Source organism: Paraburkholderia sp. BCC1886 (genome assembly GCF_900996245.1).
Classification (GTDB): Bacteria; Pseudomonadota; Gammaproteobacteria; order Burkholderiales; family Burkholderiaceae; genus Paraburkholderia.
Map to the genome: position 1 here is coordinate 1 of NZ_CAAJGK010000049.1, position 55619 is coordinate 55619.

58 protein-coding genes and 1 tRNA gene (1 of these 59 running past the window's edge) are annotated in these 55619 nt (G+C 63.2%); 34 read left to right on the top strand and 25 right to left on the bottom strand.

Annotated features, from left to right (window positions below; all coding sequences use genetic code 11):
• Positions 1–292 precede the first annotated feature (292 nt).
• Together FQ746_RS16955 and FQ746_RS16960 are read right to left on the bottom strand one after the other, a co-directional pair.
• Entirely contained in the window at positions 293–1219 is a 927-nt protein-coding gene (locus tag FQ746_RS16955; RefSeq protein WP_144110530.1) for a dTDP-4-dehydrorhamnose reductase family protein, read from the bottom strand.
• 13 nt (positions 1220–1232) lie between these two features.
• A complete protein-coding gene (locus tag FQ746_RS16960; RefSeq protein WP_144110531.1) occupies positions 1233–1451 on the bottom strand; it encodes a heavy-metal-associated domain-containing protein in 219 nt (72 codons plus the stop codon).
• A gap of 117 nt (positions 1452–1568) precedes the next feature.
• On the opposite strand from FQ746_RS16960, the gene cueR reads away from it, so the two are divergent.
• The 4 genes from cueR (at position 1569) to FQ746_RS16980 (ending at position 4225) form a co-directional block, all read left to right on the top strand.
• Positions 1569–1991 carry a Cu(I)-responsive transcriptional regulator gene (cueR, locus tag FQ746_RS16965; RefSeq protein ID WP_144110532.1) on the top strand — a complete coding sequence of 141 codons (423 nt, stop codon included), beginning with the start codon at positions 1569–1571 and terminating at the stop codon, positions 1989–1991.
• A 304-nt stretch (positions 1992–2295) separates the two neighbouring features.
• A complete protein-coding gene (locus FQ746_RS16970) occupies positions 2296–2442 on the top strand; it encodes a DUF3563 family protein (RefSeq protein ID WP_144110533.1) in 147 nt (48 codons plus the stop codon).
• Positions 2443–2690: 248 nt separating this feature from the next.
• A complete protein-coding gene (locus FQ746_RS16975; protein ID WP_144110534.1) occupies positions 2691–3029 on the top strand; it encodes a hypothetical protein in 339 nt (112 codons plus the stop codon).
• Between the two features lie 155 nt (positions 3030–3184).
• Entirely contained in the window at positions 3185–4225 is a 1041-nt protein-coding gene (locus FQ746_RS16980) for an ABC transporter substrate-binding protein (RefSeq protein WP_144110535.1), read from the top strand.
• Positions 4226–4246: 21 nt separating this feature from the next.
• On the opposite strand, the gene FQ746_RS16985 is transcribed toward FQ746_RS16980, so the two are convergent.
• Positions 4247–5092 carry a 23S rRNA (adenine(2030)-N(6))-methyltransferase RlmJ gene (locus FQ746_RS16985; protein ID WP_144110536.1) on the bottom strand — a complete coding sequence of 282 codons (846 nt, stop codon included), beginning with the start codon at positions 5090–5092 and terminating at the stop codon, positions 4247–4249.
• Between the two features lie 163 nt (positions 5093–5255).
• Positions 5256–6227, bottom strand: a complete 972-nt coding sequence (locus FQ746_RS16990) for a potassium channel beta subunit family protein (protein WP_144110537.1) — start codon at positions 6225–6227, stop codon at positions 5256–5258.
• A gap of 240 nt (positions 6228–6467) precedes the next feature.
• Here FQ746_RS16990 and FQ746_RS16995 point away from each other — a divergent pair, with 240 nt between their 5' ends.
• Both FQ746_RS16995 and FQ746_RS17000 read left to right on the top strand, forming a co-directional pair.
• Complete coding sequence (locus FQ746_RS16995) at positions 6468–7265, top strand: 3-hydroxybutyrate dehydrogenase (RefSeq protein ID WP_144110538.1); 798 nt, start codon at positions 6468–6470, stop codon at positions 7263–7265.
• Positions 7266–7275: 10 nt separating this feature from the next.
• Positions 7276–8523, top strand: coding sequence for a DUF3734 domain-containing protein (locus tag FQ746_RS17000; RefSeq protein WP_144110539.1), 1248 nt, complete (start codon positions 7276–7278; stop codon positions 8521–8523).
• Between the two features lie 138 nt (positions 8524–8661).
• Here the strand turns inward: FQ746_RS17000 and FQ746_RS17005 are convergent, their stop codons facing one another.
• Positions 8662–9861 (bottom strand): amino acid aminotransferase, encoded by a 1200-nt coding sequence (locus tag FQ746_RS17005; protein ID WP_144110540.1) that lies wholly within the window; start codon positions 9859–9861, stop codon positions 8662–8664.
• Positions 9862–10185: 324 nt separating this feature from the next.
• On the opposite strand from FQ746_RS17005, the gene uvrB reads away from it, so the two are divergent.
• The 5 genes from uvrB (at position 10186) to FQ746_RS17030 (ending at position 15776) form a co-directional block, all read left to right on the top strand.
• A complete protein-coding gene (gene uvrB / locus FQ746_RS17010) occupies positions 10186–12276 on the top strand; it encodes an excinuclease ABC subunit UvrB (RefSeq protein ID WP_144110541.1) in 2091 nt (696 codons plus the stop codon).
• A gap of 306 nt (positions 12277–12582) precedes the next feature.
• The gene (locus FQ746_RS17015) at positions 12583–13131 is read left to right on the top strand and encodes an iron transporter (RefSeq protein ID WP_144110542.1); all 549 of its coding nucleotides are present in this window, start codon (positions 12583–12585) and stop codon (positions 13129–13131) included.
• 41 nt (positions 13132–13172) lie between these two features.
• Positions 13173–13499 carry a cupredoxin domain-containing protein gene (locus tag FQ746_RS17020; RefSeq protein ID WP_144110543.1) on the top strand — a complete coding sequence of 109 codons (327 nt, stop codon included), beginning with the start codon at positions 13173–13175 and terminating at the stop codon, positions 13497–13499.
• A 22-nt stretch (positions 13500–13521) separates the two neighbouring features.
• Positions 13522–14373, top strand: coding sequence for an FTR1 family protein (locus FQ746_RS17025; protein ID WP_144110544.1), 852 nt, complete (start codon positions 13522–13524; stop codon positions 14371–14373).
• Entirely contained in the window at positions 14370–15776 is a 1407-nt protein-coding gene (locus FQ746_RS17030; RefSeq protein WP_144110545.1) for a 4Fe-4S binding protein, read from the top strand. Before FQ746_RS17025 ends, FQ746_RS17030 begins: the two co-directional genes overlap by 4 nt.
• A 240-nt stretch (positions 15777–16016) precedes the next feature.
• Here FQ746_RS17030 and hemP read toward each other — a convergent pair whose 3' ends face one another.
• The 4 genes from hemP to FQ746_RS17050 form a co-directional block, all read right to left on the bottom strand.
• Positions 16017–16301: a hemin uptake protein HemP gene (gene hemP / locus FQ746_RS17035; RefSeq protein ID WP_144110546.1), complete on the bottom strand. Its 285-nt coding sequence runs from the start codon at positions 16299–16301 to the stop codon at positions 16017–16019.
• Between the two features lie 132 nt (positions 16302–16433).
• On the bottom strand, positions 16434–16916 hold the full coding sequence (locus FQ746_RS17040) for an SRPBCC family protein (RefSeq protein WP_144110547.1): 483 nt from the start codon (positions 16914–16916) through the stop codon (positions 16434–16436).
• A 39-nt stretch (positions 16917–16955) separates the two neighbouring features.
• A complete protein-coding gene (locus FQ746_RS17045) occupies positions 16956–17354 on the bottom strand; it encodes an OsmC family protein (RefSeq protein WP_144110548.1) in 399 nt (132 codons plus the stop codon).
• Between the two features lie 153 nt (positions 17355–17507).
• Positions 17508–18386, bottom strand: coding sequence for a pirin family protein (locus FQ746_RS17050; protein WP_144110549.1), 879 nt, complete (start codon positions 18384–18386; stop codon positions 17508–17510).
• Positions 18387–18509: 123 nt separating this feature from the next.
• Between FQ746_RS17050 and FQ746_RS17055 the strand changes: the two genes are divergently transcribed.
• On the top strand, positions 18510–19499 hold the full coding sequence (locus tag FQ746_RS17055) for a LysR family transcriptional regulator (protein ID WP_144110550.1): 990 nt from the start codon (positions 18510–18512) through the stop codon (positions 19497–19499).
• A gap of 338 nt (positions 19500–19837) precedes the next feature.
• On the opposite strand, the gene FQ746_RS17060 is transcribed toward FQ746_RS17055, so the two are convergent.
• The 11 genes from FQ746_RS17060 to FQ746_RS17110 all read right to left on the bottom strand — a co-directional run bounded on the left by FQ746_RS17060 (position 19838) and on the right by FQ746_RS17110 (position 28557).
• Positions 19838–20257: an ExbD/TolR family protein gene (locus FQ746_RS17060; RefSeq protein WP_144110551.1), complete on the bottom strand. Its 420-nt coding sequence runs from the start codon at positions 20255–20257 to the stop codon at positions 19838–19840.
• Between the two features lie 16 nt (positions 20258–20273).
• Complete coding sequence (locus FQ746_RS17065) at positions 20274–21005, bottom strand: MotA/TolQ/ExbB proton channel family protein (protein WP_144110552.1); 732 nt, start codon at positions 21003–21005, stop codon at positions 20274–20276.
• Between the two features lie 33 nt (positions 21006–21038).
• Entirely contained in the window at positions 21039–21776 is a 738-nt protein-coding gene (locus FQ746_RS17070; protein WP_144110553.1) for an energy transducer TonB, read from the bottom strand.
• Between the two features lie 265 nt (positions 21777–22041).
• Positions 22042–22278, bottom strand: coding sequence for a bacterioferritin-associated ferredoxin (locus FQ746_RS17075; RefSeq protein WP_144110554.1), 237 nt, complete (start codon positions 22276–22278; stop codon positions 22042–22044).
• A 205-nt stretch (positions 22279–22483) separates the two neighbouring features.
• The gene (gene murI, locus FQ746_RS17080) at positions 22484–23371 is read right to left on the bottom strand and encodes a glutamate racemase (RefSeq protein ID WP_144110555.1); all 888 of its coding nucleotides are present in this window, start codon (positions 23369–23371) and stop codon (positions 22484–22486) included.
• Positions 23372–23471: 100 nt separating this feature from the next.
• On the bottom strand, positions 23472–23951 hold the full coding sequence (gene bfr / locus FQ746_RS17085) for a bacterioferritin (protein ID WP_144110556.1): 480 nt from the start codon (positions 23949–23951) through the stop codon (positions 23472–23474).
• Positions 23952–24154: 203 nt separating this feature from the next.
• Positions 24155–25678, bottom strand: coding sequence for a fumarate hydratase (locus FQ746_RS17090; protein WP_144110557.1), 1524 nt, complete (start codon positions 25676–25678; stop codon positions 24155–24157).
• Between the two features lie 51 nt (positions 25679–25729).
• Complete coding sequence (locus FQ746_RS17095) at positions 25730–26338, bottom strand: TIGR00645 family protein (protein WP_144110558.1); 609 nt, start codon at positions 26336–26338, stop codon at positions 25730–25732.
• Between the two features lie 243 nt (positions 26339–26581).
• Positions 26582–27469: a DMT family transporter gene (locus FQ746_RS17100; RefSeq protein WP_144110559.1), complete on the bottom strand. Its 888-nt coding sequence runs from the start codon at positions 27467–27469 to the stop codon at positions 26582–26584.
• Between the two features lie 240 nt (positions 27470–27709).
• Entirely contained in the window at positions 27710–28078 is a 369-nt protein-coding gene (locus FQ746_RS17105; protein WP_144110560.1) for a hypothetical protein, read from the bottom strand.
• A 173-nt stretch (positions 28079–28251) separates the two neighbouring features.
• Positions 28252–28557, bottom strand: coding sequence for a ribbon-helix-helix domain-containing protein (locus tag FQ746_RS17110; protein WP_260854086.1), 306 nt, complete (start codon positions 28555–28557; stop codon positions 28252–28254).
• Between the two features lie 424 nt (positions 28558–28981).
• On the opposite strand from FQ746_RS17110, the gene sctC reads away from it, so the two are divergent.
• The 17 genes from sctC to FQ746_RS17195 all read left to right on the top strand — a co-directional run bounded on the left by sctC (position 28982) and on the right by FQ746_RS17195 (position 43339).
• The gene (gene sctC, locus FQ746_RS17115; RefSeq protein ID WP_144110561.1) at positions 28982–31363 is read left to right on the top strand and encodes a type III secretion system outer membrane ring subunit SctC; all 2382 of its coding nucleotides are present in this window, start codon (positions 28982–28984) and stop codon (positions 31361–31363) included.
• Entirely contained in the window at positions 31353–32459 is a 1107-nt protein-coding gene (locus tag FQ746_RS17120; RefSeq protein WP_144110562.1) for a hypothetical protein, read from the top strand. The genes sctC and FQ746_RS17120 overlap by 11 nt, the downstream gene beginning before the upstream one ends.
• Entirely contained in the window at positions 32437–32715 is a 279-nt protein-coding gene (locus FQ746_RS17125; protein ID WP_144110563.1) for a hypothetical protein, read from the top strand. The genes FQ746_RS17120 and FQ746_RS17125 overlap by 23 nt, the downstream gene beginning before the upstream one ends.
• Positions 32712–33032, top strand: a complete 321-nt coding sequence (locus FQ746_RS17130; protein WP_144110564.1) for a hypothetical protein — start codon at positions 32712–32714, stop codon at positions 33030–33032. Before FQ746_RS17125 ends, FQ746_RS17130 begins: the two co-directional genes overlap by 4 nt.
• A 67-nt stretch (positions 33033–33099) precedes the next feature.
• Positions 33100–33615, top strand: coding sequence for a hypothetical protein (locus FQ746_RS17135; RefSeq protein ID WP_144110565.1), 516 nt, complete (start codon positions 33100–33102; stop codon positions 33613–33615).
• Between the two features lies 1 nt (position 33616).
• Positions 33617–33967 carry an acyl carrier protein gene (locus tag FQ746_RS17140; protein ID WP_144110566.1) on the top strand — a complete coding sequence of 117 codons (351 nt, stop codon included), beginning with the start codon at positions 33617–33619 and terminating at the stop codon, positions 33965–33967.
• Positions 33967–34815 (top strand): type III secretion system inner membrane ring lipoprotein SctJ, encoded by an 849-nt coding sequence (sctJ, locus tag FQ746_RS17145; protein ID WP_144110567.1) that lies wholly within the window; start codon positions 33967–33969, stop codon positions 34813–34815. Before FQ746_RS17140 ends, sctJ begins: the two co-directional genes overlap by 1 nt.
• Complete coding sequence (locus FQ746_RS17150; protein WP_144110568.1) at positions 34812–35387, top strand: hypothetical protein; 576 nt, start codon at positions 34812–34814, stop codon at positions 35385–35387. The genes sctJ and FQ746_RS17150 overlap by 4 nt, the downstream gene beginning before the upstream one ends.
• Positions 35381–36106, top strand: a complete 726-nt coding sequence (locus FQ746_RS17155; protein WP_144110569.1) for a FliH/SctL family protein — start codon at positions 35381–35383, stop codon at positions 36104–36106. The genes FQ746_RS17150 and FQ746_RS17155 overlap by 7 nt, the downstream gene beginning before the upstream one ends.
• On the top strand, positions 36103–37074 hold the full coding sequence (locus FQ746_RS17160; RefSeq protein WP_144110570.1) for a FliM/FliN family flagellar motor switch protein: 972 nt from the start codon (positions 36103–36105) through the stop codon (positions 37072–37074). Before FQ746_RS17155 ends, FQ746_RS17160 begins: the two co-directional genes overlap by 4 nt.
• The gene (locus tag FQ746_RS17165) at positions 37071–37754 is read left to right on the top strand and encodes an EscR/YscR/HrcR family type III secretion system export apparatus protein (protein WP_144110571.1); all 684 of its coding nucleotides are present in this window, start codon (positions 37071–37073) and stop codon (positions 37752–37754) included. Before FQ746_RS17160 ends, FQ746_RS17165 begins: the two co-directional genes overlap by 4 nt.
• A complete protein-coding gene (gene sctS / locus FQ746_RS17170) occupies positions 37751–38026 on the top strand; it encodes a type III secretion system export apparatus subunit SctS (protein WP_144110572.1) in 276 nt (91 codons plus the stop codon). The genes FQ746_RS17165 and sctS overlap by 4 nt, the downstream gene beginning before the upstream one ends.
• A 2-nt stretch (positions 38027–38028) precedes the next feature.
• Entirely contained in the window at positions 38029–38751 is a 723-nt protein-coding gene (locus FQ746_RS17175; RefSeq protein ID WP_144110573.1) for an EscT/YscT/HrcT family type III secretion system export apparatus protein, read from the top strand.
• Positions 38748–39488 (top strand): EscU/YscU/HrcU family type III secretion system export apparatus switch protein, encoded by a 741-nt coding sequence (locus FQ746_RS17180; protein WP_144110574.1) that lies wholly within the window; start codon positions 38748–38750, stop codon positions 39486–39488. The genes FQ746_RS17175 and FQ746_RS17180 overlap by 4 nt, the downstream gene beginning before the upstream one ends.
• 1 nt (position 39489) lies before the next feature.
• On the top strand, positions 39490–41586 hold the full coding sequence (locus FQ746_RS17185; RefSeq protein WP_144110575.1) for a flagellar biosynthesis protein FlhA: 2097 nt from the start codon (positions 39490–39492) through the stop codon (positions 41584–41586).
• The gene (locus FQ746_RS17190; protein ID WP_144110576.1) at positions 41583–42923 is read left to right on the top strand and encodes a FliI/YscN family ATPase; all 1341 of its coding nucleotides are present in this window, start codon (positions 41583–41585) and stop codon (positions 42921–42923) included. Before FQ746_RS17185 ends, FQ746_RS17190 begins: the two co-directional genes overlap by 4 nt.
• Positions 42920–43339: a hypothetical protein gene (locus FQ746_RS17195; RefSeq protein ID WP_144110577.1), complete on the top strand. Its 420-nt coding sequence runs from the start codon at positions 42920–42922 to the stop codon at positions 43337–43339. The genes FQ746_RS17190 and FQ746_RS17195 overlap by 4 nt, the downstream gene beginning before the upstream one ends.
• A gap of 64 nt (positions 43340–43403) precedes the next feature.
• On the opposite strand, the gene FQ746_RS17200 is transcribed toward FQ746_RS17195, so the two are convergent.
• On the bottom strand, positions 43404–44279 hold the full coding sequence (locus FQ746_RS17200) for a DUF1521 domain-containing protein (RefSeq protein WP_144110578.1): 876 nt from the start codon (positions 44277–44279) through the stop codon (positions 43404–43406).
• Positions 44280–44638: 359 nt separating this feature from the next.
• Positions 44639–47470 carry a hypothetical protein gene (locus FQ746_RS17205; protein ID WP_144110579.1) on the bottom strand — a complete coding sequence of 944 codons (2832 nt, stop codon included), beginning with the start codon at positions 47468–47470 and terminating at the stop codon, positions 44639–44641.
• Positions 47471–47857: 387 nt separating this feature from the next.
• Here FQ746_RS17205 and acs point away from each other — a divergent pair, with 387 nt between their 5' ends.
• The 3 genes from acs (at position 47858) to FQ746_RS17220 (ending at position 52360) form a co-directional block, all read left to right on the top strand.
• Positions 47858–49840, top strand: coding sequence for an acetate--CoA ligase (gene acs / locus FQ746_RS17210; RefSeq protein ID WP_144110580.1), 1983 nt, complete (start codon positions 47858–47860; stop codon positions 49838–49840).
• Between the two features lie 110 nt (positions 49841–49950).
• Complete coding sequence (locus FQ746_RS17215; protein ID WP_144110581.1) at positions 49951–50337, top strand: DUF4212 domain-containing protein; 387 nt, start codon at positions 49951–49953, stop codon at positions 50335–50337.
• 4 nt (positions 50338–50341) lie between these two features.
• Positions 50342–52360 (top strand): sodium:solute symporter family protein, encoded by a 2019-nt coding sequence (locus tag FQ746_RS17220; protein ID WP_144110582.1) that lies wholly within the window; start codon positions 50342–50344, stop codon positions 52358–52360.
• A 90-nt stretch (positions 52361–52450) separates the two neighbouring features.
• On the opposite strand, the gene FQ746_RS17225 is transcribed toward FQ746_RS17220, so the two are convergent.
• Both FQ746_RS17225 and FQ746_RS17230 read right to left on the bottom strand, forming a co-directional pair.
• Positions 52451–52541, bottom strand: a tRNA-Ser gene (locus tag FQ746_RS17225).
• Positions 52542–52587: 46 nt separating this feature from the next.
• Entirely contained in the window at positions 52588–53451 is an 864-nt protein-coding gene (locus FQ746_RS17230) for a helix-turn-helix transcriptional regulator (RefSeq protein ID WP_186310763.1), read from the bottom strand.
• Between the two features lie 147 nt (positions 53452–53598).
• Between FQ746_RS17230 and FQ746_RS17235 the strand changes: the two genes are divergently transcribed.
• Both FQ746_RS17235 and FQ746_RS17240 read left to right on the top strand, forming a co-directional pair.
• Entirely contained in the window at positions 53599–54090 is a 492-nt protein-coding gene (locus FQ746_RS17235) for a DUF3237 domain-containing protein (protein ID WP_144110584.1), read from the top strand.
• 35 nt (positions 54091–54125) lie between these two features.
• Positions 54126–55277, top strand: coding sequence for an ABC transporter substrate-binding protein (locus FQ746_RS17240; RefSeq protein ID WP_260854087.1), 1152 nt, complete (start codon positions 54126–54128; stop codon positions 55275–55277).
• A gap of 35 nt (positions 55278–55312) precedes the next feature.
• Here FQ746_RS17240 and FQ746_RS17245 read toward each other — a convergent pair whose 3' ends face one another.
• A protein-coding gene (locus FQ746_RS17245) for an amidohydrolase family protein (protein WP_144110585.1) crosses the window boundary here: on the bottom strand, positions 55313–55619 show its 3' portion. Its footprint extends 578 nt past the window's final position; 307 of the gene's 885 nt are visible here — the last part of the coding sequence; its start codon lies beyond the right edge, outside the window; its stop codon occupies positions 55313–55315.

Below are 55619 nucleotides of genomic sequence, written 5' to 3' on the forward strand. Positions count from 1 at the left end.
CGAGTCGGTCCCACCCCTTCCCATCCCGAACAGGACCGTGAAACGACTCCACGCCGATGATAGTGCGGATTCCCGTGTGAAAGTAGGTAATCGTCAGGCTCCCCAGCAGCAACAGAAACCCCACCCGTCAACGGTGGGGTTTCTGCGTTTACGGCCCAGATAAAAACGGCCCAGATAAAAACCAACGACCAATAGCGTCAACAAGGCCGAAAACGAGACCAAAACGACCGGCACCGTTTCCATCAAGCCAGTGCTTTTGTCTGCTGCTAGGCACGCACGAGCCAACGCCCATTCAACGACGATCTGGCACAACGCCGCGCCACGGAAATACTTCGAGCACTTGACGAATCGCGTCATCGAATGCTGTGCGACGGCCAATGCCGAGCGCCTCGAGTCGGTCCGAGACAAGGTGACAGTCACGCGGACGTGGCGTCTCGTCGGCAGGCGAGCGCTCCGGCATCAACTGTGCATTTAGTCGAAGCGCGTCGGCCAGACGTATCGCAATTTCGTATTTGCTCATCGGCTCGTCGCCCGACCACTGCACGATGCCGCAAATCGCGTCGCCAAACGCATGCCGTTCCAGCATCTGTCCGATCACGAACGCGACATCAGGAGTAAAAGTGGGATAGCGGACTGCCCAGTCATCCATCACAGCCACTTTGCCGCCGGGCTCGGCCGAGCGGGCAATCGCTGGAACGAGGCTAGTCACCGCCGATTCTGCCCAACTGACGATCGGGCCATACAGCAGCGGTAAGCGCAGCACACAACCGAGCCGGGTCGAGGCTTCGAGTGCAAGTTCGCCTTCCAGCTTGCTGCGTCCATAAGCATTAAGCGGTGCGGGCATCGAGTCGGCTCTATACGGAGGATGCTTGCCGTCGAACACGTAATCGGTCGAAATAGAAAGCGTCCACGCGCCGCGCCGCTCTGCAGCCGCTGCGAAAGTACGCACGGCATCCACATTCAACTCGCGGGCAAGATCGGGGTGCTTTTCGCAGACATCGGGCCGGCGTTCCGCCGCGGCGATCACCAGCGCATCCGGCGCCTCGCGTTCGACGAACTCCGCGACGGCCTTTCTATCGCGGATATCGAGTTGGATTGTGTCGGGTCCCGGTCGGCTAAATGCTGTCGTCACCACCTTCCAGTCCTCGTGCCGCGCCAACTCGTGGGCAATCGCACGACCCAGTATCCCGGATGCCCCAATGACAGCAATCTTGAACATGACGCCCGTCCGCCTAGCCAGCTGGCCCACGCGACATACCCGTCACGGTGTAACCGGCTTCATCGATGGCGGCCTTCAGCGTGTCCGCAGACTTTGCCGATTCGACGGCTACCCGACCGGACGCCAGATCGACGTGAACCTGCGCCGTACCGTCGTGTTCACGGATTGCGCTCGTGACCGCGGCTACGCAATGTTGACAGCTCATGCCCTCAACTTGGAATTCGATTGTCATAGCGCTACCTCCGTATTGCGAGTGAAAAGAGCATTGAATTATGCCTGCCAATCCGTATCTGAGCAGACGGGCCCTCCTATGACGGGAAGGTGGTGAACCAGGCATACGAGGAATGTGATGAATATCGGTGAAGCGGCCCGCGCCTCGGGCGTGACGGCCAAGATGATCCGCTACTACGAAAGCGTCGGTCTGCTGGCCGCGAAGGGACGTACGAGCGCAGGGTACAGGCTGTACGGACCACAGGAAGTCCACTCGCTGCGCTTTATCCGCCAGGCTCGCCGCTTGGGCTTCCTCGTCGACGATATCCGTCGTTTGCTGGCGCTTTGGCAAAATCGCTCGCGCGCAAGTGCTGAAGTGAAAGCGATTGCGCTGGAGCATGTGGCGGATCTCGACCGCCGAATCGCCGAGCTCACGGAAATGCGCGAGACCTTGGCCCATCTTGCGACTCATTGCCATGGCGACGACCGTCCCGAATGCCCAATTATCGAGCAATTAGCGGCCTCTGGACAGCAAATTAGTGACAGCTTCAAAGCCATTTGATCGACGCTTGAAAGACCGGTGCAACCTTTTAGTGAACTCAATCAAAACCCAAAGGAAAACGCACAGAAATAGTGCGAAAATTCTGGAAAGTCTCTTAAGGAGCTCTGTCACGCAAATTATTCCTTTGAAAATCAACGTTTATTTTGCACCAACTAAATGCATCATTCCAAAACGGAATGCACGCCATGCGGGCATTTCACTAGCAACGTTGCACCTTGACGCTATATGATGCGGGTTAACCCTTTTACGGGAAATCCCTGATTTTCAGTTCACCGGGGATTCAATTGAACCTTGGAGAAATATCATGTTTGCGTACATTCTTGAAAAGCTGAGCATCTGGTTTGAAACTGCAGAGCGCGATCGTCGCGAAGCATATCTTGCGTCGTCGTCGGACATCGTCCAACTCGAACAGCGCATCCGGTCGCTCGAAGCCAATGGTTACTCGCTGTAAGCTGTTTTGGTAGCTTGTTTGACCCGCCAGCGCAACGTGCGCGGCCGAGCAGCAAAGTGTTGAGCCCCGTTCAAACGGGGCTTTGTCACATCTGGGCACTGCATAACTTTGTTTGACGGCCTGCCGACGCTGGACGTGGCGAATACCGGCTAGCGGTAGCAGCCGTGTAGCGGTATGGTAAGGCGCTAACTGATCTTTCCCGATCAGACTGCTCCCGGACCTTCGACCTCTTCGACCGACCCGCTGCCATGCTCCCTGTCCGCTCAGACCGCATCTTCTTTAGCACCGCCATTGCACTCGTGGCCGCCGTCGCTCTGTCATCGCCGACAAGCTTCGCCGCTTCGAGCGACACGCGTCAGCCGTTGGTCCTCGACACGCAAAGCGGTATCAGCGACGGGCAAAGCGGAACCGTGCTGCAGACCGCGCCGCTATCACGCCAACCGATCGTCGGCGCACGGCCCATCGCAACGCCTGCCGAACTGGCGCCCGAGTCGTCGCCGCCCATCGTCGTAGCGCCGTACATTTCTCTGCCGGGTAGCGGCGGCACGTCGCAGTCGCAACCTCGCGTGGCGCCTCGGGCGCAGTAGCCCGTCGAGCGGCTATTCGGGTTTCGGCGCATAGCGTGGGCGAAACCGTCCGACGACAATCGATCGGCGGCCTTCCAGTCATCGCCGCCATCGCAAGTATTGCGAGATGACCGGCATGAAGCAGCCGTATCGACAGAAAAACAAGGAGACCTGGAATGCCCATTCAACGGATGCGGTGTGCCGCCGGCGCTTTGATCGCGCTATTCACATTCGCCGCAGCGCCGCTCGCCTCACTCGCGAAAGAAACCCCCGAAAAGCCTACGCTGACGATGGCGGTCGGCGGCCTGCCGGGTCTCTACTATCTGCCGGTGCTTGCCGCGCAACAACTCGGCTATTTCAAGGAAGAAGGCCTCGACGTCACGCTCGAAGATTTCGCGGGCGGGTCGAAAGCACTGGAAGCAGTCGTGGGCGGCAGCGCGGACGTCGGTGCGGGTGCGTTCGAGCACACGTTGTTCATGCAGGCCAAGGGGCAACGCTTCCGTGCTTTCGCGCTAATGGGCCGCGCGCCACAGATCGTCGTGGCGGTGCTGAAACCGAAGGCCGATCAACTAAAGACGATGGCCGACTTCAAAGGTGCGAAAGTCGGCGTCAGCGCGCCGGGTTCCTCGACCGATCTCGTGCTGACCGTAGCCCTGCGCCACGCCGGCATCGAGCGCAACGAGATTTCGGCGATCGGCGTGGGCAGCGGCGCCACCGTGCTGGCCGCGGTGAGCGGCGGCCAGATTGACGCGCTCTCCAATGTCGATCCGATGATGACGAAACTCACGCGAAGCGGTGCAATCAAGGTGCTGGTCGACACCCGCACGGTAAAGGGAACGCAGGAGGTGTTCGGCGGGACCATGCCCGCGGCGACGCTGTACGCGCCGGAGAGCTTCATCCAGAAATATCCGAAGACGACGCAGGCGCTCGCCAATGCAATCGTGCACGCCGATCGCTGGCTGCAGAGCGCAAGCGACGCCGATCTGCTGAAGATGGTGCCCCCGGCCTATCTGCTGAACGACTCGCCGCTTTATGTGGAGGCCTTCCACAACGTGCGTGAAGCCTATTCGCCGGATGGGATGATGCCCGCGGACGGTCCGGCCACGTCTTTGCGTGCGCTGTCTTCATTCGACAAGCGGCTCGATCCGCAAAAAATCGATCTGAACGCGACCTATACGAACGATTTCGCCCGCAAGGCCGCAGCGCAATTCAAATAAGCGCGCACGAGGCGGCGGCGCCTAGTCGCCGCGATACTCCACCTTGAATTCGGCTGCCTTGTCCTCGCCCAGCGTTTTGACGAGCCAGGGCATCTGGTCCTTCAGCGTTTTCGCCAGCGTATAGGGCGGATTCAGGATGAACATGCCGCTGCCGAACAACCCGAAGCCGTCCGCAGGCGGATTGCTGACGGTCAGACTGACGTGCAGCCAGTTGCGCTGCTGCAGCTTTTTCAACTGCTCGGGAAAGCGCACCGACTCCGGACGCCGCACTTGCGGATACCACACCGCATAAGTGCCGGTCGGAAAGCGCTTCAGACTCTCTTCGACGCAGCGCAGGGTGCGCGTGTAATCGCGTTTATCTTCGTACGACGGATCGATCAGTACCAGCGCCCGGCGCGGCGCCGGCGGCAGCAACGCGAGAATGCCGTCGAAGCCGTCGCCCGCATACAGCATTGCGCGGCGGCCCGCATCGCGGAAGTTATGGCGCAATACGTCGATTTCCGTGGTGTGCAGTTCGAACAGACGCATGCGGTCCTGCTCGCGCATCTGCCGCCAGGCGATATACGGCGAGCCCGGATAAAAACGCAACTGGCCGTCCGGATTGAGCGCACCGACTTCGTCGACGTAATCGGCAAACAGCGGCGGCAAATCCTTGCGTTCCCATAATTTCGCAATTCCGCTCTGGAACTCGCCGGTTTTGGTCGCGTAGCCTTCCTTCAACGAATAGACGCCCGCGCCCGCGTGCGTGTCGATGTACCAGTAGGCCTTGTCTTTCTGGCCGAGGTAACGCAGAAGATGCAGCGCAATCGCGTGTTTGAGAACGTCTGCGTGATTGCCTGCGTGGAAAGCGTGGCGATAGCTGAGCATGATGAGGTGAGGCCGAAAGAGGGCATGCCGGTTCGAGACGATCCGGTGCTGCGGGTGCAATGCGGCTACAGGCTCGGGTGGAACACTGGCGTGTAGCGCGGTCGCGTATTGTACGCGACCGCTGCGTTGTGCCCGGCTCTGTTGCCTTGCGTCTCGATTCCGCTCAGTTGTACGCGTCGCCGATGATGTCCTCGATCCGCTGTTTCACCTCGGGCGTGATTTTAACCACCACGTCGGCGGCTTTCATGTTTTCGCCAATCTGTTCGACGCGGGATGCGCCCGTAATCACCGTGCTCACATTCGGATTCTTGAGAATCCACGCCAAAGCGAGCTGGCCGACGGTGCAACCGAGTTCGTCGGCGACTTCACCGAGCTTGCCTACCACGTTGTTCTTGCCCGCGTCCGTGACCTGTTTGCGCAGCCAGTCGTAGCCCTGCAGTTGCGCGCGGCTGTCGGCCGGAATGCCATCGCGGTACTTGCCGGTCAGGAGGCCGGAAGCCAGCGGGCTCCATGTCGTCAAACCCAGGCCGATGTCTTCGTACAGCCGCTTGTATTCCTGCTCGACGCGCTTGCGATGGAACAGGTTGTATTGCGGCTGTTCCATGACTGGCTTATGCAGATGATGGCGCTCGGCAATGTCATGAGCCGCGCGGATTTCGTCTGCGCTCCATTCCGACGTGCCCCAATACAGCGCTTTGCCGCGGGTGATCATGTCGCTCATCGCCCAGACGGTTTCCTCGACGGGCGTATTGGGATCAGGCCGATGACAGAACACCAGGTCGACATAATCGAGTTGCAGACGCTTGAGCGACGAGTCGATCGCATTGAGCAGGTATTTGCGATTGAGCGTGTGGTATTGATTCGGCGCTTCTTCGAGTCCCCAGTAGAATTTGGTGGATACCACGTAGCTGACGCGCGGCCAGGCCAGTTCCTTGAGCGCCTGGCCCATGATTTCTTCCGATTGGCCTGCCGCATACACCTCGGCGTTGTCGAAAAAATTCACGCCTGCGTCACGCGCCGCCGCGAGCGACTCACGCGCTGCGCGGTGATCGACCTGGTTGCCATAAGTGACCCACGAGCCGATGGACAGTTCGCTGACCTGCAGGCCGGAACGGCCTAGACGTCGATAATTCATGCATGCCTCCTTGGATTGATACCGCCGCTATCGCGGGACTCGCTGGAATTCCGCCGGAAACGCCTAGTTTAAAGAGATAAAACTCAATGTGCTTTTTACCTCTGGAATTCACGGGGTTCATGCACAATAGCAGCCTTGGCCGCAGTGCAACATTCGGCCGAACGGCCTATGCCGTTTGGCCGACTTCACGCCACCCGCGGTCCGTGGTCTCATTGCTCATCAACTGCATGGAGGTTCTGCATGTCGTCAACGAACACAACTCTGAATGGCAAGGTCGCGGTCGTCACCGGCGCCGCGAGCGGCATCGGCAAGCAGATTGCGCTGACACTGTCCGCAGCGGGCGCGGCGGTCGCCATTGCCGACCTGAACCAGGACGGCGCAAACGCGGTGGCAGAAGAAATCAGGAAGGGCGGCGGCAAGGCGATTGGCGTAGCCATGGATGTCACGAGCGAAGACGCGGTCAACCAGGGTATCGACAAAGTCGTCGCCGAACTCGGCTCGGTCGACATTCTCATCTCCAACGCGGGCATCCAGATCGTCAATCCGATCGAGAATTATTCGTTCTCCGACTGGAAGAAAATGCAGGCCATTCACGTCGACGGCGCGTTTCTCACCACCAAGGCGGCGCTCAAGCACATGTATAAGGACGACCGCGGCGGCATCGTCATCTACATGGGCTCAGTGCACTCGCACGAAGCCTCGCCGTTGAAGTCCGCGTACGTGACGGCCAAGCATGCACTGCTGGGCCTCTCGCGCGTCCTCGCCAAAGAAGGCGCAAAACACAATGTACGTTCGCATGTAGTCTGCCCCGGGTTCGTCCGCACGCCGCTCGTCGACAAACAGATTCCCGAGCAGGCCAAAGAGCTCGGCATCCCCGAAGAAGAAGTGGTCAAACGCGTCATGCTGGGCGGCACGGTCGACGGTATCTTCACGACCGTGGAAGACGTGGCGCAAACCGTCCTGTTCCTGTCTACATTCCCGACGGCTGCGTTGACCGGCCAGTCCTTTATCGTGAGCCACGGCTGGTATATGCAATAAGGGGGCGGCCATGGCGCAACGCAATCCCAAGCGGGCGCGTGTCGGTGCCTCCTGCGACGAAGCAGCGGGCGATGGCGCGGGCGCCGGTTCGGCGCCATCCGCGCGTCCTGGTCGGCATCTGCACGTGCCCAACTACGAAACCGTCGCGCTCATGCTGCAAGGCGGCGGCGCCTTGGGTGCGTATCAGGCGGGCGTGTTCCAGGGCCTGCACGAAGCCGGTATCACGCCTAACTGGCTTGCCGGTATCTCGATCGGCGCGTTGAACACGGCCATCATCGCGGGCAATCCGCCTGAAAAGCGTGTCGAGCGCCTGCTGGAGTTCTGGGAGACGATTTGTCAGCCGGCGTTCGGGCCGCCGCTGCCGGCCTTCATCGAACACGCGCTGTTCAATTCCAGCGAAGCCGTGCGCAAAGCGTTCACGGCTACGCAGGCGATAGGTGCGATCGTCGAAGGACAGAAAGGCTTTTTCGTGCCGCGCTTTCCGCCGCCGCTGCCCACCGTGTCAGGACCGCCACAAATGGCGAGCTACTACGACACCACGCCGCTAAAAGCCACGCTCGAGGCGCTGTGCGATTTCGACCGGATCAACTCGCGTGAAATGCGGGTATCCGTCGGCGCAGTCAATTGCGGCACGGGTAATTTCGCGTATTTCGACAACACGCACACAACGCTGCGGCCGGAGCACTTCATGGCGTCGGGTGCATTGCCCCCGGGCTTCGCCGCGGTCGAGATCGACGGTCAGTACTACTGGGACGGCGGCCTGATGTCGAATACGCCGCTTTACGAGGTGATCCAGTCCACGCCACGTCGCGACACGCTCGCCTTCCAGGTCGATCTCTGGAGCGCGGTCGGGCCGGTGCCGGATAACATCACCGACGTGCAGGGGCGCATGAAAGACATTCAGTATTCGAGCCGCACGCGTCTGGTCACCGACATGCTGCAGCGCTCGCAGCGTTTCCGGCATGTATTGCGCGAAGTGCTGGACCGGGTGCCGTCCGAACAGCGCGACGATCCGTGGTGCAAGCTGGCCGAGGACCTGTCCTGCTCGAAGCGCTACAACGTGATTCACCTGATCTACCGGCACAAGGAATACGAAGGCCATTACAAGGACTTCCAGTTCGGCCTGTCGACCATGCGTGAACACTGGCAAAGCGGCCTGGAAGACATTCGCCATTCGCTGTCGCAACCAGACTGGCTCGAGATGCCGACCAACGATGCGGGCTTTGTCACGCACGATATCCACCGGGATTCGCGCTAACTTTAACGCGGACCTCACACACAGTCCGTAGCAAAGAAAAACGGCGCCCATCGAGGCGCCGTTTTTTCACCGACCCTTCCGCACGAGCGCGTTCAACCAGAATCACGCTGCCGGAAGAGCAGGATCAAGTCATCAGATTCACTTCAACACTTGAGCGATGGCATTCGCCACTGCGTCCAGGTTGCGCGTGTTCAGCGCAGCCACGCAGATACGGCCCGTGCTCACCGCATAGATGCCGAACTCTTCACGCAGACGGTCGACTTGCGGCGCCGTCAAACCCGAGTACGAGAACATGCCGCGCTGTGCGTTCACGAAGCTGAAATCGCGATCCGCGCCGCTCGCCTTCAGCCGTTCGACGAGGCCATTGCGCATTGCGCGAATACGGTCGCGCATTTCCGCCAGTTCCGATTCCCACGTGGCGCGCAGTTCAGGTGAAGCCAGCACCGCTGCGACCACCGAGCCGCCGTGCGTGGGCGGGTTCGAGTAGTTCGTGCGGATTACGCGTTTGAGTTGCGACAGCACGCGCGACGCTTCTTCCTTGCTCGAAGTGATGATCGACAGTGCGCCGATGCGTTCGCCGTACAGCGAGAACGACTTCGAGAACGACGACGACACGAATACGTTCAGGTCCGATGCCGCGAACAGACGCACGGCGGCGGCGTCGGCTTCGATGTTGTCGCCGAAACCCTGATACGCGATGTCGAGGAACGGTACGAGGTTGCGCGCCTTGACGACTTCGACGACCTGCTTCCACTGTTCGACGTTCAGATCGACGCCGGTCGGGTTGTGGCAGCACGCGTGCAGCACGACGACGGTGCCGGCCGCGTAGCCGTTCAGCGCGCTCAGCATGCCTTCGAAATTCACGCCGTGCGTTTGCGCGTCGTAATACGGATACGACACGACTTCGAAGCCCGCGCCCTCGAACAGCGCACGGTGGTTTTCCCAGCTCGGATCGCTGATGGCGACCTTGCCGTTCGGATTCAGGCGTTTCAGGAAGTCCGCGCCGATTTTCAGCGCGCCCGTGCCGCCCAGTGCCTGCGCCGTGACCACGCGACCCGCGGCGATGAGCGGCGAGTCGGTGCCGAGCAGCAGTGTCTGTACAGCCGCGTCGTAGGCGGCGATGCCCTCGATCGGCAGATACCCGCGCGGCAGCGCGGCTTCGACGCGGGCTTTTTCGGCGTCGCGCACGGCACGCAAGAGCGGAATCTTGCCTTCTTCGTTGAAATACACGCCCACGCCAAGATTGACCTTGGTTGTGCGCGTGTCGGCGTTGAAGGCTTCGTTCAGGCCCAGAATCGGGTCGCGGGGAGCAAGTTCGACGGCGGAGAACAGAGACATGTTGGGTGGGCAGCAGTAGTGAAAAGAGGGCGGCTTCGCGCGTTTCCGGAGGCGATCCGTCACGAACGGGAGCAGCTTCGCATTGTAACGAATTCGCGGCCTGTTTTCGGATGGCCGCGTCGGCGGAACGGGAATTTCGCTTGAAAAACAGGCAATTCGGCGCAATTTGAGGTGTTCTGAGTAGGCGGCGCCGGTCGCCCGGGCCAGCTCGCCGGGGGGTGTCGCTGTTTGCGTCGTCCCCGCATCGTCGTGGCGTTTCTCCGCTCGAACTGCGCCTCTCGCAACCCGTTAGAATGATCCTTTGCCTAAGGCCGGTGCCGCTCCATGTCCGAACAACCGCTGATTGAAGCCGACGAGACGCTGGACGAATCCAAGTTCGTCACGTTCGACGGCTCGCCGTTCCAGCTGTACCAACCGTATCTACCCGCCGGCGACCAGCCCACGGCAATCGACACGCTCGTCGAAGGCGTCGAGGACGGTCTGTCGTTCCAGACGCTGCTCGGCGTGACCGGTTCCGGCAAGACCTTCACGATGGCGAACACCATCGCGAGACTGGGCCGCCCGGCCATCGTCTTCGCGCCGAACAAGACGCTGGCCGCGCAGCTGTACTCGGAGTTCCGCGAGTTTTTTCCGCGTAATGCGGTCGAGTATTTCGTCTCCTACTACGACTATTACCAGCCGGAAGCGTACGTTCCGCAGCGCGACCTGTTCATCGAGAAAGATTCGTCGATCAACGAGCATATCGAGCAGATGCGTCTGTCGGCCACCAAGAGCCTGCTGGAACGGCGCGACGTGGTGATCGTCGCGACCGTCTCGGCCATCTACGGTATCGGCAATCCGTCCGAATATCACAAGATGATCCTGACGCTGCGCACCGGAGACAAGCTCGGCCAGCGCGACATCATCGCGCGGCTCATCGCGATGCAATACAACCGCAACGAAGCCGATTTCCAGCGCGGCTCGTTCCGCGTGCGTGGCGACACGATCGATATTTTCCCGGCCGAACATGCCGAGATGGCCGTACGGCTCGAACTGTTCGACGATGAAATCGAAACGCTGCAACTGTTCGATCCGCTCACGGGTCGGGTCAAACAGAAAATCCCGCGTTTCACCGTCTACCCGTCCTCCCACTATGTGACGCCGCGCGACACGGTCGTGCGGGCAGTCGAAACGATTAAAAACGAGTTGCGCGAGCGCCTCGAATTCTTTTATAGCGGCGGCAAGCTGGTCGAAGCGCAGCGGCTCGAACAGCGCACCCGCTTCGATCTGGAAATGCTGCAGGAACTGGGTTTCTGCAAAGGCATCGAGAACTACTCGCGGCACTTCTCCGGCGCGATGCCCGGCGAACCGCCGCCGACTCTCGTCGACTACCTGCCGTCGGACGCGATCATGATGCTCGACGAATCGCACGTGCTGATCGGCCAGCTCAACGGCATGTACAACGGCGACCGTGCACGTAAGGAGAATCTGGTCGACTACGGTTTCCGGCTGCCGTCGGCGCTCGATAACCGGCCGCTCAAGTTCAACGAGTTCGAACGCAAGATGCGCCAGGTCGTGTTCGTCTCGGCGACGCCGGCCGATTACGAGCAGAAGACCGCCGGCCAGGTGGCCGAGCAATTGGTGCGTCCTACCGGACTGGTCGATCCGGAAATCGAGGTGCGTCCGGCGCGCTCGCAGGTCGACGACGTGCTCGCCGAGATCAACGAGCGCGTCAAGGTCGGCGACCGGGTGCTCGTGACCGTGCTGACCAAGCGGATGGCCGAGCAGCTCACCGAGTTTCTGGCCGATCACGGCGTCAAGGTGCGCTATCTGCATAGCGACATCGATACCGTCGAGCGAGTCGAAATCATTCGCGATCTGCGGCTTGGCACGTTCGACGTGCTGGTCGGGATCAACCTGCTGCGCGAGGGGCTGGATATTCCCGAAGTGTCGCTGGTGGCGATTCTCGATGCCGACAAGGAGGGTTTCCTGCGCGCCGAACGTTCGCTGATCCAGACCATCGGCCGGGCTGCGCGCAACGTGAACGGCAAGGCGATTCTGTATGCCGACCGCATCACCGATTCGATGCGCCGGGCAATCGACGAGACCGAGCGGCGGCGCAACAAGCAGATCGCGTTCAATCTTGAAAACGGCATCACGCCGCGCGGGGTGATCAAGCGGATTCGCGACATTATCGACGGCGTGTACAACGTCGACGACGCGCGCGCCGAGCTCAAAGAGCAGCAGACCCGTGCCAAATTCGAGGACATGTCCGAGAAGCAACTGGCCAAGGAACTCAAGCGGCTCGAGAAGCAGATGATGGAGCACGCGAAGAACCTCGAGTTCGAAAAGGCCGCGCAGACGCGCGACCAGTTGTCGTTGTTGCGGCAACGTGTGTTTGGCGCGAATGTCGGCGATCACGTTTCCGGCGTGTAACCGCCTCTTCTGTCTGTTCGTATAGCGGCGCGGCGACGTTAAGCCGCACCGCTTTCCAAATTGCTTCCGCGCCCACCGCGGAACGCATCGCCGTCTTTCTTACCAAAAAATTTTCAACGAGCCCGAGCCCGCCGCCGCTGTGAAAACAGCAGGACGGCGGGCGTTTGTCGTTTGTCGAACCTTACAATCGATGATAAAATTCCTAACTATTGAGAATCGTTCTCATTACCAATAAAAGTAAGAAGTAGAGATAACAACGAGCGGGTCCGGCACTTCGATTTCACTCGGCAAAACAGGAATTTTTCCATGCAGATCTCCTCACTCGTCCGCGGCGGCGTAGCGGCTTTCGCAGTTCTTGCAGCATGGTCGGTCACGGCGGCGGAATACCCGATCGGCAAACAGCAGATCCAGAGCGGTATGGAAGTCGGCGCCGTCTATCTGCAGCCTATCTCGATGGAACCCGAAGGCATGATGCGCAAGGCGTCGGACTCGGACGTCCATCTGGAAGCGGACATCCACGCGGTCAAGAACAATCCCACCGGTTTCGCCGAGGGCGACTGGATGCCGTATCTGCAAGTGAAGTATGAATTGACCAAAGCCGGCTCCACGCAGAGCCTGAAAGGCGACATGATGCCGATGGTCGCGAGCGACGGTCCCCATTACGGCGACAACGTGAAGTTGCAGGGCCCGGGCAAATATCACCTGAAGCTGTTTATCCAGCCGCCCATGCAGATGGGCCACCAGTCGTTCGGCCGTCACGTCGACAAGGAGACCGGCGTAGGCCCGTGGTTCAATCCGTTCGTGCTCGACTACGACTTCACCTTCGCGGGTATCGGCAAGAAGGGCGGGTACTGAGCGTGGGCCGCGTCCTCAGGAAGATCAGGCTCGGGCTCGCGATGCTTCCGCTTCTCGCGAGCGCCGCATGGCTGTCGTGCGGCGCTCGAACCGCGCATGCCGCCGATCTGCCGACCTTCAAACTGGAAATGAACGACGGCAAGCTGAATCCCGCGCGTATCGTGGTGCCCGCGGGACAGCGCATCAAGATCGAAGTGCACAACGTGGGCAAAGGCGCGGCCGAATTCGAAAGCGTGCAGTTGCGCAAAGAAAAGGTGCTGGCGCCGGGCGCGGATTCTTTCGTCGTCATCGCGCCGCTGGAACCGGGCGAGTACAAATTCTTCGACGATTTCCATCAGCAGGCGCAGGGCGTGATCGTCGCGAAGTAGCGCTAAGCAAAGGAGCTTTTCGATGGGGCAGATTTTATTCGTCGTGTGGCGGGAGAGCGTGGAGGCCCTCTTGGTCGTCGGCATTCTGTACGCCTGGCTGAAAAACGGCGACGACGACGCGCGTCGCGGCTTGCCGTATTTATGGGGCGGGGTGGTGGCCGGTCTGGTGGCGGCGGTTGCGCTGGGCGCGGCGCTGGTCGGATTCACGGAAGTGTTGTCCGGCGACGCGCAGGATTATTTCCAGACCGCGATGGTGCTGGTCGCCTGCGTGCTGATCGTGCAGATGGTGTTGTGGATGAAGCAGCACGGCCGCACGCTGAAGCGCGATATGGAGCAGTCGCTGCAAGCAAGCCGGCGCGACTCGAACTGGTGGGGCGTGGCGCTGCTGGTCGCGCTGGCCATTGCTCGTGAAGGCAGCGAGACGGTCATCTTCCTGTACGGCCTCGGCTTTGGTCAGTCCGGTCACGTGGATGGCAGCCAGTTGCTGGCGGTGGTCATCGGACTGGGCCTCGCGCTGCTGACGTTCTACGTGCTGCAACTGGGCGGCAAGTATTTTTCCTGGCGGCTGTTTTTCCGCGTCACGGAAATCATGTTGCTGTTTCTCGGGGCGGCTCTGTTCCAGACCGGCGTCGACAAGCTGATCGACAAGGAAGTCCTGCCGACCGTCGTCGATCAGCTCTGGAACTCGTCTGCGTTACTCGACGATTCGAGCACGTTGGGCTCGCTGGTCGCCACGCTCACCGGTTACCGTGCGCATCCGGCGCTGATGAATCTGATCGCCTACGCCGTCTATTGGGCCGTCGTCTATCTGCTGGTGCGGCGGGCGAACCGCAAGCCGAACGCACGGCAGACCGCCGCCGGGCGCGCAGCATGAGCACCGTCGTGAGCCGGGCGGGGCGCCTCGCTGCCGCAGGGCAATGGATGCAGCGCCACGGTGCGGCGATCCGCGCAATCCAGTGGGTCGTGGTCGCGGTCTACGCGCTGCTGATCCTCGTGCCCGCGGTGCTGCCGCTGCCGGACGACACGGCCCATCTATGGACCAACCTGACACTCGCCGCGCAATTCGTGTTCTGGGGCATCTGGTGGCCGTTCGTGCTGCTGTCGATGGTGATGCTCGGCCGCGTCTGGTGCGGCGTGCTATGTCCCGAAGGAGCGCTCGCCGAATTCGCCAGCAAACACGGCCGCGGCCGCGCGATTCCACGCTGGATGCGCTGGGGCGGCTGGCCGTTCGCGGCGTTCGGCATCACCACCATCTACGGCCAGATGGTCAGCGTCTACCAGTATCCGAAAGCCGTGCTGCTGGTGCTGGGCGGCTCGACGCTGGCGGCGATCGTCATCGGTTTGCTGTACGGGCGCGAGAAGCGCGTGTGGTGCAAATATCTCTGCCCCGTCAACGGGGTGTTTGCGCTGCTGGCACGTCTCGCACCGTTCCATTACCGGGTCGACGAACAGGCATGGCGGCGCTCCTACAAGGAAGGTGAGCACGGACACCGCGTCGTGCCCATCAACTGCGCGCCGCTGGTCCCGTTGCGTAACATGAAGGGCGCGGCCGACTGTCATATGTGCGGCCGCTGCAGCGGTCATCGCGACGCGGTGGCATTGACGTGGCGCGCGCCCTCGGAAGAAGTCGTGCAACTCGGCGACCGGCAGGCGAATCCATGGGACACCGCGCTGATTCTCTATGGCCTGCTCGGCATTGCGATTGGCGCGTTCCACTGGACGGCGTCGCGCTGGTTCGTCGAGCTGAAAACCTTCTTCGCCACGTGGCTGATCGATCACGACATCACCTGGCCGCTCGACACGAACGCGCCATGGTTTTTATTCACGCATTACCCCGAACAGAACGACGTGTTTTCGTGGCTCGACGGCGCGATGGTGATCGGCTATATCCTCGCCACTGCGCTCGCATACGGCACGGTCCTGCTGTTTCTGCTGATGGGCGCGACGCGCATGCTAGGGCGATTCAGCGGCGTGCGTCTGCACCATCTGACGCAGGGACTGATTCCCATCGCGGGCGCCGGCGTGTTTCTCGGGCTGTCGGCGACCACGCTGGCATTGCTGCGCGCGGAGCACGTCGCACTGTGGTGGGCGACCGACCTGCGCATCGCGATTCTGGCGGTCGCGAACCTGTGGAGCGCGTGGCTCGCGTGGCTGGTGACGCGCCGTTATAGTGAGCGCATCGTTCGACGTGGACTGGCGATGATGTGGTTCTGCGCGGCATTGGCCGTGGTAGATAGCGCCTGGTGGCTGATGTTCTGGGGCTGGGCGTCGAAGTGAATTCCTGAAACAAAAAGCCGTGAAGACGAATGCTCATCTTCACGGCTTTTCTTTTACTCGATTGCGATGCACGTTGCGACGTGTATCCGCATTGCGTGAGAACCAAAAAAGCGGCCTGGCTGGCTGCGACGGCTGGCTTTATCTCTGCACGAAGGGGTCTAGTTCTCACGTGCAAGCCGTCGTGGCTGGCTAATGCCCAACACCTCTCGAAGAGGTGGTCCCCACAATACCCTGTACGAACTACTTGGTGAGAATCAGCTTGCCCAGACGCGTGGCGCGCAACTGATACGTCTCGCCGTTATGCATGATGCTCACGTGGCTATGTCCTTGCAGCAGTGCGTCGCTGCGCACGACCCGATCCGCTGAAACCGCGTTTCCGCCGGCACGATCCGCCGCGGGTTTCGCTGCGGGAGCGACCCCGGCCGTGTTCGTCGACGCCGAAATCGCCGATGCTTTCGGACGGCTGGTCAGCGCGGCTGCCGGACGGCGCAGGCTGAGTGTGGAAGCGCGGGAGAGATCGGTCATCTGGATTGTGCTGTTCGTCGATTCGATGGATTAATTCTAAATGATAACTATTCCCATTTACAAGCAAGAGAAATTCATCGGATTCCACTTTCGATAGTCGAATCATGCGGACAGGACGTCCGCATGCCGGTGTCAATGCAGCGAGCCGGGGTCCTGTTTCGCCTGGACGAACTGGCGGATCAGCCTGACCGTATCGATATCGTTCTCGCGATACGCCGATTTGACGATCTCCTGCGTTTGCACGGCGTCCTGGTCATTGGAGACGGGCAAGGTCGTCGCGTATTCGAAGCGCAGGAACAACTGCAGATCGTCGGGCTGCTCGATGGTCATCGTCAGCGACCCGCCGACATAGTCCGCGGTCGGCAGAATGTCGTAGCGCACGCTGCGCTGGTCCAGCAGCGTGACGCGATCGCGCACGGTGGCCTTGCCGTAGTGCAGTTCGCGCTCGAGCACATTGCCTTCGCGCGACAGGATCGTGCAGCTGTCGAGGCCCAGCACGAACAGTTGCGGTTGCTCGGCGCGCAGCACCAGTCCTTCCCACAACTGCGCGGGAGTCATCGACTCGACAAAGGGATTCAACGGATCGTTGATCTGGATGAGGTGTTCGAAATTCAAAACGACGGCTTCCTATGAGAGCGTTGGGCGCGCGGCGGATTACGCGACGGCGAGTCCCGAGCGTACCGTGATGGAGTGCGTCAGGATCTTGTGAACTGGGCACGCGTTGGCGATTTGCAAGAGCCGTTCGCGCTGCTCGTCCGAGAGGTCACCTTCCAGCACGATTCTGCGGTCGATGGTGCTGCCTTCGGCGCCGGTTTCGATCGACAGTGTCACGCGCACGTCGGCGAGTGGCCACTCCTTGCGCTGCGCGTACATTTTCAACGTGATGGCGGTGCAGGCGCCGAGACTGGAAAGCAGCAGCGTGACAGGTGTCGGACCGCGGTCACCGCCGCCGAGCGATTCGGGTTCGTCGGCGAGCCAGGTGTGGCGGCCGTCGTCGAAGAGGACCTGGTAATTCGTCGAACCGATGTGGGCGGTGACGGTGGGTTCTGCCATGCGCGCTCCTGAAGAGGACGGAGATTGCCGCACGTCTTGGGCCGTCCTGATCGAAGGGCGGGCGCGCGGCACGAACCGCTATTGTGAACGAATCTCGAGCGGCGCGGCTGCCGCGCCGCCGCGCCGATACTCTGCCGGAATGTCGGCGCCCGCTTAGTGCGTGATCTCGCCCATGCGGCCGCTCTGGTAGTCGACCACGGCCTGACGGATCTCGTCTTCGGTATTCATTACGAACGGGCCGTAGCGCACCACCGGTTCCTTCAGCGGCACGCCGCCGAGCAGCAGCACGTCGAGCGGCTCGGCGCCCGCCGTGAGCGTGACGGTATCGCCGTCGTTGTTGAAGACCACCATTTTTTGCGCATCCGCTTGCACACGCGCGTCGCCTTCGCCATAGAAGCCCTGGCCGGACAGACTATAGGCGAACACGCGATAGTCGGCGGGCACGGGCTGAGTGACGGTCGCGCCCGGCTGCAAAGAGAAATGCTGATAGAGAATCGGCGTGCGCGTTTCGATGGCCGCCTTCACACCGAGCGCTTCGCCGGCGATGACTTTCACGCGCACCTGCCCGTCCGCCGAACTCGCCACCGGAATGCTCGACGACGGGATTTCCTGATAACGCGGCTCGATCATCTTGTCGCGCCGCGGCAGGTTCACCCACAGTTGCAGACCGTGCACGCGGCCGCCGGTGCGCACAAACGACGGGTCCGGCATTTCGCTATGGACCACGCCCGCGCCCGCGGTCATCCATTGCACGTCGCCGGCGTGCAGCGTGCCGGAGTGGCCCGCCGAATCCTTATGGCCGAACTGACCTTCGAGGACATAGGTGACGGTTTCGAAGCCGCGATGCGGATGGTCCGGCGCGCCCTTTGCCTCGCCGGGCGCGTAGTCGATCGGGCCCATTTCGTCGAGCAGCAGAAACGGATCGAAGTCCATCAGAAGACGCGTCGGAAACGGCCGGTGAACGATGAAGCCGCCGCCCTCTACCGTGCGAACCGCCGGAAACGTCCGTTCGATCGTGCGTGCCGTGCTCATCAAAGTCACCTCGAAAAAATGGGGAATAGCGTTATTTTTGAAACGAGGAGCTATTATAGGGACCGTTTTTCGCGCTGCCAGCCGCCGCTGCGCAATGGATTGTTCTATTACTGGAACGATGAGATGAAGATCGATTCACACAATCTGAACGACCTGATGTATTTTTCGCAGGTCGTCGAACATGGCGGGTTTTCCGCGGCCGAACGCGTGCTGGGCATTTCCAAATCGCGTCTGTCGCGCCGCCTGACGGAACTCGAGGCGTCGCTGGGTGTGCGCCTGTTGCAGCGCTCCACGCGCAAGCTGGCGCTGACCGAAGCCGGCGAACTGTTCTACCGGCATTGCCAGGCGATGCTGAGCGAAGCGCAGGCGGCGGTCAACGTCGTGCAGCAGTTGCGCTCTTCGCCGCGCGGCAGTGTGCGCGTCAGCGTGCCGGTGACGATCTCGCAAACCATCCTGTCGCAGATCCTGCCGGAATTCATGCATCGTTATCCGGAAGTGCGGGTCGTGATGCGCGTGACCAATCGCGTGGTGGATCTGTTCGAAGATTCAATCGACGTCGCGTTGCGCGTACGTTCCGATCCGCCGGAAAACGCCAATATCGTGGTGCGGCCGTTGTGGCGCACGCAGCAGATGCTGGTCGGCGCGCCGAGCCTGCTGCAACAGAACGCGCCGCCTTTGCAGCCCGCCGACCTGAAGAATTTCGAAACGCTCGACGTGCCGACCGGCGACGGTCGCCACGTCTACAACCTGATCGCACCCGACGGTACACGTCACGTGCACGAGCACGAACCGCGTCTCGTGACCGCCGACCTCATGACGATTCGCGAAGCGGTCCTGGCGGGCGTCGGCATCGCCGCATTGCCGGAAATGATGTATGGCGCCGCGTTGCGTGCGGGGCAGTTGTCGCCGGTGATGCCGGGCTGGACTTTTCCCGTGCCGCAGTTGTACGCGGTGTTTCTGTCGCGGCAGGGAATGGTGTCGGCCGTGCGCGCGTTCGTCGACTATCTGGTCGAGATGCTCGACCCGGACGACGGCAAGCACATCATGGGCGAATGTCCGACGCAGCAGCGCAAGAAGCAGGAGGAGCGTCCGGTGCTGGCAGTGGCGTCGTGACGTCGATGCGCCGCAGCATCGTTTTTGGCATTTAAGCGCGGCCTGTCATGAGTACTTTCAATGGGCATCTGCTTGAACGCGCACGGTCGCAGGCTTATATTGAAAACCCTTCGCTAAGGAGTCGCTTATGCGAAAACTCATGGCCGCTATCATAGCGAGTCTGATAGGGCTGACCGCGCTGTCCGTGTCGACCACGGCCGTCGCATGCGACGATTCGAGTCATCAGTCTTCGACCGATGGCAAATAATCCCGCCGCCCGAAGGCGCCGAGTGCGCACAAAAAAAGGCCTTCATCCGACGATGAAGGCCTTTTACTTTGCTTCGTAAAAACCGCCCGCTTTACTTGCCCTTGGGCTGTGTCACGAAACCGATCTTCGTCAGGCCGCCGGCCTGCGCTGCCGACATCACTTGCGCTACCTTCTCGTACGCAACCTTGCGGTCCGCATCCAGATGCAACTCCGGCTGCGGCGTCGCCTGCGCGGCGGCCGCGATCTTCGCACTCAGTGCCGCATCGTCGACCTTCTGGTCGTCCCACGACACATTGCCGTCCGCGTCGATCGACACGGTGACCTGCGCGGGCTTGGTGTCTTCCTTCTGACTGCTCGCATGCGGCAGATCGATTTTGACTGCGTGACGAATCACCGGGATCGTCACCATGAAGACGATCAGCAGCACCAGCATGACGTCGACGAGCGGCGTCATGTTGATTTCGTTCATCAGGCCGTCGTCATCGTCGCCGGCGAAGGGGCTCATTGCCATTGGAGGGCCTCGTGAATCAGTTGGCGCGCGAAGCGAGACGCAGACCGTCGCCGCGTTTGGACGACGACAGCCGGGCGCCCGTCACGAAGAAGGCATGCAGACCGTGCGCGAAGCGGCTCAGCTTCGCCACGATGCTCTTGTTGGCGCGCGTCAGCGCGTTGTAGCCGAGCACCGCCGGAATCGCGACGAACAGACCGAACGCGGTCATGATCAGCGCTTCGCCGACCGGACCGGCCACCTGGTCGATCGACGACTGGCCGCTTGCGCCAATCGCCAGCAGCGCGTGATAAATGCCCCACACCGTACCGAACAGACCGACGAACGGTGCCGTGCTGCCGATCGACGCGAGAATGGCGAGGCCGCTCTGCATGCGGGCGACGCTGTCGTCCACGGTGTCTTTCAGGCAGCGGGTGACCCAGTCGGACACGTCCATGCGATCGTGCAGATGCGGTTGCGTCTGGTGATGATGGTCCGCCGCTTCCTGACCCGACAAGGCGAGCGCGAGGAACGGGTTGTCGAGCGGCTTCGACGACTCGGCGCCGAGTTTCTTGATGCCGTCGGCGAGATCGTCCGAATGCCAGAACGCCTGCTCGGCGTTCTTCGTGAGCCGCTTGAGCCGCATCACGTTCCAGCCTTTGATGACGATCACGCTCCACGACATGACCGACATGATCAACAACGCCAGTGCGATACCGCGCGTGACGAAATCTCCTTGCGCCCACACGTGCGCCAATCCGTAGTTCTGCATTGCAATTCCCTTTATGAAATCTGCTTCAATCGTTCAATCGTCGAGATTGAAGTCGTAAGGCTGGGTGTAAGCGGCCCGAACCGGCTGGCCGTTCTCGAGATAAGGTTTGCAGGCGCTGCCACGTACGGCGGCGAGCGCGGCGTCGTCGAGACGGCTGAAACCGCTGCTTTTCTTCAGTTCGATGTCTTCGAGTTTGCCCGTCAGACCCACCACGAAACGCACATACGCGGTGCCGGTTTCGCCGCGACGCCTGGAGAGCGTCGGGTAATCCGGTTTGGCGATGCTGCAGTCGAGGTGCGAGACGTTTTTCGGTGCGGTGATCTGCATCGTTTCACGACCGATCGCCGGTGCCGCCTGTGCGGTAGGCGCGGCAGGGGCAGCGGGTGCCGGAGGCGTCGGAGCGGGCGAGGCGATTGGCGTAGGCGAGGGCGCCGCGGCTTGCGGCAACGGCGTGGGGGTCGGCTTCGGCGTAGGCGTCGGCTTGGGCTGGACCTTCGGCTTGGTGTGAACAGGCGGCGTGGGCTTGGGTGGCGGCGGCTCGATCGACTGCACGGCAGCCGGCGCGGCGACGGGCGCCGGCGGCAACAGTTCCGCGCTCATCACCTGCGACTCGAGTTGCGGCTGAACCGGCGCGTGACGCACGCTCAGCAGCACCGCGAGCAGCGCGACATGAATGGCCATGACCGCGGCAGTCGCGGTCAGGGTGCGGGGGTTCAGTCGGGTGGACGAAGCCGGCATGACACCGGCTGAAACGGTAGGCGAAGCCGGCATATTAACGGGTTGGCGCGCTGGTCAGGCGGCGCGTCGGGCAGGACATCGTCATGTTCGGAAGATCAGTAACGAAATACACAAAGTAGTCACGAAGCCAATCAGCAATTCCATCTCGAACTCCTTTTTAACGGGTGAGCGGGCTAGCTGGCTGTAGGCATCCTGGCTTGCTGACGGTAGTGGACTGAGCGCCTGGAAGCAGCGCGTTGAAAGCAGGGCGATGAAAGCACCCGCGGCGCGGCGGGCGCCGAACCGCGAAGCGCCGGCTTCAGGCGGCCTTGCGTTCGTAAAACGTCAGCGGAACGGCCTGCGCATAATGTTCGACACCGCAGCGGCTCGCACAGACACCGCTTTGCAACATCACATCGCGTACCGACTCGGCGCATTTGCCGCAACACGATGCGACACCAAGTTCGAATTGCAGTTCGTCGAAGGAGTCGACGCCATCCGCGATCGAAGCACGGATCTTTCGGTCAGAAACAGACTTGCAGACACAGACAATCATGGCAGGGCGTCATAGCTAACGTTAATGCGAATTATTATCATTTTGTTTGTGTCGTTTGGCAAGCACCCTGACTGATTTTTTGTAACAAAACCAGCCTCTTAGGAGGGTTTCACAGGGGTGTGGCAGTACCCGCGGAGCTTCGGAGATTGCCGTGGAACCGGCGGAAAAGCCCGTTGTACAAGGCTTGTAAGGTTTGGGTACCGTTTTATGCGGCTTGGGAATCCGGCGTGGCGGTTCGCCGCGAAGGGATCACGACGTGATCGACCGTCGCGTGAAGATTGAGCAGCGTGGCCGTGAGTTGTTGCTGATGGCTGCCGTCGCCGGTCGAAAAAAAGCGCGGCGGAACAGGTGCGTCGCCGGAGGAGGCGGCACGCAGACCATGCTGGTCGAGTACGCGCTCGAGTTGCCGCGCAATCGCGATACTGGTGTCGATCAGGGTCAGCCGGTCGCCGACGATGTCGCGAATCGCCGCATCGAGAAACGGGTAGTGCGTGCAGCCGAGCACGAGCGTGTCGGCGCCGGCGTCGAGCATGGGTTCCAGATAACCGCGCAACAGCGCGCGCAATTCCGCCGAGCCCACGTCGCAGCGCTCGACCGCCTGCACGAGTCCATGACCCGGCTGACAGAGGAAGCGGCAATCCGCTGCATAGCGTTCGAGCAATCCCTGAAAGCGGGCGCTGCGCAACGTGACCTGCGTGGCGAGAACGCCGGCAACACGGGTTTTCGACTGGAGGGCGGCCGGCTTGATGCCGGGCTCCACGCCGACCAGCGGAATGGGCAGCGTGTCGCGCACTAGCGCGATGGACTGCGCGGTCGCCGTATTGCACGCGACCACGAGCGCCTTGGCGCCTTGCTGATAAAGCCACTTGCAGATCGCGACGGTGCGATCGCAGATGAAGTCGTCGTCGCGTTCGCCGTACGGCGCGTATCGCGAGTCGGCCACGTAGACGAGTGCTTCGCCGGGCATTTGCGCGCGGACCGCCCGCAACACCGACAGGCCGCCGAGCCCCGAATCGAAAATACCGACCGGCGCGCGCGAGGCGACGCCCGACAGGTCGATGCGGACACTCGAAGACGGCGATTCAGCTGACATGGACGGGAAGGACTCGCGCGGCACGGCGCGGGAGCCGGAAGCAGAAGGTGCGAAAGTATATCGCCCACGCCGGGGAGTGGGCGCATTCCGGCCGGTGCGATCAGCCTTCGATCGGGCCCATTGCCGTTTGCTGGTAGTTCTGGATACCGAGCTTGTCGATCAGGTCGAGTTGGGTTTCGAGCCAGTCGATATGTTCTTCGGTGTCGTCGAGAATCTTCACGAAGATTTCGCGCGAGATGAAATCGCGCACCGACTCGCAATACACGATCGCTTCTTTACAGGTGCTCTGCGAAATCTGTTCGAGCTTCAGATCGCATTCGAGAACTTCTTTGGTCTCCTCGCCAATCAGCAGCTTGTGCAGGTCTTGCAGATTCGGCAGACCGTCGAGCATGAACACGCGCTGGATCAGCCAGTCGGCATGCTTCATTTCGCCGATCGATTCATCGTACTCATGCTTGCCGAGCTTTTCGAGGCCCCAATGCTTGTACATGCGCGCATGCAGGAAGTACTGGTTGATGGCCGTGAGCTCGTTCTTCAGTTGAGCATTCAGGTATTCGATGACTTTCTTATCGCCTTGCATGATGATTCCTTATTGGGGATTTCAATTTCCCAGAACGATAAACGCCGAAGCGCCAAAAGCCAAGCCATAAATTCAGTTTTTAGCTTGATTTCCAAGGGTTTTTCGTGTGATGCGTACCGTTCTCATTCCACAATAAAAAAGCCGGGGTTTCGAGGCCCCGGCTTATTTTTCCCGTCGCTGATTTAAGCGCTTGTCAATACCGATCAGACCGTCGCGACAGGAATTTTGCCGATCTTTGCTTGCCATTCCTTCGGACCGGTTTGATGCACCGACGTGCCGTTCGAATCGACCGCGACCGTCACCGGCATGTCCTGCACGTCGAACTCGTAGATCGCTTCCATGCCGAGGTCTTCGAATGCGAGCACCTTCGCGCTGCGGATCGCCTTCGACACCAGATACGCGGCGCCGCCCACGGCCATCAGATACGCGGCCTTGTGCTTCTTGATCGCTTCGATGGCGACCGGACCACGCTCGGCTTTACCGATCATCGAAATGAGACCGGTTTGAGACAGCATGGTCTCGGTGAACTTGTCCATCCGCGTGGCCGTCGTGGGACCGGCCGGACCGACCGCTTCGTCGCGCACCGGATCGACCGGACCGACGTAGTAGATCACGCGGTTCGTGAAGTCCACCGGCAGCTTTTCGCCCTTGGCCAGCATGTCGGCGATGCGTTTGTGCGCGGCGTCGCGGCCCGTCAACATCTTGCCCGACAGCAGCAGCGTCTGGCCCGGTTGCCAGCTCGCGACCTGCTCCGGCGTCAACGTGTTCAGATCGACGCGCTGACTCTTCTCGGTATCCGGTTCCCACTGCACTTTCGGCCATGCGTCGAGCGACGGCGCTTCGAGCTTCGCAACGCCCGAACCGTCCAGCGTGAAATGCGCGTGACGGGTCGCGGCGCAGTTCGGAATGATCGCGATCGGCTTGCTCGCGGCGTGCGTGGGCGCGGCCATGATTTTCACGTCGAGCACGGTCGCGAGACCGCCCAAACCCTGCGCGCCGATACCGAGTGCGTTGACCTTCTCGTGCAACTCGACGCGCAGTTCTTCGATCCAGTCCTGCGGGCCGCGTGCGATCACGTCCTGAATGTCGATCGGGTCCATCAGCGATTCCTTCGCCATCAGCATCGCTTTTTCCGCGGTGCCGCCGATGCCGATGCCGAGCATCCCCGGCGGGCACCAGCCCGCGCCCATGGTCGGCACGGTTTTCAGAATCCAGTCGACGATCGAGTCGGACGGATTCAGCATCGCGAACTTCGATTTGTTTTCCGAGCCGCCGCCCTTCGCCGCAACCTGCACGTCGACCTTGTCGCCCGGCACGATTTCGTAGTGGATGACGGCCGGCGTGTTGTCTTTCGTGTTTTTGCGCGCGCCTTCGGGCGGGCTCACGATGGACGCGCGCAGCACGTTTTCCGGATTCAGATAACCGCGCCGCACGCCTTCGTTGATCATGTCGGTCACGCCCATCGTCGCGCCTTCCCAACGCACGTCCATGCCGACCTTCACGAACACCGTGACGATGCCGGTGTCCTGGCAGATCGGGCGCTTGCCTTCGGCGCACATGCGGCTGTTGGTGAGAATCTGCGCGATGGCGTCCTTCGCGGCCGGGCTCTGTTCGAGTTCGTACGCGCGGCCGAGCGCCTGGATGTAGTCGAGCGGATGGTAATAGCTGATGTATTGCAACGAATCAGCAATGCTCTGGATCAGATCTTCCTGTTTGATGACGGTCATGGCTAGCTCTTGGGGGACATGGCGCTTTTGGGTCTGGTCGCGGGGCAGCGCTCAGTCGTGCGCCTTCAGGGGAGGGGAAGCAGTCGGGCCCGCCGCGGACTTGCCGGCAGGCTCGTGAAAATGTTCGGGATGCGTATGCGTGGTGAGGCGGTCGACCAGCGCCATCACCAGCGCCGACACCAGGAACGCCACGTGGATGATGACCTGCCACATGATCGTGTGCGTCGAGTTCTGGTCCGGGCTGATAAAGGTTTTCAGCAGATGGATGGACGAGATGCTGATGAGCGCCATCGACAGTTTGACTTTGAGCACGCCGGCATTCACGTGGTCGAGCCATTCCGGTTCGTCCGGGTGACCCTCGACGCCCAAACGCGACACGAAGGTCTCGTAGCCGCCGATGATCACCATGATCAGCAGGTTCGAGATCATCACCACGTCGATCAGGCCGAGCACGACCAGCATGATGTTGGTTTCGTCGAGCGTGAGCGACGCGGTCACCAGGTGCCAGACTTCTTTCAGGAACAGCACCACGTACACGGCCTGGGCGACGATCAGGCCCAGATAGAGCGGCACCTGCAACCAGCGGCTCATGAAGATGATGACGGGCAGCGGGCGCATCGGGCGGCGCTGACGGGGCGGGTCGGTGCGCGGAGCGGACATAGGCAGGAGTCGGATGAAACGCAGGTGACGGAATTCGGACTGCCGCCCGGCGCTTAAGCGGCCGCGATACCGGCGCGCGGTGAACGCAGATTTAGCGCGTGGGGAGCAGCGGGTTGTTTCGGGTTGTTTCGGGTCGAGCCGGGTGCGGATGGTGCGATGCGCGGCCGGATCGGCCGCCAAAGTCCACGTCGGGCGCGACATTGTACAGCGCCGCAAGACTTTGCTGCGCCGCGGCGGGCGCTGTTACGCCGGCGCCGCCTGTTTGCCCTTCAGACTCGCCAGCGCAATGCCGGCGAGCACGCAGGCGAGCGCGATGCCGTGCGCCAGCGTGGGCTGCTCGCCGAGAAAAACGATGCCGTAGAGCGCCGCGGCGACCGGCAGCACGGCGGTGAACACGCCGGCGAGGCTGCCCGGCACGTGGCGGATGCCTTTCATCCACAGCCAGAACGCGAACACGCTCGCCGACAATCCGTACCACAGCACCAGCAGCCAGACGCCCGGCGGCACGGCGCGGAAATCGAAGCCGGCGAACGCGCCCGCGCCGAACGGCAGCATCAGCAGCAGCCCGAACAGGTGGGTGTACGCGCAGATATCGAGCGGCGCGAGGGTTTGCGTGAGCCGGCGCGAGAAGATGATGTACAGCGATTCGCAGAACACGGCGCCGAGCACCATCAGATTGCCCGTGACCGAAGCCTCGTTGCGCGCACCCTGCCCGGCCTGCGCGAGATTGATAACCACCACGCCGACGATCGCGAGACCGATGGAAGCCAGCGCGCGTCCGCCCGGCCGTTCCTTGAGAATCAGCCACGACAGCAGCGCCACGACGGCGGGAATCGTGCTGGTGATCACGCCGGCCGCGACCGCGCTGGTGCGCTGGACGCCGCCGAGCATCAGCAGCGTGAAACCGAACGTACCGAACAGCGCCTGCAGGAACAGATTGAGCCATTCGCCGGGTTTGACGCGGCGCAGTTTTGCGACGCGCAACAGCGGCCACAGCACGGCCATCGCAATGACGAAACGCAGTAGCGCAAACACGGGAACGGGGATGAAGCCGACGATCGATTTGCCGATGCCGACATTGCTGCCGACCAGCAGCATCGAGGTGATGAGAAGCAGGGCGTAACGATTCAAAACGGGACGATCCGGGTAGACGTGGCAACAGGCAGCGCGGGCCGTCAGTCTACCGGAGGGTTGGGGCACGTCCAAGGCGTGTTGGGCCGGCTGCAGGTCGGTCGCGAGTCCGTTGAGTCTCACCCACGCCCCACCCACGCCCCACCCACGAGCCAGCCGCCGCAGGCGCGCCCGCCGCGTCCGGCAGGACGCGCGGTGCGGCGGCCGGCTCCTTTCAAGCTGGGCTTATCGCGTCACGCGTCAACCCGCGCCGCCTCCCGCTCCGCCGGCTTTGCCCAGCATCGACGTGAGCATGCCGAGCATCGGCCCGGCAAGTTGCATCGCTGCCGTGAGCGCGTTCTTGATCATGTCCATGATCTGGTTCAGAGCCTGGCCGCCGTCCGAACCGCCCTGTCCGCTGGCGCCAGCGCCGTCGTCGCCCGCCGTGGGCGCAGTGCCGCCGAGGCCGAGACCGTTCTGGCCGCCGCCGACGTCGTTGGCGGCCTCGGTCGAGATCATCTTGACGGTGCTGACGGAGGTGCTGTTCTGCGCATCGTTCTGAACGGGCGGCTGCAGATTGCCCGCATCGAACGGCATGCTGTTGCCGAGGCTGCTGATTGCATTCGTCATGATCGAATCCTTATGTCTTGGTGAGCCGGTATCGACTCGATTGAACAACGGAGTTGACCGGAAAATAGCGCGGCGCCGGCAGGGCCGGCCGCCGTTTTCCGGATGATTTAACGCATTGCGACGGTGATACTTGAAGTGCCTGGTTTATCGACCTCCTTTACGGTTAATTCGGATTAATTGCTGGCTAGATCCGGATCGATCATTCTCAGATCGATAGGATGCTGTTTATCGAGTAATTGCGTGACGCAAATGATTCTGACGAAGCCCGTAAAGTTGCAGATGGTTTCCTGGGTCAGATCAATTTCAAGCGCCCATCGTGAAATCAGTTTTCCTACCGTCAGCGATTCCTGGCGAGCGATTTCCTCGATGATTCGCCAGTAAACCTCTTCGAGCCTCAAACAGGTCGCTAATCCGTTGATCCGGACGGAGCGCTGTCGTGGCCTGGCAAGCTGCGGGGTGAAGTTGCAATAACGTGTCATCCGCATGCGTAGGTAGATGTCGGATTAACGGAAGGTGCCGCCTCCAGCACGGCTTTTATCCTTCCGATGCATTTCGAGATATCCGCGCATTTGCGACGTGATTCGAATGGATCTGGTCTCATTTCTGATTGAATTCAAGTGACGACCGGACAATCTTCCTCTGTGGCGCGTCAATGAGGTCATACAGATGTATGACGCCGAGCATTTGGCTCGTCGTCTTATTTTAGATATGGGATTTTTGTCAAAACAGGATGAATTAGGACGAGTCGTGTACGCGATTTTTTTGCTCGTCCGGTTTAAATCCCGGGGCGGAAGCGATTTATTCATGCCGATTTTAATTGTGATGAATAGATATGACCTTCGGCTTGAACGGCGCGGCTACATTTCAATGGCGTAATCCATGAAACGTAGCCAGGAATTGTCGATGCTTATCAATAGGCGCAGTAATTCGTCCCGAAAAAAGGCCGGCGGTGCATACCGCTCCCGGCCGCCATACGTGACCGGCAAGGTCGTGTGTCACATGGCGGGCCGGTTCGCGATGGCCTGGGCGGTGCTGCTGGTGCCCGGGGCGCAGGCGGTCACGCCGGTCTGGCACGGCGCGCCGATTCACTATGCGGCCAACGGCACGCCGTTGCCCGATGTCCTGCGCGACGTGCTGGCGGTGGAGGGGCTGGTGGCGAACATCGGCCGCGACGTGAAGGGCGTGGTCAACGGCCGGTTCGACGACACGCCGGGCAACGTCTTCACGCAACTGGTCGAAGCCTACGGTCTCGTGTGGTATTTCGACGGCCGTGCCATGCACGTGGCGACCGCGGCGGGCGTGCGCAGCCAGGTGATTCCGTTTGCGCCGATGACGCGCGAAGCCGTAGCGTCGCTGCTGCGCAACCTCGACCTCGACGATGCCCGCCTGCCGATCCGCTATTCGGCGACGACCGCGAGGGTTGCCGGTCCGTCCGCCTTCGTCGCGGCGGTCGCCGAGGCGATCGACAACGCGCAGCGGCAGAGCAGCGCGGCGCCGTCCTACGACGAAACCGAGATCCGGATTTTTCCGCTGCGCTATGCGCAAGCGCAAGACGTGCACTACGCAGTCGGGACGCGCGAACAGGTGCTGCCGGGCGTCGCTTCGTTGCTGCGCCGGGTAATGGAAGATACGTGGCAGTCGACTACGCCGCGCCCGGTGCGCTCGCGCGCCGAGCAACGCAGCGATGCCCGCGCCGCGCGCGGCGGACCGCCGCCGTTGCCGAGCCTGCGTGGGCTGGGTCTGGCGGGCGGCGGGCGGGGCGACACCGAAAGCGACGCCAACGCCGACGTGCCGCCGCTGCCGCCCGGTGCTGCGGGACTACCGGTTTCGGGCGTTGCTCCGGCCACGGCCCGTGCCGGCCGGCGCGACCCGCTCGACTCCGCCGACCTGAGCAACGCGGCCGACCCATCCGGTCGCATCGACGGACCCGGCGCAACCCCCGCACGCCGCAACATCGTGGCCGACGCCCGCACCAATTCCGTCGTGATCAACGACCTCGCGTCGATGATGCCGAACTACGAGCGGGCGATCGCCATGCTCGATCAGCCGCAGGAACTGGTCGAAATCGATGCGGTGGTGATCGACGTGTCGTCGAACGCGGCGCGCAACCTCGGCGTGCGGTGGGGCGGGGCGACCGGGCGGATCAACGGCGCGTCGGGCATCACCAACGCGCCGCTGAGTTTCGGCCTGCCCGCGCTGGTCACGGCGCCTGGCCTTGCGGCCGGGCTGAATCTGGCGACGCTCGTGGGCAACTCGGCGCAATACCTGTTCGCGCAGATCCATGCGCTGGAGGAGGCGGGCCAGGCGCGCGTGCTGTCGAGTCCGCAGGTGCTCACGCTGAACAACACGGAGGCGGTGCTGACCTCGACCAGCTCGGTGTACGTGCGCGTCGCCGGCAATCAGGACGTCGACCTGTTCAACATCGACACGGGCCTCACGCTGAAGGTGACGCCCAGCGTCGAATCGGCGGGCGACGCGCGGCGCAATATCCGGCTCAACATCCAGATCGAGGACGGCGCGTTCAATTCGTCGATGTCGGTCGACGGCATTCCGCGGGTCGACAACCATTCGATCGTCACCCAGGCGATCGTGCGCGATGGCGAGAGTCTGCTGGTCGGCGGCTATCAATACGAGCGCAGTGAAAACACCACCTCGAAGGTGCCGGTGCTCGGCGACGTGCCGTACCTCGGTGCGCTGTTCCGCGATACCCGCACGAGCCGCGAACGGCTGGAGCGGCTGATTCTGATTACCCCGCGGCTCAAGCGGATGCCGGCCGACAACGGGGCGACGCTCGCGGCGCCGTCGGGGTCGTCGATGGATGCGGGCGTTGCACGGGCGATGGCGGCGGGTCCGGCCGCGTCTGGTGCGGTGGCCGCGCTGGCTTTCGCGGCGCAGCCGCTGGAGCTAGCGCAGGCGCCGAGCGCGGCGCCGACTCGGGCACTCACTCCGGCATCGACTCCGGTGGTGAGTACGGCGACAACACCGGCGTCAACGCAGACACTGACCGCGGCACCAACTTCGGCGACAAATCCGCCGACAAACCCGGCGATCAATCCGGCGATCAATCCGGCGATCAATTTGTCCCCCACACCGGCGCCAACTCGTGCCTCGAACCCCGGCATGCCGCCATCGGTCGCCGCCGCGCTGCAATCGCTGGCGCCACGCGCTGCACCATCTGCGCCTGCGTCTCCCGCGCCGATGCAGATGCCGCCGCCAATCCCCACGCCGCGCTCCGCGCTCGACCCCGTCGCGCAATTGCCGTGGGAGCGCCGTCATGACCGCTAACGCATACATCGTCGTGACCGGCGGCTTGCATGCCGGCGCGAGCGTCGCCCTGCCGGCCGACCGGCCGCTGCAGATCGGCAGCGGTAACGAAGCCGACCTGATGGTGCTCGACGAAGGCGTCGAGCCGCTGCACGCCACCGTCCAGCTACACGGCGCGGCGCTCTCGCTCGTTGCCCGGCAGCCGCGCGTGACGGTATTCGGCCGGCCGTTGCCGCCGGGGCGGCGCGTGCTGCTGCAACACGGCGCGTGGTTTTCAGCCGGCACGGCGGCCTTCCGTTTCGGCGGCCGCGATGCCGCCAACCCGTCCAGCGTCACCGCCAGCGCTACCGCCGCCGAGCGCGCCTATCTGCTACGGCATGCGCCGCTCGCGTACTGCGCGAAGCGCTGGCACGCCGCTACGCCGGCCACCAAAGCAACGGTGTTCGCCGCACCGCTCGCCTTCGCGCTGCTCGCCTGGCTGGCGGCGCATCCGGTCGCCGACACACCGCATCCCGCGCCGGTCGACGCACGGTTCCGGCTGGTGACGCAGCGTGCCGACCCGAAGTCGGGCGCGCTCGTCTACGAAGGTTATGTGCAGTCTCCCGCCGATCTGGCCGCGCTCACCGCGCAAGCCTGGTCGCGCCAACGCGCCCCGGTGATGCACGTGGTGGTGCTCGCGCAACTGCAGGACCAACTCGGCGACTTCCTCGCGCGCTACTACCGCGGCGCGCAGTTGCGGCCCGCCGCGGCCGGTTCGTTCGACGCGCTGTTGCCGGGCGCGCAAGGCTTTCTCTCGCCCGAATCGTGGGACTACGCGCGCGTCGCCAAGGAAGCGCAGCGCGAACTCGACGGACTTCGCGAACTCGGTTTTCCGGGCCACGCGCAGTCGGGCACCAAGGTCCGCGTGCCGCTCGAAGCGCTCGGCATGAACCTGCTGGCGAGCCATCACGTGGTCTGGCTCACCGACGCGCAAGGCGTGCGCTATTTCGCCGGCGCGCGTCTGCCCGGCGGGCGCATCACGCGAATCTCGGCATGCGTGGCGGAGCTCACGCGCGACGACGGTTCGATCTACGAATTTTTTACGAGTACCCCTCATGGCCCGGACACCTGCCGCTAAAAGCACGCTTGGCGCGTGCGCCGATCTGCCGCTCGAGGCGCGCCTCGCCGAAGCCGGCGGAGCAGGGCGAGAGGCGATCGCGCGGCAACTGACGCAGGAGATCGGTTGCCTCAGCAGCGCGCTGCCGACCACGGCGCCGGCGCTGCGCAAAGAAATAGTTTTGCTTGTCGAGTGTTTGCGCGCGGCTCGGCAAGTGGTGGAACGAAGTGCCAACTTCACAAACGCGAGCGACAACCTTAAGGAAAACCAGTCATGACTCAAGTCAACAACACGATGTCCCCGAATCCGGCAGCCACGGGCGTCACCGGAGGCGGCGGTTCGACCGTCGGCGCGAACGGCGGCATCTCGGCCCAGAAGGTCGCCGAAGTGCTGGCGAAGATTCTCGAGAAGCAGAACAAGGACTTCGACAGCAAGCTCGGCCAGGCCGAGGGCGCCAACGACAAGCAGCAGAACACCGCGATGATGAAAGTGCAGCAGGCCATGGGCTCGGTCAACGCCACGCAGAGCGTGGCGACGGCCTGCATCCAGGGCTTGACCGACGCGCAGAAGGAAACCGCGCGCGCTTCGCATTAACGCTCCTTTAAACCACCTTTTCTGATCGGGACGAAGACGCCTCACGGCGTCTTCGGAGTCATTGCAGATGCAGGACGACACTTTGGAACTGCTGATTTCGATCGGCCACTACGCGCGGGTTTATCGACGCTTCGACGAGGCGCGCTATCTGTTCGAGCGGCTGGCCTTGCTGTATCCGCGGCGCGCTTTTCCGCATCTCGGCCTCGGCCTCGTGGAACTCGATCGCGCGCATTACCGGGCGGCTTCGCTGCTGTTCGGCCGCGCGGTCGAGGTCGCGCCCGACAGTGCGCTGGCGCGTGCGTGGCTCGGCGTGTGCCAGGTGCTCGAAGGCCACTACGCGCTCGGCGTGCGCACGCTGCAGACAGTGACCGACGCCGGCGGCGCCGACGAGGAACCCGGCGCGGCGTCGATGGCGGCGGCGTTTCTGAATCTGCCCGAATGCGCGCCTTACGTGCGTGCCCCCCGTGCCCCTCTTGCTCCCCAAGCCCTTGATGCCGCGGGCGTTGCGTGTCCCGAAGACGGCACGCCGCGCGCGAGCGCTCTCTCAACCATTGAACGACTGACCATTCGAGGCGGGCATTGATATGTTGCCAACCCCTGTTTCAGCCATGCCGGCACCAGCCGCCGCGTGGTCCCCATTGCCCGTTGCGCCGATCCAGCCTGGCCCGGGCAGCCTCGGCGGCCAACCCGGCGCCACGACCGAGCAAGGCCCCGTGCTGATCGAACGTCTGCTGGCGCGCGCGCAGGACGTCGAGGACGCGTCGACCCAAAAGCTGACGACGCATCTGGATCAACTCGATTCCGGCCGCATGTCGACCTCGGACATGCTGCGTCTGCAGGCCGACATGGGTGCTTTTTCGATGCAGGTGCAGATGACCGTACGCGTCGCCGACGAGACCGGCCGCGCCATCCAGACGCTGTCGCAGCGAAGCTGATGCGCCGCGCCCTGATCCTGCTGCCGGTGCTGCTGCTCCTCGCCGGCTGCAAAACCTCGCTGTTCGAAGGTCTGGACGAGGACCAGGCGAACCGCATCGTCGCGGCGCTGAGTCATCACGGCATCGAAGGCTACAAGGAACGCAATCCGGACCGCACTTGGAGCGTGTCGGTCGACGACGCCGACGCGGTCGTCGCGACCGAACTGGCGAGCGCCTATGCGCTGCCGCGCGGCGGCCACGCGAATCTCGGCGAACTGTTCAGCCGTCAGGGGCTGATCTCGAGTCCCGAAGAAGATCGCATCCGCTACGTGTACGGCCTGTCGCAGGAGATCTCCGAGACGCTCGAAAAAATGGACGGCGTGCTGCTGGCGCGCGTGCATATCGTGTTGCCCGAAAAGGACCCGATGGACGCCTCGCACGACACGCTGCCGTCGGCCTCCGTGATGATGCGCTACCGCAGCGACTACAACTTCGAACCGATGCGCGAGCGGATTCGCGCGCTGGTCGCCGGCGGTGTCGAAGGGCTGACGCCCGCGCGCGTCTCGCTGACGCTGGTCGCCGTCACGCCGGTGCTGAGTTTTCCGGGACGTTGCGGCGACGGTCGCGATATCGCCAGCGCAGCCGGCGGCGTCGCCGCGACGACCTGCGCGGACGACCCGCGGCAGGCGCCCTCGCGCGTCACCGTGATGCTCGGCGTGCTGGCCCTGCTGGTGCTGCTGACAAGCGGCTTCGTCTGGTTGTGGCGCTCCGGCATCCGCTCGTGGTTCGGCCCGAAAGCGCCGCCGCGCGAACCGGCCGGCGGCCAGCGGCGTTCGACCCCGGCGAAGCGTAGCGGGGGTGACGCATGAAACACGCGTACACCTGCGCGCCGGCTTACTGGGCGCATCACAGCTGGCTCGAACACGGCCAGCCGATTCGCGACGAACGGCGCGCGCGTCACGCGCACGCGTTTCTGTTCGGCCACTATCCGCAACTCATTCAGGTGGCGCTCGCCGACGTGCCGCCGTCGCTGCCGATCTGGCCCAGACCGGCGTGCGCGCGGCTATGCCGCATCGTCGCCGCGCTGGCGTTCGCGTCGTCGTTGCGGCGCGTGGTGGCCGCGTCGTCGCGCGCCGAGTTTGCGATCGGCGTCGCGCCGCGTCTGCTCGGTGCGATCCAGCGGCATCCGCGGGCGGCTTTGGGCGATCTGAAAGTCGAGCCCGCGCCGTCGCTGTTCAGCCGGCGCGACATGACCGCGGCCGGGCTGGCGCTGGCGCTCGCGGCGGTCGCCGACTCGCGTTACGCCTTCTGGTGGAGCCTGCGTTTGCCGCGCGAGATGGCGCAAGCCGCGGAGCGCTATCGCGTGCACGACCTGTCCGCTGCCGCGGCGCGCGAACTGGTCGCCGATGCGCGCCGTTTGATGGAGGCCGAGCCATGCTGATCTGTCGGCTGGGCGACTGGCATATCGAATCGGACGGCCATCTGAGCGCGCACGAACTCGCGGCGCTCGACGGACTGCGCGCCATCGACGCGGGCCGCGCGGCAGAGACGGCTGAGGAGCGCCGCCGTCTCGGCACCGAGGTACGCGCCTTGAAGCGGCGCGCCTGGCGGCACGGCCATGCGGCCGGCACGGCGGCGGCGCTGCGCGAGCACGCCGGGCAGATGGCCGCGGCGGCGTTCATCGCGCATCGGCTGGAAGACCGTCTCATGCAGATCGTGCTGGCGGCGGTGCACGACATCGTCGGCGAGTTGCCGCCGTCGGCGGCGCTGACCCAGCAGTTGCTGCGCTCGATCAGCGTGTCGCAATCGCAGCGGCTGATCTCGGTGCGCGTCGCGCCGGGCGTGTTCGAGGCGGCGCGCGGTCTGATCGCCGCCGTCGAGGCGGAGCTCGATACGCCGCTCTGTACCGTGCTCGCCGATGCCGGATTGCCGGCGTATTCGTGCGTGATCGAAACCGAATCGGGCGTGATCGACGGCGGCCTGCAAGTGCAGTTGCGCGAACTGGAGCGCGGCATGCGCGACGGCGTCGCCGCGGTACTGCGCGCGTACGGTTTCCCCGATGCCGGCGGCGAAACGCCGCTGGAGACGATGGAGCGCGGCGTGCGCGAAGCCTTGGCGGCGTTGACGAATGCGGCGTCGCTCGCCGGAGACACGCCATGACGCTCTGGTCCGATATGGAAACCGTCGCGCTCGCGGACGTCGAGCGAATTAACCTTGCCATCCGTCACTTCGGCAGCCCGCTTACGGTGAGCGTCGGCATGGAGCGTTACACGCTGCAATTCGAGCCGTGTCGCGAGCGTTACACATGCCAGATCTCAGGCCTCGCCGCCAACGCGCCGTTCAGCGCCGGTTGCGATGCGGGCGCGCTGCTGCCGGAACTCGCGCGCGAGGTGCTCGACGCCCGCGGCGACGCGGCGCTGCTTCATCTCGCCGACGCGCTCGGCGACTACCTGTGCGCGCTCGAAGGGCTGTTCGGTTTCACGCTCGAAGCCGACGCGCTCGCTTTCGACGCGCCGGTGGAGCGGGGCGCTTACGGCATCGCCGTGACGCATGACGGGAGCGGCCGCGCCGCGCACTTCTCGTTGCGCAGCGCCGCGGTGGATGCGTGGCTCCAGCAACGCTCGCCCGCCCGCACGTCGCCCCGCGCTCTGCTGAAACGTCTCTACGTGCGCCTGCCGGTTTGTCTGCCAGGCCCCGCGTTCTCGCTGCCGCGGTTGCGCAAGATCGCCGTGGGCGACGCCCTGCTGTTCGATCGTGATTCGTGTTACCTGCGCGTGCCGCTGCGAATGAGCGCGTGCCGCATCCTGCTCAACCTCTCCAAGGAATCCACCGTGATAGACCATGTCCTGCCCGATGACACCCCGCCCGTCGAAGTCACCAGCGAACTGCTGCCGATCGACGCCCTGACGTTCGCCTTCGAAGCCGTGCTCGGCACACTGTCGCTGTCGGTGGCCGAACTCGCGCATCTGCGCGCAGGCTCGATCGTCGCGTTCCGTCTGCCGGCGCGCGAGCGCACCGTCACGCTGTTGTGTCAGGGCATTCCGTTCGCACGCGGCGAGCTGATCGATATCGACGGCGCGCTCGGCGTGCGCATTACGCGTCTGACGCATCAGGATCTGCCGGCATGAGCGCGCAATTCGATCCGTTGCAGGTCGTCAGCGTATTTTTCATGCTCGGCCTGCTGCCGCTCGCGGTGGTGATGACGACGTCGTTCACGAAGTTCAGCATCGTCCTGACGTTGCTGCGCTCCGCGCTCGGCGTGCAGCAGGCGCCGAGCAATCTGGTGATCTCCGGCCTCGCGCTCGCCGCGACGCTGGTGGTCATGGCGCCGACGATCGCAAAGATCGAAGCCGCGCTCGACGCCGGCCGCGACGATGTCGCGGCACTCGCCAACGGCGGAAACTCAGGCGCGGCCGCGGCCAGCCTGCCGCGTCCCGCCGAAATCGTGCAGGCGGTGCGCGGCCCGCTCGGCGAATTCATGCTGCAGCACTCGCGGCCCGACGAGCGGCAGTTCCTCGTCTCCGCCGCGAAACGGATCGACCCGCAGCGCGACGCGCGCGAAACCGACCTCGCGTTGCTGATTCCCGCGTTTCTGATCAGCGAAATATCGAGCGGGTTCGAAGCCGGGTTTCTGTTGTACATCGCGTTTCTGGTCGTGGACCTGGTGGTCGCCAACGTGCTGAGCGCGATGGGCATGATGATGCTGTCGCCGAGCACGGTGTCCATTCCGTTGAAGCTCTTCATGCTCGTCTCGGTGTCGGGCATCTCGAAGCTCATGCATGGGCTGATCGTCAGCTATGTCAAATGAACGGACTGCCGTCTCTCGCCACCTTGTCCAGCGACGCGTTGCTGCTGGTGTTCTGGTTGTCGCTGCCCGCACTCGCGGTGGCCACTGCGGTCGGTCTGCTGGTCGGGCTGTTGCAGTCGATCACGCAGATTCAGGATCAAAGCTTGCCGTACGGCGCGAAGATCATCTGCGTGGGCATCGTGCTGATCGTCACCGCACCGTGGGCCAGCCGCGAAATCGCACGCTTTCTCGCGCATGTGTTCACCTATATCGCCGCCGGGCGTCTGCACTGAAGATGGATCACCTCGACTACCTCGAAGGCCTGACCTTCTGCACGATCCGGCCGGCCATCGCGTTGTTCATGCTGCCGTTCGGGCAAAGCGGGTCGCTCGGCATCGCGTTGCGCGTGCCGCTCATGCTCGCGCTCGCCATGTTGCCGGGGCAGATGGGCTGGCCGCCCAATCTGCTCCCGGCGATGCTGGTCGAACTCGCCACTGGCGCCGTGCTCGGCATTCTGCTCGGCACGATCTTTCATGCGGCCGCGGCGGCGGGCGCGATGCTCGATCTGCAAGGCGGCTACAACAGCGCCGCAATGTACGACCCGCATTTCCAGGAGGAAGCGGCACTGTACGAAACCATGTTCCTGCAATTCGCGGCGTTGGCGCTGTTCACCGGTCCTGGCTTGCCGCTGCTGTTCGGCTTCTTCGCGGATGCGTGGGTGCTGTGGCCGCCGGGGCATTTGCGCGGCGATCTGGTCGAGGTGTTCCGCCGTCTCGCGCAACGCGATCTGGCCGACTCGCTGAACGAAGGCGTGCGGGTCGCGGCGCCGCTGCTCGGGCTGATGCTGCTCGTCGACATCGCGTTCGGGCTGATGTCGCGGCATGCGAAAAAGCTCAACCCGTTCGCGACCGCGCGCACCGTGAAGGCGGCGATCCTGACGTTCGGCGCGGTGCTGAGCGTGCCGCCGCTCTTCAGGCAGTTGCATATCGTGTTCGACCACGTCATTCATCTGCGATGAGCAACAAGAGCGAAGCGCCAACCCCCAAACGCATTCGCCGTGCGCGCGACGACGGCGAGATTACCAAGAGCACACATCTGACGGTGGCGTTCAGCGGGCTGTGCTGGTGGCTGTATCTGTTCATCGAGGCGCCGCATCTGTTCGCGCTCGGCAGCCAGTTGATCGTGCGGGTGACGACGCTCGACGGCGCGCTCGCGTTCCGCGACCGGCTCGCGTCGACGGGCGAGGCATTGACCGTATTCCTGCTGCCCGTGTTGAGCGCGCTCGGCGTGGGCGCGCTCGCAGCGGTGCTGCCCGAAGCGATGCAAACGCGCGGCCTGCTGGCGATGAAACGCGTGATGCCGGACCTCAAGCGCGTGAACCCGATCAACGGCCTGAAGCAGTTGTTCAGCTTGCGGCTGGTGTGGGACATCGCGCTCACGCTGATGCAGTTCGCGGTGCTGCTGTTTCTGTTCGTGCAGGCGTTGACGGTCTGGTTGCGGCAACTCGACACCTCGTGGACGTTTTCCCTGCCGGTCCATCTCGGCTACACCGCGATCTCGCATTCGCATCTGCTGGCGTGGACGGTCGCCTCGCAGGTGGTGCCGGGTGTCGCCGACTATCTCATCCAGCGCTTCTTGTGGCTGCGCGGCCTGCGCATGGACAAGAGCGAAATCAAACGCGAATACCGCGACGACGAAGGCGACCCCTATGTCAAAAGCCGTCGGCGCTCGCTTCATCGGGAGCTAGGTCAATAAGATGTCGAATCGTTCCATTCTGAGCCGCTACGATCTGTCGGCGTTCCTTGCGCGTCACGCCGATCTCGCGGTCGGCGTCGGCATGCTGTCGGTGCTCGCGCTGCTGATCGTGCCGGTGCCGCCTTTTGTGCTCGACCTGTTCATCTGTCTAAGCTTCGCCGCGAGCCTGACGATGCTGAGCGCGACGCTGTACGTGTCGAAGGCCGCCGACCTCGGCAGCTTTCCGTCGCTGCTGCTGGTCACGACCTTGCTGCGTCTCGCACTCGCTATCGCTTCGACCAAGATGATCCTGCTGCATGCGCATGCCGGCCAGATCATCGGCGCGTTCGGCGAACTCGTGGTGGGCGGCAACGTGGCGGTCGGGCTCGTCGTGTTCGTGGTGCTGGCGGCGATCCAGTTCATCGTGGTGGCCAAAGGCGCGGACCGGGTCGCCGAAGTGGCGGCGCGCTTCACGCTCGACGGTATTCCGGGCCGGCAGATGAGTATCGACGCCGACCTGCGCGGCGGCGTGATTACAGCGGCGGCGGCGAGCCGTTTGCGCGCGTCGCTCGAACGCGAAACCTATTTTTACGGCTCGCTCGACGGCGCGATGAAGTTCGTCAAGGGCGACGCGGTGGCGGGGCTCGTGGTCGCACTGGTGAATATCGTCGGCGGCCTGGCGGTGGGCATCGCGCAACGCGGCATGTCGTTCGCCGACGCGCTGCATACGTACACCATCCTGACCGTCGGCGATGGTCTGGTCGCGCAGATTCCGTCGTTGATCGTCTCGGTAGCGGCCGGTCTGCTGGTCACGCGGGTCAGCGGCGGCGACACGGCGGCCGGGCAGGATGGCCGCGACGCGCATCTGGGCAGCGACATCTACCGGCAACTGGCGGCGCATCCGAAGGCGCTCGGCATGGCCGGGGTCGCGTGTTCGTCGCTGGCGGCGATTCCCGGGTTTCCTCACGTGCAGTTCCTGGTGGCGGGTGGCGTGCTGCTCGCGCTCGCCGTCACGCTGATGCGCAACGCGGCGCTCGCGACCAACTCGCAGCGCGCGTTGATGCCGGGCATGACACGCGACGGCGGCAACTACGTGCCGCGCATTCTCGACGACGTCGAACTGGGCACGAGCGCGGCGCTGCGCCTGCGCCTGGGGCTCGCGGCGTTCGACGCATTGCGGCCCGAAGCGCTGAACCGGCAACTGGGTCAGTTGCGCCGCAAACTGATGGTCGAACTGGGCGTGCCGTTTCCGGGACTCGCGCTGTTGCGCGATCCGCGCCTTGCACCCGAACGCTATGTCGTCGACATCGAGGACGTGCCGTTCGCGAGCGGCACGCTCGTCGCCGCGCATATGCTGGTGAGCGGTGCCGAGACGCAGGTGGCGTTCGAAGGCGTCGAGGGTTACCGGCCGCGTGCGCCGAAAGCGGTGTGGGTGCCCAATGCCACGGCGGCGTCGCTCGACGATCCGGCGTTGCACAAAGCGAGCGTCGACGAAGCGCTTTGCGAGCATCTCGCCGAAGTCTGCGAACGCTCGGCGGCAGATTTTCTGGGAACGCAGGAGACGCGCTTTCTGCTCGATCAACTGGCCATCGAGTTCCGCGAACTGGTCGCGCAAACCGGGCAGGCGGCTACTACCGTGCAACTCGCGAGCGTGTTGCGGCAACTGTTGCAGCAGCGCGTGCCGATCCGCAATCTGCGGGCGATCCTCGAAGCCGTCGTGCGGGTCCCGGCAGGCGAGCGCACGGTCGACCGGATGGTGCGGCAGGCGCGTATCGAGTTGGGACCGCAGATCGCGCGGGTGCATGCCGACCTCGAATCGTGGACGCTCGTCGCGGCCGTGCTCGAGCCGGCGTGGGAAGCCGATCTCGAAGCGCAGATTCGAAGCGGCACGGACGGCGAGCCGCAATGCGTGCTGTCCGTGGAAGACATGGAGCGCGCGCAACAGGTGTTCGCGGCGGAGCTCGGCGGTATTTCGCTGATCGTCACGAATGCGGTGTTGCGTCCGCATCTCGCGCGGCTATTGCAGGACTTCGGGCAGCGCATCGAGGTGCTGGCCATCGAGGAGATTCCGCTCGATGTCTACCGAATCGAATCCATCGCCACGCTGGGGGCGCAATGAACGCGAACTCACCGCGACCGGCAAACCTGGCGGCGCCGGTTTTTATCTCCACGCCTACATTGCAAGGCCGCGTAGTCGAAGCACGCGGCGTGATTGCGCGCGTGGTCGGCGTGTCGTTGCGGATCGGCGAGAAGGTGCGGCTCGTGCGTCCGGATACGCTCGAAGCGCAGTACGGCGAAGTGGTTGGCTTCGCGCACGACGGCGCGCTCGTGATGCCGCTCGGCGGGCTGAACGGTCTGTCGGATATCACGGAAGTGCAAGGCTGCGGCGCGGCGTGGGGGCAATTCGATGCGCTGGACCTGCTGGGTCGCGTGGTCGATGGTCTCGGTCAGCCGCTCGACGGCGGCGCGGCGCCCCAGCCCATGCTGAAAGAGGCCGCGACGAACGTCACGCTCAACCCGCTGGAACGCCCCGTGATTACGACCCCGTTCGCCACCGGCGTTCGCGCGATCGACGGTCTGTTGACTTGCGGCGTCGGCCAGCGCACGGGGATCTTCGCGCCGGCCGGCGGCGGCAAAAGCACCATCATGGGCATGATCGCGAACGGTGCCGCGACGGATGCGATCGTCGTCGCGCTGATCGGCGAACGGGGGCGCGAAGTGGCCGAGTTCATCCACGATCATCTCGAACGACGGCGCGCGTCGACCGTCGTGGTGGCGGCGACCTCGGACCGGCCGGCGGCGGAGCGCATCAAGGCCGCCGAACTCGCGGCACAGGTCGCGGTGGGGCTGCGAGCGAGCGGACGTCATGTGCTGTTGCTATTCGACTCGCTGACCCGTTATGCCCGCGCGTTGCGCGAATTGGGTCTGGCGGTCGGCGAGCCGCCGTTACGCGGCGGATTTCCGCCGAGCGTGTTCGCGCAGTTGCCCCGACTGATCGAGTCGGCGGGCGTGACAGCGCAAGGGAGCATTACCGCGTTCTACACGGTGCTCGCGGACGAAGCCGATCTGTCCGATCCCGTCGCCGAAGAAGCACGCTCGCTGCTCGATGGCCATATTCAGTTGTCGGCGAAACTGGGCGCGGCCGGGCATTATCCGGCTATCGATATGCTGCGCAGCCGAAGCCGGTTGATGACGCGGGTTGCGGCGAGTGCCCATCGCACGCAGGCCAACCGGGTGCGCGACTGGCTCGCGCGCTACGAGGACGTCGAGTTGCTGTTGCAGATCGGCGAATACCAGCAAGGGCACGACGCGCAGACGGATCACGCGATCGAACGGCATGCGGCCATCGAACGGTTTCTGCGTCAGCCCCACGATGAGCGTTGCGAGTGGGACGAGATGCAGCGGCAGTTGCGCGCATTATGCGAGGGCGGCGGTGGTGCCGGTGGTCGGCCATGACGCCAGATTTGCTGCGGCTCGCGACGTTCTGGAGGCTGCTTGCGCGCGTGCGGCGCTTGAGGGTGCAGCGGCGGCTGCGTGAAATGGCGCAGGCGCGACGTGCCGAACGGCAAGCGGCCGGCGCGGTCGCCACGCACATCGACGCACTGGAACAGCACGCCGAAGCGCGGCTGCGCGTGGTGGCGGCGTGCCGCTCCGACGCACGTACGAGAGGTCAGTGGCAAGCGACGCTGCGTCGGCACGACGCGCGTTTGCCCGATCTGCAAGACCAACTGGACGACGCCGAGCGCGCCCATGCACGCGCGCGCGAGGACGCCGCGCTCGCGCTCGCGAACTGGCGGCGCGAAACGATCCGTCAGGAAGAGGCCGATCGGCGTGCCCGCGACTGTCTGATCGGTTTGCGCGGAACGGACTGACGCCGGGCCCGGCGAGATCGCTGCGGGCCCGGCTTGGTGGTTACAGGCTCAAGCCCTTACGCCATTACGCCGTGGCGCGGTTGAAGTCGCTTTGCGTCGGCTGCTTGCCGGTGGTCGGGTCGATCCAGCCTTTGCCGTCGCGCGCGGCAACGACCGTGTAACCGTCCGGCGTGCTCGCATCGAGTTGCCGGCCGTCGCGGCTCTTCTGCACGGTGAGGCCCGCGCTGTCCTTCTCGCTCAGTCCCTTGACCACGTAGGCCTGATTGCCGCGCGTAATCGTCACGTCGTCCGCGTACGAGACCTTCGGGTTGTTCTTCGCCGCTTGCGTGCCGACCGTGATCTTCGTGTCGTCCGGCAGCTTGAACGTCATCGAACCGTTGAACATGGCCGATGCTTTGTTGCCCGAACCGGCATGCTGGTCGATATGCGGATCGCCCCAGATTTTCGTCGTATCGCCGGATTGCTTGTTCGTGACGGTCATCGACGAATCGGCTTTGTTGAAGTTGAGCTTGTAGTCGCCGAGGTCGATGCTGGCCTTGTTGTTGCTGACCTCGGTGCTGCTCCATTGCGAGCCGCTCGTGCGCGTGTCGCGGCCGTCGCGTCCGTCGCAGCCGCAGTCGTTACGCGGCGGCGTACGGTCGCCGCCCCTGCAATCGCGGCTGTCCGGGCGCGGGGCGGGCGCGCAGCTCCGATTGGTGATGGCGGAGATGGTCGTGGCGACGGTGCGGCTCTGTCCATCCTGCGAATGTTGGCTGATTGTCGAAAACGCCGCCTTCGAAAAGCCGCCCAGCATGTCGGAGATTTGCCCCATCGAACGTTGCGGATTGAATGTATTGCCACCCGCAAACATGGACAGTGCCGAAGTCGCTACCGATGCATTGAAGTTGGTCCTCTGCTGCGCCTGGTAGCTTTGGATTGCCGTGTTCAAAACCGATTGCATGTCGTTATTCCTGATAAAAGTTCGGCTTGTGTGAATCGCCGGAGCCGGATTGCCGAGGTAGGGGATTGGCTCCTGACGACAATAGTAGAGGCCCGCCAAAACGATTCGGGATACTTATATATAGCGAAGAATAAATACATTGCGGGCCACCCCGGCGATTAACAAATGCCACCTTGGATGGCATGCGCAATGTTGCAATGCACGCGCCTGGTGCCGCGTGCGTTTCCCCTGTGCGGCGCCGGTCGATCACAGGAGTCACGACAATGACGATAGCCGTCCGGACAGGATCCGGTCTATACGCGGTTGTAGTCCGATCAGCGAGGCATCGGCCGTCGCCGATGCCTCGCCAGTACGGATGACTACTCTTCCAGCAATTCCATGTCGAACTGACTCAGCGATTCCTGCAGATACTGGTCACGGATCTGATCGACCTGGAAGACCGACAGATGGTGACTAGCCGCGATCTGAGCGGATGTGAGCCCCGCATTCAACTGATCGATCACGCTCTGCCTGACGTCGGGGGCGATGGGCGGCGTGCCGGGCGCGGCAGGAGGCTCCACTGCCTGCTGCGCCAGAAACTCCTGGTGAAATCTGGCGATCTCGTAGGTCATGTAGCGGTCAATGATCTTTTCCACCGCGCTCGGTGTGAGGTTGAGATCGTGTGCGATTGTCTCCGTCGGGACGTAATTGGCGACCCTGGCCATGACTTGCTGGGTCAGCGGATCTTGCGCGGGGGGCAAGCCTGGGTCGCCAACCTGCTGTACTGGCTTTGGATAGGTCGCGCCGCCGGTCGAGGTGCCGGGTTGCGGCGATCCAGGGTCTGGTACGGGAGGCGGGGAGGCAGGCAGAACCGGGCTTTCTCCGCGTGCCGAAGTCTGTTTGAGCAAGTGACGCGCCAATTCCTGCTGGCAATGTTCGCCGATGATCCACTCCACGGTTTCGGGTTCAACGTGCAGGTCCTGCGCAAGCTGCTCCTCTGAGGCGCCGTTCGCTAACCGGGCAATCAGTTCGTTCTTGAAGTTCTGATTGTGAAGCGGACGCTCCATCGGGCCGATCGGTAAATCCATGCTTTTTCTGATTTTATAAATGGTGCTGGCGGTCACGTAAAACTTCCTGTTGATAGCCGGAGTTGACCATCCGTCTCGCAGCAAACCTTCGATCTTTGCCTTTAATTCGGGCGTGACACGAGTGTAGCCCCCAGCCAGCCCGACCTCCTGATGGACCTCCCAGCGCGCGTTTTGCGCGTCGTATCGCACGGGATACCCCGGCCGTACCGGATTGTCAGGATCGATCACACGCCAGGTCGCGTTGAATCGGTCGTACTGCACGGCGAACGCGCGGTTGTCGGCCAGAATGAAGGTCTGGCCGTTCGCGTGATCGACCTGCACCCCCGGACTGCTCGACGCTCCGTAAGAAGCCGGCGTGTGCGGCAGTGCGTACGACGCGGGCAGACCGGAAGCGGTGAAGCCTTTGGCCGCAGTTGCGCCGCCGTTGGCGGCGGTTCCCGGTGACGGAGCGCCATGCTGATCGCCCCCAGGTGGCAACGTCGTTCCGGCCGGCGCGGGATCGGGCCGCGACGGCGGGGTGGGCGAGCCGCCATCGTGTCCTTCGATAGGGGGCGGCGGCGCACCCGTCTCACCCATCGGCGGCTTGATGAAGCCGTCGTCCTCGAAGCCCCAGCGACCCATCAGCAACCCGGAAATCATCGCGCTCATGTCGATGGACTTCACCTCGGCGTCGCTGAGGCCGCCATGGTCGGGAAATTCCGCGTCGAGTAGCTGGTTCGCAAACCAGTCCATCCCGGGGATCGGCGAGAGCTTCGCGGTGTAGCGGCCCATGCCGTACAACACCTTGTCGAAGAGCCCGGGCACGTGTTCCCTGAGCATCCAGCGATTGTTGTCGTCGATGTCCTTGAGCGTGGACTGGTAGCCCGACGCGAGGTTCTGGATATAGTTCCGGTCGTAGGCCGGCGGATGGGCGGCGGTGTTGCCGATCGTCTTCGTCGGGTAAACCTCATCGAGATCCTCACCCGGATGAGCCATCGTTTGCAGCGCCTGCTTTTCGAGCTGGTCGACGCGTTTGTGAATCTCCGAGTTCGGGTTCGACATCTCCTGCTGAAAGGTCAGCAGATCGCGCACGCGATCCTCGGCCGGCAACGTGCGCGCGACGGAACTGCCGCGCTCCTGCCGCGAGTAGCCGTCGGCCGAGAGCAGCTTCTCCAGTACCGATTGATACGGAAAGGTCTTCGCATAAGCAGGCTTACGCGTTTTCGTGTCCCACTCGGGATCGTCCGAATTGCGAGGCAAAGCAATGCTGTCCGCGTTGTACTTGTCCGCTTCGTCGAGAAGATGGGTCACGCGGGCCTTGGACTCCGACCACTGCTTCTGCTGGGTCGCGTAGAGGTCTTCGGTTTTGCGCGCGATCTGTGTCTGGATCTGCGTCTTGATCTTCACGGCGTTGGCAAACGCAGCTTCGCGACGTGCAGGCGACGTGCCCGGCGCGTTCATTTTCGTCTGCTCCGCGCGCAACGCGGCCATTGGTTTATCGGCGTCCTTGCCGAGTACCGAAATGCCGACAGGCGCGTTGAATATCGCGTTCATGCGTTGTACCGGATCCGCTTCCACGTTGCGCAGTTCCGCGTCGACGTCGTTCATCAATGCCGAGAGCTTCCCGGCATACTCGTCGGGTGGCGCGTGACGCAATGCGTCGGCGCGCTGCGTGAAGGCCGCGCGTTTGTCGTCGCTCATTTGCGCGAGGGCACCTCCGAATTGCAGTTCGTCGAGATTCATTTCGGTTTCGGCCGGCGGCAGACCTGTCATCGACAGGCTCGCGCTTTGCAGCGTGAGAAGCGTATTGCTGCGGTCCGCGGCTTCGTTGCGCGAGTGTGCGCCGCCGTCGTATTTGTCGAGCAGCGCCGCAGCGGATTGCGCGGCCGATGGTGCCTTTGCGATGGATGGTTTGCCCGGTGCTGCCGAAGCCGGACGAGCAGACGAGTATTGCCGCAGCAAACCTTGCGCATCGCTTCTAGCCAAAGGCGCGGCGCGGTGCGGCGATGCCGGTTCGGGTCCCGCTGACGTTGCTGAAAGAGTCGTGAAACCGGCGGTGGGTACAGGTTGGATCGACATAGCACCTCTCAGATATCTTGGAAGAGCGGTGCGCGCCAGAATGGGCTCACCGCCAGGTTCGATCAAACCATCGGTGCGTCTGCCCGTTGTCGTAACCGGATATAAGTTTTGTTGTCCGCGCATGCGACCCAGGCCTAACCCTGGGTGCGCGGCAGAATGAGCGAAGCTTGGTCGTGCGCCGCATGCATGCGGCGACGCATCGCGTGGGCGCATCGGCTAACATTCAGGATCGAAGTGGGCCGGACCCGCTTCCCGTAAGTCGCGGGTAAGTTGCCGGTTTTATGGTGGCGACAGTCGGTGAGCGGTTCGGCGCATGGTGCACTGCACTGTTCTGCGACGATCGTCTCATCGAGGGTTGGAGACACCCGCCGCCTTGTCAGGCGCCCTACGACAAGTCGCGCCATCGGCGCGACGCCACAGGTTTTACGTTTCATCTTCACCAAGGGGTTGTCGATGTCTGCGATTGAATCGGTTCTTCAGGAACGCCGTGTTTTCCCGCCCTCCGCTGCTGCAACGGAAGGTGCCACGATCTCCGGCATGGACGCGTACCGGGCACTAGCCGCCGAGGCGGAGCGCGATTACGAAGGTTTCTGGGGGCGCCTCGCCCGCGAAACGCTCAGCTGGCACAAGCCCTTCACGAAGGTGCTCGACGAATCGAAAGCCCCGTTCTACACATGGTTCGAAGACGGCGAACTCAACGCGTCGTACAACAGCATCGACCGTCACGTCGAAGCGGGCCATGGCGAGCGAGTCGCCATTGCGTTCGAAGCCGACGACGGCACGGTCACCCCCGTCACCTATCGGGATCTGCTGCAGCGTGTATCCCGCTTCGCGAATGCGCTCAAGACGCGCGGCGTGAAGAAGGGCGACCGCGTCGTCATCTATATGCCGATGTCGATCGAAGGCATCGTCGCCATGCAGGCTTGCGCGCGTATCGGCGCCACGCACTCGGTGGTGTTCGGCGGCTTTTCGTCGAAGTCGCTGAACGAACGCCTCGTCGACGTCGGCGCGGTTGCGCTCGTGACCTCCGACGAACAGATGCGCGGCGGCAAGGCGCTCCCGCTCAAGAACATCGCCGACGAAGCGCTCGCGATGGGCGGTTGCGATGCGGTGAAGAGCGTGATCGTTTACCGGCGTACCGGCGGCAAGGTCGCCTGGCACGAAGGCCGCGATCTGTGGATGCACGAACTCACGCAGGCCGAACCGGACGAGTGCGCGCCCGAGTGGGTCGGTGCCGAGCATCCGCTGTTCATTCTGTACACATCGGGTTCGACGGGTAAGCCCAAGGGCGTGCAGCACAGTACCGGCGGCTATCTGCTGTGGGCCGCGCAGACCATGAAGTGGACCTTCGACTGGAAGCCAACCGACGTGTTCTGGTGTACCGCGGACATCGGCTGGATTACCGGCCACAGCTACATCACCTACGGTCCATTGACGCTCGGCGGCACGCAGGTCGTGTTCGAAGGCGTGCCGACTTACCCGAACGCCGGGCGTTTCTGGGACATGATCGGCAAGCATAAAGTCTCGCTGTTCTACACCGCGCCCACGGCCATCCGTTCGCTGATCAAAGCCGCCGACGCCGACCAGAAAGTGCATCCGAAGAGCTATGACCTGTCGTCGCTGCGCATCATCGGCACGGTGGGCGAGCCGATCAATCCGGAAGCGTGGATGTGGTACCACGAGAATGTCGGCGGCGGCCGTTGCCCGATCGTCGACACCTGGTGGCAAACCGAAACCGGCGGCCACATGATTACGCCGCTGCCCGGAGCGACGCCGCTGGTGCCGGGTTCGTGCACGCTGCCGCTGCCGGGCATCATGGCCGCGGTCGTCGACGAAACCGGCCAGGACGTGCCGAACGGGCAGGGCGGCATTCTGGTGGTGAAGCGTCCGTGGCCGTCGATGCTGCGCAACGTGTGGGGCGATCCGGAGCGCTACAAGAAAAGCTACTTCCCCGAAGAACTGGGCGGCAAGCTGTATCTCGCCGGCGACGGCGCGGTGCGCGACAAGGAGACCGCGTACTTCACGATCATGGGTCGCATCGACGACGTGCTGAACGTGTCCGGTCACCGTCTCGGCACCATGGAGATCGAATCGGCGCTGGTGTCGAATCCGCTCGTGGCCGAAGCGGCCGTCGTCGGGCGGCCCGATGCGACCACGGGCGAGGCGGTCTGCGCGTTCGTCGTGCTCAAGCGCGCCAGACCGGAAGGCGACGAAGCGGTCAAGCTCGCCAACGAATTGCGCAACTGGGTCGCAAAGGAGATTGGTCCCATCGCCAAGCCGAAGGACATCCGCTTCGGCGAGAACCTGCCGAAGACGCGCTCGGGCAAGATCATGCGCCGGCTGTTGCGCTCGCTTGCGAAGGGCGAAGAGATTACGCAGGACGTCTCCACGCTGGAGAACCCGGCGATTCTCGATCAGCTCGGCGAATCGCTCTAAGCCTGGCGTGCGCGGGTTCGGCCAGTTGCCGAGCCCGCGCACCCGCCCACCCGCCGACCGGCGCGGACAATCCCGATTGCTTCGCCGGTGCGTTTTTGATACATAGGCGCATGGCCGCGCCGCATCCCACTTCTCACGCAACGCTCAACCCCGCGCCCGAACCGCCTGCGGTCTCGGCGGCGCTGGCGCGCGCGCATCGCAAGTACTGGCGCTTCAACCTCGCAACGATCGCCGCGTTGATGACCGTCGGCTTCGTCGTGTCGTTCGTCTTGCCGCTGGCGGCGCCCGCGTTGGCGCAAGTGCGCCTCGGCGGGTTCCGTCTGCCGTTCTATATGGGCGCGCAAGGGGCGATTCTGCTGTATGTCGGGCTGATCGTCGTTTATATCGTGCTGATGCAGTGGGCGGATCGACGTCTGCAACGCGCGTTCGAAGCCGATGCACTGCAGAGGACCAGAGAAGCCGCCGAGCCTGCCGCCACCGTTGTGAGCGGACGCTGAGCCGATGAAACTCACTCATCGGCTTATCCGTTCCTACACGCTCTATACGCTCGGCTTTCTGCTTTTCATCTACGTGATGTGGCGCATCGAGCGCACCACCGGTCCCGGTGTGTGGATCGGCTATGTGTTCCTGTTCGTGCCCATTGCGGTGTATGCGGTGATCGGCTTGCTCTCGCGCACGTCGGATCTCGTCGAATACTACGTGGCGGGGCGGCGCGTGCCGTCCGCATTCAACGGCATGGCGACCGCGGCCGACTGGTTGTCGGCGGCGTCCTTCATCGGCCTTGCCGGGTCGATCTATACGACCGGATACGACGGTCTCGCATACCTGATGGGTTGGACCGGCGGCTATTGTCTCGTGGCGTTTCTGCTCGCGCCGTACGTGCGCAAGCTGGCGCGCTATACCATTCCCGATTTTCTCGGCACGCGCTTTTCCAGCAACGCAGTGCGCGGGCTGGCTGCGCTCTCGGCGATTCTGTGTTCGTTCGTCTATCTCGTCGCGCAGATTCAGGGCGTCGGCCTGATTGCGACGCGCTTTATCGGCGTGGATTTCGCCATCGGGATTTTCTGCGGGCTTGCCGGCATTCTCGTGTGTTCGTTTCTCGGTGGGATGCGCGCGGTAACGTGGACGCAGGTTGCGCAGTACATCATTCTGATCGTCGCGTTTCTGGTACCCGTCTCGATGATCGCGCACAAGGACGGTCTCGGGTGGGTGCCGCAATTCGATTACGGCCGTTTGATGGCGCGTGTGGAAGTGCTGGAGAAGCAGGTGCGCGACGCGCCGCTCGAACAGACCGTGCGCGACGATTACCTGCATCGCGCCGCGGCGATGCAGACGCGGCTGGACACGTTGCCGCAGTCGTTCGTCGACGAGAAATCGCGGCTGACGCGCGAGGTCGCCGACTTGCGTCGCCATAACGGACCGCTGCGCGACATCAACGAACGCGAGCGGGCGCTCGAACAGTTTCCGCGCGACGCGGCCGCTGCGCAGATAGTCTGGACCCAGCGTCGTGACGAGATGTTGATGCGAGCCGCCGCGCCGGTGCCGATGCACGAGCCGTTTCCCGCAGCGAACGATGAAGCGCGGCGGATTCACGAACGTAACTTCATTTCGCTGCTGCTGTGTCTGTCGTTGGGGACGGCGAGTTTGCCGCATATCCTGACGCGCTATAACACGACGACGTCGGTGGCGTCGGCGCGTCGCTCGGTCGGCTGGACCTTGTTCTTCGTCGCGTTGTTTTATCTGACGGTGCCGGTGCTGGCGGTGTTGATCAAGTACGAGATGCTGACCAATCTGGTCGGTCATCAGTTTGCAGATTTGCCGCAGTGGCTCACGCAATGGCGCAAGGTCGAGCCGAGTCTGATCAGCCTGGCCGATACGAATGGCGACGGCATCGTGCGCTGGAGCGAGATTCAGATGCGGCCGGACATGGTCGTGCTCGCCGCGCCGGAGATTGCGGGGCTGCCATACGTGATGTCGGGGCTGATCGCGGCGGGGGCGCTGGCGGCGGCGCTTTCCACGGCGGATGGGCTGTTGTTGACGATTGCCAATGCGTTGTCGCACGACGTCTACTATCACATGGTCGATCCGGGCGCGTCGAGTCAGCGACGGGTGACCATTTCGAAGATTCTGTTGCTGGGTGTCGCGCTGTTTGCGTCGTATGTGGCGTCGTTGAATACGGGGAATATTCTGTTTCTGGTGGGCGCGGCGTTTTCGCTGGCGGCGTCGAGTCTGTTTCCGGTGCTGGTGCTGGGCGTGTTCTGGAAGCGTACGACGCGGCGTGGGGCGGTCGCCGGAATGGTGGCGGGGTTGGTGGTGTGCATCTATTACATCGTGTCCACTTATCCGTTCTTTACCCAGATGACGGGGTTCGCGGGGGCGAGATGGTTTGGGATAGAGCCGATTAGCTCAGGGGTGTTTGGCGTGCCGGCGGGGTTTCTGGTGGCGATTGGGGTGAGTCTGGTGGACAGGAAGCCGGATGCGTATACGCGGGCGTTGGTGGACTATATCCGGCATCCGTGAGGGGCGGCGGGCGGGGCCTGGTTAAAGCCCCGGCCAAAACAAAAAGCCGTTGAATCTATTCAGATTCAACGGCTTATCATTCAATTTTTCTGGCGGAGAGACGGGGATTCGAACCCCGGATAGGTTATTAACCTATACACGCTTTCCAGGCGTGCGACTTAAACCGCTCATCCATCTCTCCGGCGGGGAGCCGAATTATAGCAAACTTCGCGCCCCGCGCCACACCCTTAAGCAAACGCCCCCACATACGCCGAAAACAACTCACTCCGGAAGTGAATCCCCATTCTTTCGAAGGCCCGTAGCCGATACGTTTTCACCGTCGACACGCTCAACCCGAGATCGCTGGCAATCCCGTCATAGCTCAGCCCTTGCAGCAACCGGACGCACACCTCTCTCTCGCGTTCCGACAAAGCAGGACAATGCCGCGAGAGCCATCCACCGAACCGGTCGTCATCGACGACCGGCGCCACTCGAGTCACTGCCACCGTCAACTTCACATGCCGCCGAACCGCAGCCAGCACCGGCGCAGCAATCTGCCGAAACGCCCGGCAATCCGCATTCGAATAGCACCCTTGATGCTCATGCCGATACAGATTCACCGCGAGCAATCCACCACGCGTATCGCACGACAGCACCGACATCCGGTCCACCATCCCGTGCGATTCATAAATACGTTCGCGATGCTCACGCGGTCCAATCTCGCTCGCACGCACTCGCGTCACCAGCGTCCGCTCCGCCGCCGGATTCGCAGCCAGATCCGCCGCCAGATCCGCCGCCAGATCCGCAGCGCCTGCGAGCGAGTCGAAAGTCGCATCGCGCCGATAAAGCCCCGCGTGATAAATGCTGAAGCAGTCGCGCGTGGTATCGGGAATGCCGTTGCTCGCCGACAGATACAAACGCGGCGGCGCATCCGCAAAACGCTGGTACACCGACCACGATCCAACGCCGATCAACGCATCCAGTGACATTAGCGCGGCCCGCGGAAAATCCGCTTCCGCAATCGTATCGACGACACCCGCCACCGTCTGCGCCAGCGTAGCGCCAAAACGGCTCGGCTCGTTGAACTCGCCCGACACATCGGCAATCTGCATACGCGTCTCCAGTTGCCGCTTCATGCAGCATGGCGCGTCGTCTTTTCGGTGGACATCGGCGGCGCTTCAGGACTTATACACTAGCGCTGGGCCGTGTTCCATCCGGACCGCCCCTCACCGCAAGCCCTGCTGCAAAGGAGTTTCTGAATGTCCGACACCTCGACGCCCGCCTCGGGCATCGGCCTCGAATTCATCGGCACGCTCGACGTGCAAGTGGGACCGCCGGCCGAAACCGGCGCGCATTCGCTCGGCAATCGCCGGCTGATTCCGATCGTCTCCGGCACGCTCAGCGGTCCGCGAATCAACGGCACGATTCTCGACGGCGGCGCCGATAGCCAGATCGTGCGGCCGGACGGTCTGGTCGAGTTGTCCGCGCGCTACATGATCGAAACCGCGGACGGCGCGCGCATCTATGTCGAGAACAACGGTCTGCGACGCGCGCTGGTGCCGCAGGACGATGGCGCCGCCACGAGCGGCGCCATCGACGGCAGCCTGAGCGGCGCGCCGATGTACTTCCGCACCGCGCCGAAGTTCGAAACCGCGCATCCCGACTATGCGTGGCTCACGCAGAGCCTCTTTGTCTGCAGCGGCACGCGTGAACCGACGCGTGTTCTGCTGCATGTCTACCGTGTGATGTGACTGACATTGGCATTAAAACAATAAAGGAGACAAACATGAGAATAATTGGAATGACATTGTCGGCGGCATGTGTCGTCGCGATGAGTGCAATCGGTGCGACATCGGCGCAGGCGGACGTGACGGTCGGCGTGACCTTATCGACTACCGGACCCTCTTCGTCACTCGGTATTCCACAGCGCAACAGCATGGCAATGTGGCCGAACGAAATCGCAGGGCAAGCGTTGCATGTCGTGCTGCTCGACGACGCGTCCGATCCGACCCAGGCCAACCAGAACGCACGCAAGCTGATTACCAGCGACAACGTGGATATCGTCATCGGTTCGAGTTCGGCGCCACCTTCGCTCGCCGTCGCCAACGTCGCCAACGAACTGCACGTCGCGCAGATTTCTCTTTCGCCGATCTCGATGCCGGCGGGCACCGATCACTGGACCTTCCGTATCGCGCAACCCGTTTCGCTGATGGCGCAGAGCGTCGCCGAGCATATGAAGAAACAGGGCTACAAGCGGATCGGCTTCATCGGCTTCAGCGATTCCTACGGCGAAGACTGGCTGAAGAATCTGCAGCAATCGCTGGCCGGCAGCAGCACGCAGATCGTCGCGACGGAACGCTACGCGCGCGCGGATACCAGCGTGACAGCACAGGTGCTGCGCATCGTCTCCGCGAACCCGGATGCGGTGCTCGTTGCGGGAGCCGGCACGGCGGCAGCGCTGCCGCAAATCACGCTCAAGGAGCGCGGCTATCGCGGACAGATCTATCAGACGCACGGCGCCGCGTCTTACGACACGATTCGCGTCGCGGGCAAGGCGATGGAAGGCGCGATTCTGCCGGCCGGCCCTGCGCTGGTGCCGGAGCAATTGCCGGCGAGCGCATTGAGTAAGGCCCCGGGCATGCGGTACGTCGAGTGGTATGAAGGCCGTTACGGCAAGAACAGCCGCACGCAGTTCGGGCCGAGTGCCTACGACGCGCTGCTGGTGTTACAGCGCATCGTGCCCACGGCATTGAAGCAGGCGGCGCCGGGCACGCCGGAATTTCGCGCCGCGCTACGCGATGCGCTGGAATCGGAGAAGGAAATCGTCGCGTGCCACGGGGTGTTCAACTTCACCGCGAGCGATCACTTCGGCGTGGACAAGCGTGCACGTGTGCTGTTGCGAGTGGTAGACGGGCAGTGGAAGCTGGTCGAGTACTAAGCCGTGCTATCAGGCGACGCCGATGCCATCAGGCGTCACTGAGCGGCGTCTAAACCCAGCAGTCCGACCGCGTTCTGTTTCAGGATCAGCGGTCGGACTTCATCTCTGAAACCCGCCTGGCCGAAGTCTTCAAGCCAGCGATCCGGTTGAATGAGCGGGAAGTCCGAACCGAACAGCATCTTGCGTTTCAACACGGTATTGGCATGCTGGATCAGCGCGGGCGAAAAATATTTCGGCGACCAGCCAGACAGGTCGATATACACGTTCGGCTTATGCAACGCGATCGACAAGGCCTGGTCCTGCCACGGCCACGAGGGATGCGCGATCACGATGTTCATGTCG

Excerpts from the sequence above, each read along its gene's own strand:
- FQ746_RS16955 (WP_144110530.1), bottom strand. The coding sequence starts at position 1,219 with ATGTTCAAGATTGCTGTCATTGGGGCATCCGGGATACTGGGTCGTGCG.
- FQ746_RS16960 (WP_144110531.1), bottom strand. The coding sequence starts at position 1,451 with ATGACAATCGAATTCCAAGTTGAGGGCATGAGCTGTCAACATTGCGTA.
- cueR (WP_144110532.1), top strand. The coding sequence starts at position 1,569 with ATGAATATCGGTGAAGCGGCCCGCGCCTCGGGCGTGACGGCCAAGATG.
- FQ746_RS16970 (WP_144110533.1), top strand. The coding sequence starts at position 2,296 with ATGTTTGCGTACATTCTTGAAAAGCTGAGCATCTGGTTTGAAACTGCA.
- FQ746_RS16975 (WP_144110534.1), top strand. The coding sequence starts at position 2,691 with ATGCTCCCTGTCCGCTCAGACCGCATCTTCTTTAGCACCGCCATTGCA.
- FQ746_RS16980 (WP_144110535.1), top strand. The coding sequence starts at position 3,185 with ATGCCCATTCAACGGATGCGGTGTGCCGCCGGCGCTTTGATCGCGCTA.
- FQ746_RS16985 (WP_144110536.1), bottom strand. The coding sequence starts at position 5,092 with ATGCTCAGCTATCGCCACGCTTTCCACGCAGGCAATCACGCAGACGTT.
- FQ746_RS16990 (WP_144110537.1), bottom strand. The coding sequence starts at position 6,227 with ATGAATTATCGACGTCTAGGCCGTTCCGGCCTGCAGGTCAGCGAACTG.
- FQ746_RS16995 (WP_144110538.1), top strand. The coding sequence starts at position 6,468 with ATGTCGTCAACGAACACAACTCTGAATGGCAAGGTCGCGGTCGTCACC.
- FQ746_RS17000 (WP_144110539.1), top strand. The coding sequence starts at position 7,276 with ATGGCGCAACGCAATCCCAAGCGGGCGCGTGTCGGTGCCTCCTGCGAC.
- FQ746_RS17005 (WP_144110540.1), bottom strand. The coding sequence starts at position 9,861 with ATGTCTCTGTTCTCCGCCGTCGAACTTGCTCCCCGCGACCCGATTCTG.
- uvrB (WP_144110541.1), top strand. The coding sequence starts at position 10,186 with ATGTCCGAACAACCGCTGATTGAAGCCGACGAGACGCTGGACGAATCC.
- FQ746_RS17015 (WP_144110542.1), top strand. The coding sequence starts at position 12,583 with ATGCAGATCTCCTCACTCGTCCGCGGCGGCGTAGCGGCTTTCGCAGTT.
- FQ746_RS17020 (WP_144110543.1), top strand. The coding sequence starts at position 13,173 with ATGCTTCCGCTTCTCGCGAGCGCCGCATGGCTGTCGTGCGGCGCTCGA.
- FQ746_RS17025 (WP_144110544.1), top strand. The coding sequence starts at position 13,522 with ATGGGGCAGATTTTATTCGTCGTGTGGCGGGAGAGCGTGGAGGCCCTC.
- FQ746_RS17030 (WP_144110545.1), top strand. The coding sequence starts at position 14,370 with ATGAGCACCGTCGTGAGCCGGGCGGGGCGCCTCGCTGCCGCAGGGCAA.
- hemP (WP_144110546.1), bottom strand. The coding sequence starts at position 16,301 with ATGACCGATCTCTCCCGCGCTTCCACACTCAGCCTGCGCCGTCCGGCA.
- FQ746_RS17045 (WP_144110548.1), bottom strand. The coding sequence starts at position 17,354 with ATGGCAGAACCCACCGTCACCGCCCACATCGGTTCGACGAATTACCAG.
- FQ746_RS17050 (WP_144110549.1), bottom strand. The coding sequence starts at position 18,386 with ATGAGCACGGCACGCACGATCGAACGGACGTTTCCGGCGGTTCGCACG.
- FQ746_RS17055 (WP_144110550.1), top strand. The coding sequence starts at position 18,510 with ATGAAGATCGATTCACACAATCTGAACGACCTGATGTATTTTTCGCAG.
- FQ746_RS17060 (WP_144110551.1), bottom strand. The coding sequence starts at position 20,257 with ATGGCAATGAGCCCCTTCGCCGGCGACGATGACGACGGCCTGATGAAC.
- FQ746_RS17065 (WP_144110552.1), bottom strand. The coding sequence starts at position 21,005 with ATGCAGAACTACGGATTGGCGCACGTGTGGGCGCAAGGAGATTTCGTC.
- FQ746_RS17070 (WP_144110553.1), bottom strand. The coding sequence starts at position 21,776 with ATGCCGGCTTCGCCTACCGTTTCAGCCGGTGTCATGCCGGCTTCGTCC.
- FQ746_RS17075 (WP_144110554.1), bottom strand. The coding sequence starts at position 22,278 with ATGATTGTCTGTGTCTGCAAGTCTGTTTCTGACCGAAAGATCCGTGCT.
- murI (WP_144110555.1), bottom strand. The coding sequence starts at position 23,371 with ATGTCAGCTGAATCGCCGTCTTCGAGTGTCCGCATCGACCTGTCGGGC.
- bfr (WP_144110556.1), bottom strand. The coding sequence starts at position 23,951 with ATGCAAGGCGATAAGAAAGTCATCGAATACCTGAATGCTCAACTGAAG.
- FQ746_RS17090 (WP_144110557.1), bottom strand. The coding sequence starts at position 25,678 with ATGACCGTCATCAAACAGGAAGATCTGATCCAGAGCATTGCTGATTCG.
- FQ746_RS17095 (WP_144110558.1), bottom strand. The coding sequence starts at position 26,338 with ATGTCCGCTCCGCGCACCGACCCGCCCCGTCAGCGCCGCCCGATGCGC.
- FQ746_RS17105 (WP_144110560.1), bottom strand. The coding sequence starts at position 28,078 with ATGACGAATGCAATCAGCAGCCTCGGCAACAGCATGCCGTTCGATGCG.
- FQ746_RS17110 (WP_260854086.1), bottom strand. The coding sequence starts at position 28,557 with ATGACACGTTATTGCAACTTCACCCCGCAGCTTGCCAGGCCACGACAG.
- sctC (WP_144110561.1), top strand. The coding sequence starts at position 28,982 with ATGCTTATCAATAGGCGCAGTAATTCGTCCCGAAAAAAGGCCGGCGGT.
- FQ746_RS17120 (WP_144110562.1), top strand. The coding sequence starts at position 31,353 with ATGACCGCTAACGCATACATCGTCGTGACCGGCGGCTTGCATGCCGGC.
- FQ746_RS17125 (WP_144110563.1), top strand. The coding sequence starts at position 32,437 with ATGGCCCGGACACCTGCCGCTAAAAGCACGCTTGGCGCGTGCGCCGAT.
- FQ746_RS17130 (WP_144110564.1), top strand. The coding sequence starts at position 32,712 with ATGACTCAAGTCAACAACACGATGTCCCCGAATCCGGCAGCCACGGGC.
- FQ746_RS17135 (WP_144110565.1), top strand. The coding sequence starts at position 33,100 with ATGCAGGACGACACTTTGGAACTGCTGATTTCGATCGGCCACTACGCG.
- FQ746_RS17140 (WP_144110566.1), top strand. The coding sequence starts at position 33,617 with ATGTTGCCAACCCCTGTTTCAGCCATGCCGGCACCAGCCGCCGCGTGG.
- sctJ (WP_144110567.1), top strand. The coding sequence starts at position 33,967 with ATGCGCCGCGCCCTGATCCTGCTGCCGGTGCTGCTGCTCCTCGCCGGC.
- FQ746_RS17150 (WP_144110568.1), top strand. The coding sequence starts at position 34,812 with ATGAAACACGCGTACACCTGCGCGCCGGCTTACTGGGCGCATCACAGC.
- FQ746_RS17155 (WP_144110569.1), top strand. The coding sequence starts at position 35,381 with ATGCTGATCTGTCGGCTGGGCGACTGGCATATCGAATCGGACGGCCAT.
- FQ746_RS17160 (WP_144110570.1), top strand. The coding sequence starts at position 36,103 with ATGACGCTCTGGTCCGATATGGAAACCGTCGCGCTCGCGGACGTCGAG.
- FQ746_RS17165 (WP_144110571.1), top strand. The coding sequence starts at position 37,071 with ATGAGCGCGCAATTCGATCCGTTGCAGGTCGTCAGCGTATTTTTCATG.
- sctS (WP_144110572.1), top strand. The coding sequence starts at position 37,751 with ATGAACGGACTGCCGTCTCTCGCCACCTTGTCCAGCGACGCGTTGCTG.
- FQ746_RS17175 (WP_144110573.1), top strand. The coding sequence starts at position 38,029 with ATGGATCACCTCGACTACCTCGAAGGCCTGACCTTCTGCACGATCCGG.
- FQ746_RS17180 (WP_144110574.1), top strand. The coding sequence starts at position 38,748 with ATGAGCAACAAGAGCGAAGCGCCAACCCCCAAACGCATTCGCCGTGCG.
- FQ746_RS17185 (WP_144110575.1), top strand. The coding sequence starts at position 39,490 with ATGTCGAATCGTTCCATTCTGAGCCGCTACGATCTGTCGGCGTTCCTT.
- FQ746_RS17190 (WP_144110576.1), top strand. The coding sequence starts at position 41,583 with ATGAACGCGAACTCACCGCGACCGGCAAACCTGGCGGCGCCGGTTTTT.
- FQ746_RS17195 (WP_144110577.1), top strand. The coding sequence starts at position 42,920 with ATGACGCCAGATTTGCTGCGGCTCGCGACGTTCTGGAGGCTGCTTGCG.
- FQ746_RS17200 (WP_144110578.1), bottom strand. The coding sequence starts at position 44,279 with ATGCAATCGGTTTTGAACACGGCAATCCAAAGCTACCAGGCGCAGCAG.
- acs (WP_144110580.1), top strand. The coding sequence starts at position 47,858 with ATGTCTGCGATTGAATCGGTTCTTCAGGAACGCCGTGTTTTCCCGCCC.
- FQ746_RS17215 (WP_144110581.1), top strand. The coding sequence starts at position 49,951 with ATGGCCGCGCCGCATCCCACTTCTCACGCAACGCTCAACCCCGCGCCC.
- FQ746_RS17220 (WP_144110582.1), top strand. The coding sequence starts at position 50,342 with ATGAAACTCACTCATCGGCTTATCCGTTCCTACACGCTCTATACGCTC.
- FQ746_RS17230 (WP_186310763.1), bottom strand. The coding sequence starts at position 53,451 with ATGCAGATTGCCGATGTGTCGGGCGAGTTCAACGAGCCGAGCCGTTTT.
- FQ746_RS17235 (WP_144110584.1), top strand. The coding sequence starts at position 53,599 with ATGTCCGACACCTCGACGCCCGCCTCGGGCATCGGCCTCGAATTCATC.
- FQ746_RS17240 (WP_260854087.1), top strand. The coding sequence starts at position 54,126 with ATGAGAATAATTGGAATGACATTGTCGGCGGCATGTGTCGTCGCGATG.